Annotated in this window: 53 protein-coding genes; 27 read left to right on the top strand and 26 right to left on the bottom strand. The window is 73.2% G+C overall.

Going from position 1 to position 55850, the window contains the following annotated elements; genetic code table 11:
• Positions 1–87: 87 nt before the first annotated feature.
• From ABZV78_RS09700 to ABZV78_RS09690, 3 genes are all read left to right on the top strand, one after another.
• Positions 88–1083 carry a glycoside hydrolase family 11 protein gene (locus ABZV78_RS09700; RefSeq protein WP_355637037.1) on the top strand — a complete coding sequence of 332 codons (996 nt, stop codon included), beginning with the start codon at positions 88–90 and terminating at the stop codon, positions 1081–1083.
• Positions 1084–1306: 223 nt separating this feature from the next.
• Positions 1307–2068, top strand: coding sequence for a GNAT family N-acetyltransferase (locus tag ABZV78_RS09695; RefSeq protein WP_355637035.1), 762 nt, complete (start codon positions 1307–1309; stop codon positions 2066–2068).
• A 95-nt stretch (positions 2069–2163) separates the two neighbouring features.
• Entirely contained in the window at positions 2164–2778 is a 615-nt protein-coding gene (locus ABZV78_RS09690) for a dihydrofolate reductase family protein (RefSeq protein WP_355637033.1), read from the top strand.
• A 239-nt stretch (positions 2779–3017) separates the two neighbouring features.
• Here the strand turns inward: ABZV78_RS09690 and ABZV78_RS09685 are convergent, their stop codons facing one another.
• The 3 genes from ABZV78_RS09685 to ABZV78_RS09675 all read right to left on the bottom strand — a co-directional run bounded on the left by ABZV78_RS09685 (position 3018) and on the right by ABZV78_RS09675 (position 5705).
• Positions 3018–3461, bottom strand: a complete 444-nt coding sequence (locus tag ABZV78_RS09685) for an OsmC family protein (RefSeq protein WP_355637031.1) — start codon at positions 3459–3461, stop codon at positions 3018–3020.
• Complete coding sequence (locus ABZV78_RS09680; protein WP_355637029.1) at positions 3458–3907, bottom strand: hypothetical protein; 450 nt, start codon at positions 3905–3907, stop codon at positions 3458–3460. The genes ABZV78_RS09685 and ABZV78_RS09680 overlap by 4 nt, the downstream gene beginning before the upstream one ends.
• Before the next feature lie 196 nt (positions 3908–4103).
• Entirely contained in the window at positions 4104–5705 is a 1602-nt protein-coding gene (locus ABZV78_RS09675) for an FAD-binding oxidoreductase (protein ID WP_355637027.1), read from the bottom strand.
• Between the two features lie 65 nt (positions 5706–5770).
• On the opposite strand from ABZV78_RS09675, the gene ABZV78_RS09670 reads away from it, so the two are divergent.
• A complete protein-coding gene (locus ABZV78_RS09670) occupies positions 5771–6409 on the top strand; it encodes a TetR/AcrR family transcriptional regulator (protein WP_355637025.1) in 639 nt (212 codons plus the stop codon).
• 71 nt (positions 6410–6480) lie between these two features.
• The gene (locus ABZV78_RS09665; protein ID WP_355637023.1) at positions 6481–7152 is read left to right on the top strand and encodes a TMEM175 family protein; all 672 of its coding nucleotides are present in this window, start codon (positions 6481–6483) and stop codon (positions 7150–7152) included.
• 27 nt (positions 7153–7179) lie between these two features.
• Here the strand turns inward: ABZV78_RS09665 and ABZV78_RS09660 are convergent, their stop codons facing one another.
• A complete protein-coding gene (locus tag ABZV78_RS09660) occupies positions 7180–8136 on the bottom strand; it encodes a helix-turn-helix domain-containing protein (RefSeq protein ID WP_355637021.1) in 957 nt (318 codons plus the stop codon).
• Between the two features lie 19 nt (positions 8137–8155).
• Between ABZV78_RS09660 and ABZV78_RS09655 the strand changes: the two genes are divergently transcribed.
• The 5 genes from ABZV78_RS09655 (at position 8156) to ABZV78_RS09635 (ending at position 14272) form a co-directional block, all read left to right on the top strand.
• Positions 8156–9301, top strand: coding sequence for a saccharopine dehydrogenase NADP-binding domain-containing protein (locus ABZV78_RS09655; protein ID WP_355637019.1), 1146 nt, complete (start codon positions 8156–8158; stop codon positions 9299–9301).
• Between the two features lie 159 nt (positions 9302–9460).
• Entirely contained in the window at positions 9461–9889 is a 429-nt protein-coding gene (locus ABZV78_RS09650; protein ID WP_355637017.1) for a Fur family transcriptional regulator, read from the top strand.
• Positions 9890–9912: 23 nt separating this feature from the next.
• Entirely contained in the window at positions 9913–12189 is a 2277-nt protein-coding gene (katG, locus tag ABZV78_RS09645) for a catalase/peroxidase HPI (protein ID WP_355637015.1), read from the top strand.
• Between the two features lie 222 nt (positions 12190–12411).
• Complete coding sequence (locus tag ABZV78_RS09640; RefSeq protein WP_355637013.1) at positions 12412–12864, top strand: hypothetical protein; 453 nt, start codon at positions 12412–12414, stop codon at positions 12862–12864.
• 49 nt (positions 12865–12913) lie between these two features.
• Positions 12914–14272 carry a pyridoxal-dependent decarboxylase gene (locus ABZV78_RS09635; RefSeq protein ID WP_355637081.1) on the top strand — a complete coding sequence of 453 codons (1359 nt, stop codon included), beginning with the start codon at positions 12914–12916 and terminating at the stop codon, positions 14270–14272.
• A 38-nt stretch (positions 14273–14310) separates the two neighbouring features.
• On the opposite strand, the gene helR is transcribed toward ABZV78_RS09635, so the two are convergent.
• From helR to ABZV78_RS09610, 5 genes are all read right to left on the bottom strand, one after another.
• Positions 14311–16473, bottom strand: coding sequence for an RNA polymerase recycling motor ATPase HelR (gene helR / locus ABZV78_RS09630; RefSeq protein WP_355637011.1), 2163 nt, complete (start codon positions 16471–16473; stop codon positions 14311–14313).
• Between the two features lie 158 nt (positions 16474–16631).
• Complete coding sequence (locus ABZV78_RS09625) at positions 16632–17354, bottom strand: VOC family protein (protein WP_355637009.1); 723 nt, start codon at positions 17352–17354, stop codon at positions 16632–16634.
• Positions 17355–17472: 118 nt separating this feature from the next.
• On the bottom strand, positions 17473–18243 hold the full coding sequence (ddaH, locus tag ABZV78_RS09620) for a dimethylargininase (protein ID WP_355637007.1): 771 nt from the start codon (positions 18241–18243) through the stop codon (positions 17473–17475).
• A gap of 58 nt (positions 18244–18301) precedes the next feature.
• Complete coding sequence (locus ABZV78_RS09615) at positions 18302–18958, bottom strand: TMEM175 family protein (protein WP_355637005.1); 657 nt, start codon at positions 18956–18958, stop codon at positions 18302–18304.
• 51 nt (positions 18959–19009) lie between these two features.
• Positions 19010–19531, bottom strand: coding sequence for an Rrf2 family transcriptional regulator (locus tag ABZV78_RS09610; RefSeq protein WP_355637003.1), 522 nt, complete (start codon positions 19529–19531; stop codon positions 19010–19012).
• 130 nt (positions 19532–19661) lie between these two features.
• On the opposite strand from ABZV78_RS09610, the gene ABZV78_RS09605 reads away from it, so the two are divergent.
• Positions 19662–20402 (top strand): NAD(P)H-binding protein, encoded by a 741-nt coding sequence (locus ABZV78_RS09605; protein ID WP_355637001.1) that lies wholly within the window; start codon positions 19662–19664, stop codon positions 20400–20402.
• A 31-nt stretch (positions 20403–20433) separates the two neighbouring features.
• On the opposite strand, the gene ABZV78_RS09600 is transcribed toward ABZV78_RS09605, so the two are convergent.
• Both ABZV78_RS09600 and ABZV78_RS09595 read right to left on the bottom strand, forming a co-directional pair.
• Complete coding sequence (locus ABZV78_RS09600; RefSeq protein ID WP_355636999.1) at positions 20434–22611, bottom strand: hypothetical protein; 2178 nt, start codon at positions 22609–22611, stop codon at positions 20434–20436.
• Positions 22612–22773: 162 nt separating this feature from the next.
• Positions 22774–23391: a DinB family protein gene (locus ABZV78_RS09595; RefSeq protein WP_355636997.1), complete on the bottom strand. Its 618-nt coding sequence runs from the start codon at positions 23389–23391 to the stop codon at positions 22774–22776.
• 62 nt (positions 23392–23453) lie between these two features.
• Here ABZV78_RS09595 and ABZV78_RS09590 point away from each other — a divergent pair, with 62 nt between their 5' ends.
• Complete coding sequence (locus ABZV78_RS09590) at positions 23454–24491, top strand: WYL domain-containing protein (RefSeq protein ID WP_355636995.1); 1038 nt, start codon at positions 23454–23456, stop codon at positions 24489–24491.
• On the opposite strand, the gene ABZV78_RS09585 is transcribed toward ABZV78_RS09590, so the two are convergent.
• Together ABZV78_RS09585 and ABZV78_RS09580 are read right to left on the bottom strand one after the other, a co-directional pair.
• Complete coding sequence (locus ABZV78_RS09585; RefSeq protein WP_355636993.1) at positions 24462–24632, bottom strand: hypothetical protein; 171 nt, start codon at positions 24630–24632, stop codon at positions 24462–24464. The genes ABZV78_RS09590 and ABZV78_RS09585 overlap by 30 nt on opposite strands.
• Positions 24633–24634: 2 nt before the next feature.
• Positions 24635–25921, bottom strand: a complete 1287-nt coding sequence (locus tag ABZV78_RS09580; RefSeq protein ID WP_355636991.1) for an MFS transporter — start codon at positions 25919–25921, stop codon at positions 24635–24637.
• A 132-nt stretch (positions 25922–26053) separates the two neighbouring features.
• Between ABZV78_RS09580 and ABZV78_RS09575 the strand changes: the two genes are divergently transcribed.
• The 6 genes from ABZV78_RS09575 to ABZV78_RS09550 all read left to right on the top strand — a co-directional run bounded on the left by ABZV78_RS09575 (position 26054) and on the right by ABZV78_RS09550 (position 31585).
• Complete coding sequence (locus tag ABZV78_RS09575; RefSeq protein WP_355636989.1) at positions 26054–28846, top strand: LuxR C-terminal-related transcriptional regulator; 2793 nt, start codon at positions 26054–26056, stop codon at positions 28844–28846.
• Positions 28847–28920: 74 nt separating this feature from the next.
• Positions 28921–29382, top strand: a complete 462-nt coding sequence (locus ABZV78_RS09570; protein WP_355636987.1) for an SRPBCC family protein — start codon at positions 28921–28923, stop codon at positions 29380–29382.
• Positions 29379–29729 (top strand): metalloregulator ArsR/SmtB family transcription factor, encoded by a 351-nt coding sequence (locus tag ABZV78_RS09565; RefSeq protein ID WP_355636985.1) that lies wholly within the window; start codon positions 29379–29381, stop codon positions 29727–29729. Before ABZV78_RS09570 ends, ABZV78_RS09565 begins: the two co-directional genes overlap by 4 nt.
• A 17-nt stretch (positions 29730–29746) precedes the next feature.
• Entirely contained in the window at positions 29747–30190 is a 444-nt protein-coding gene (locus ABZV78_RS09560; protein ID WP_355636983.1) for an SRPBCC domain-containing protein, read from the top strand.
• Between the two features lie 91 nt (positions 30191–30281).
• Positions 30282–30872 carry an NAD(P)H-dependent oxidoreductase gene (locus ABZV78_RS09555; RefSeq protein ID WP_355636982.1) on the top strand — a complete coding sequence of 197 codons (591 nt, stop codon included), beginning with the start codon at positions 30282–30284 and terminating at the stop codon, positions 30870–30872.
• 92 nt (positions 30873–30964) lie between these two features.
• Positions 30965–31585, top strand: coding sequence for a dihydrofolate reductase family protein (locus tag ABZV78_RS09550; protein ID WP_355636981.1), 621 nt, complete (start codon positions 30965–30967; stop codon positions 31583–31585).
• A gap of 6 nt (positions 31586–31591) precedes the next feature.
• On the opposite strand, the gene ABZV78_RS09545 is transcribed toward ABZV78_RS09550, so the two are convergent.
• Complete coding sequence (locus tag ABZV78_RS09545) at positions 31592–32053, bottom strand: VOC family protein (RefSeq protein WP_355636980.1); 462 nt, start codon at positions 32051–32053, stop codon at positions 31592–31594.
• Positions 32054–32151: 98 nt separating this feature from the next.
• On the opposite strand from ABZV78_RS09545, the gene ABZV78_RS09540 reads away from it, so the two are divergent.
• Positions 32152–33150 carry a YafY family protein gene (locus ABZV78_RS09540; RefSeq protein WP_355636978.1) on the top strand — a complete coding sequence of 333 codons (999 nt, stop codon included), beginning with the start codon at positions 32152–32154 and terminating at the stop codon, positions 33148–33150.
• A 36-nt stretch (positions 33151–33186) separates the two neighbouring features.
• Here ABZV78_RS09540 and ABZV78_RS09535 read toward each other — a convergent pair whose 3' ends face one another.
• The gene (locus ABZV78_RS09535; protein ID WP_355636976.1) at positions 33187–35280 is read right to left on the bottom strand and encodes a glycogen debranching N-terminal domain-containing protein; all 2094 of its coding nucleotides are present in this window, start codon (positions 35278–35280) and stop codon (positions 33187–33189) included.
• 123 nt (positions 35281–35403) lie between these two features.
• On the bottom strand, positions 35404–37665 hold the full coding sequence (locus ABZV78_RS09530; RefSeq protein WP_355636974.1) for a hypothetical protein: 2262 nt from the start codon (positions 37663–37665) through the stop codon (positions 35404–35406).
• A gap of 460 nt (positions 37666–38125) precedes the next feature.
• Here ABZV78_RS09530 and ABZV78_RS09525 point away from each other — a divergent pair, with 460 nt between their 5' ends.
• Positions 38126–38611 carry a winged helix-turn-helix domain-containing protein gene (locus ABZV78_RS09525; protein WP_355636972.1) on the top strand — a complete coding sequence of 162 codons (486 nt, stop codon included), beginning with the start codon at positions 38126–38128 and terminating at the stop codon, positions 38609–38611.
• Positions 38612–38733: 122 nt separating this feature from the next.
• Here the strand turns inward: ABZV78_RS09525 and ABZV78_RS09520 are convergent, their stop codons facing one another.
• The gene (locus tag ABZV78_RS09520) at positions 38734–43146 is read right to left on the bottom strand and encodes a S8 family serine peptidase (RefSeq protein WP_355636970.1); all 4413 of its coding nucleotides are present in this window, start codon (positions 43144–43146) and stop codon (positions 38734–38736) included.
• A gap of 227 nt (positions 43147–43373) precedes the next feature.
• Between ABZV78_RS09520 and ABZV78_RS09515 the strand changes: the two genes are divergently transcribed.
• Complete coding sequence (locus tag ABZV78_RS09515) at positions 43374–44030, top strand: winged helix-turn-helix domain-containing protein (protein WP_355636968.1); 657 nt, start codon at positions 43374–43376, stop codon at positions 44028–44030.
• A gap of 75 nt (positions 44031–44105) precedes the next feature.
• Positions 44106–44735 (top strand): VOC family protein, encoded by a 630-nt coding sequence (locus ABZV78_RS09510; RefSeq protein ID WP_355636966.1) that lies wholly within the window; start codon positions 44106–44108, stop codon positions 44733–44735.
• Positions 44736–44749: 14 nt separating this feature from the next.
• Here the strand turns inward: ABZV78_RS09510 and ABZV78_RS09505 are convergent, their stop codons facing one another.
• Positions 44750–46324, bottom strand: coding sequence for an FMN-binding glutamate synthase family protein (locus ABZV78_RS09505; RefSeq protein WP_355636964.1), 1575 nt, complete (start codon positions 46322–46324; stop codon positions 44750–44752).
• 183 nt (positions 46325–46507) lie between these two features.
• Between ABZV78_RS09505 and ABZV78_RS09500 the strand changes: the two genes are divergently transcribed.
• Both ABZV78_RS09500 and ABZV78_RS09495 read left to right on the top strand, forming a co-directional pair.
• The gene (locus tag ABZV78_RS09500; protein ID WP_355636962.1) at positions 46508–46660 is read left to right on the top strand and encodes a hypothetical protein; all 153 of its coding nucleotides are present in this window, start codon (positions 46508–46510) and stop codon (positions 46658–46660) included.
• Positions 46660–47622, top strand: coding sequence for an N-acetylmuramoyl-L-alanine amidase (locus ABZV78_RS09495; RefSeq protein ID WP_355636960.1), 963 nt, complete (start codon positions 46660–46662; stop codon positions 47620–47622). The genes ABZV78_RS09500 and ABZV78_RS09495 overlap by 1 nt, the downstream gene beginning before the upstream one ends.
• A gap of 45 nt (positions 47623–47667) precedes the next feature.
• Here ABZV78_RS09495 and ABZV78_RS09490 read toward each other — a convergent pair whose 3' ends face one another.
• Positions 47668–48117, bottom strand: coding sequence for a VOC family protein (locus ABZV78_RS09490; protein WP_091305409.1), 450 nt, complete (start codon positions 48115–48117; stop codon positions 47668–47670).
• Positions 48118–48250: 133 nt separating this feature from the next.
• Here ABZV78_RS09490 and ABZV78_RS09485 point away from each other — a divergent pair, with 133 nt between their 5' ends.
• Positions 48251–49144, top strand: coding sequence for a hypothetical protein (locus tag ABZV78_RS09485; RefSeq protein WP_355636958.1), 894 nt, complete (start codon positions 48251–48253; stop codon positions 49142–49144).
• On the opposite strand, the gene ABZV78_RS09480 is transcribed toward ABZV78_RS09485, so the two are convergent.
• From ABZV78_RS09480 to ABZV78_RS09455, 6 genes are all read right to left on the bottom strand, one after another.
• The gene (locus ABZV78_RS09480) at positions 49134–49823 is read right to left on the bottom strand and encodes a hypothetical protein (RefSeq protein WP_355636956.1); all 690 of its coding nucleotides are present in this window, start codon (positions 49821–49823) and stop codon (positions 49134–49136) included. The two genes, ABZV78_RS09485 and ABZV78_RS09480, sit on opposite strands and share 11 nt — an antisense overlap.
• Positions 49824–49856: 33 nt before the next feature.
• Positions 49857–50675, bottom strand: a complete 819-nt coding sequence (locus ABZV78_RS09475) for a hypothetical protein (RefSeq protein WP_355636954.1) — start codon at positions 50673–50675, stop codon at positions 49857–49859.
• A 12-nt stretch (positions 50676–50687) separates the two neighbouring features.
• The gene (locus tag ABZV78_RS09470) at positions 50688–51389 is read right to left on the bottom strand and encodes a hypothetical protein (RefSeq protein WP_355636952.1); all 702 of its coding nucleotides are present in this window, start codon (positions 51387–51389) and stop codon (positions 50688–50690) included.
• Positions 51386–51712 carry a type VII secretion target gene (locus ABZV78_RS09465; protein ID WP_355636950.1) on the bottom strand — a complete coding sequence of 109 codons (327 nt, stop codon included), beginning with the start codon at positions 51710–51712 and terminating at the stop codon, positions 51386–51388. Before ABZV78_RS09465 ends, ABZV78_RS09470 begins: the two co-directional genes overlap by 4 nt.
• Positions 51709–52155 carry a YbaB/EbfC family nucleoid-associated protein gene (locus tag ABZV78_RS09460; protein WP_355636948.1) on the bottom strand — a complete coding sequence of 149 codons (447 nt, stop codon included), beginning with the start codon at positions 52153–52155 and terminating at the stop codon, positions 51709–51711. Before ABZV78_RS09460 ends, ABZV78_RS09465 begins: the two co-directional genes overlap by 4 nt.
• Positions 52156–52284: 129 nt before the next feature.
• A complete protein-coding gene (locus ABZV78_RS09455; RefSeq protein WP_355636946.1) occupies positions 52285–53295 on the bottom strand; it encodes a LacI family DNA-binding transcriptional regulator in 1011 nt (336 codons plus the stop codon).
• Between the two features lie 154 nt (positions 53296–53449).
• Between ABZV78_RS09455 and ABZV78_RS09450 the strand changes: the two genes are divergently transcribed.
• Positions 53450–54034: an ABATE domain-containing protein gene (locus ABZV78_RS09450; protein WP_355636944.1), complete on the top strand. Its 585-nt coding sequence runs from the start codon at positions 53450–53452 to the stop codon at positions 54032–54034.
• An 89-nt stretch (positions 54035–54123) separates the two neighbouring features.
• Positions 54124–54675, top strand: coding sequence for a DUF5872 domain-containing protein (locus ABZV78_RS09445; RefSeq protein WP_355636943.1), 552 nt, complete (start codon positions 54124–54126; stop codon positions 54673–54675).
• A gap of 52 nt (positions 54676–54727) precedes the next feature.
• Here the strand turns inward: ABZV78_RS09445 and ABZV78_RS09440 are convergent, their stop codons facing one another.
• Entirely contained in the window at positions 54728–55633 is a 906-nt protein-coding gene (locus ABZV78_RS09440; protein WP_355636941.1) for an META domain-containing protein, read from the bottom strand.
• Positions 55634–55850: the final 217 nt, after the last annotated feature.

Raw genomic sequence — 55850 nt, 5'->3', positions numbered from 1 at the left:
GACTTGTCCATCTCCGTCGATGCGAACCACCCGCGACCTGTGCCGCGCTGCTGGCCTCCGCCAGCCGTCGAGAGAGGAAGCACGCACATGACCGACGCCCCCGTCCGCCCGAGGACCCGCAGCCGCGGACGCCTCCGGATGCTCATCGGCGGTGCCTGCGCCGTCGCCCTGGTCACCGGCGGCGCCACGGCCCTCCTGGCCAGCCCGGCACAGGCCCAGACCGTGACGTCGAACTCCACCGGAACGCACAACGGCTACTTCTATTCCTTCTGGAAGGACAGTGGCAACGTCTCCATGACCATGGGTAGCGGTGGCCAGTACAGCACCCAGTGGAGCAACGTCAACAACTTTGTCGCCGGCAAGGGCTGGAATCCCGGCGCACGCCGGACGGTGACCTACTCCGGCACCTTCAGCCCGTCCGGCAACGCCTATCTGACCCTCTACGGGTGGACGAGAAATCCGCTCGTCGAGTACTACATCGTCGACAGCTGGGGCACCTACCGGCCGCCGGGCGGCCAGGGGTTCATGGGCACGGTCACCAGCGACGGCGGCACCTACGACATCTACCGGACGCAGCGGGTCAACGCGCCCTCCATCGAGGGCACCAGGACCTTTTACCAGTACTGGAGCGTCCGGCAGTCGAAGCGGGTGGGTGGCACCATCACCGCCGGCAACCACTTCGACGCGTGGGCCCGGTACGGGATGAACCTGGGCACCCACGACTACCAGATCCTGGCCACGGAGGGCTACCAGAGCAGCGGCAGTTCCAACATCACGATTGGCGGCACCGCCCCCGGTCCCACGACACCGCCGCCCGGTGGCGGCTGCACGGTCAGCGTCAGCCGCGGCGACGAGTGGAGCGACCGGTTCAACGTGAACTTCTCGGTCAGCGGCAGCAGCAACTGGGTCGTCGCCATCCGCACGAACGGCGGTCAGACGCTGCAGAACAGCTGGAACGCCTCGATCAGCGGCACCAGCGGCACCCTCACGGCGCGGCCCAACGGCAACGGCAACAGCTTCGGCATCACGCTCTACAAGAACGGCAACAACACCACACCCACCGCGACCTGCGCGACGGGCTGACCGGTACGTGGGTGGGGTGCCGTCGCGCGGCGCGGGCGTACCTCCGGGCTCTTCCGCGCCGAGCCGGCCGCCGCCGCGCCGGCGGCCGGTGCACGGAGGCTGCCCGGACTACACTGGCCCTCCGGCAGCTCACCTCCGCCGAATCGGTGTGGCGAACCGCCGTTTCGGCAACTGACGCGGGTCCGGCTCCGCTTCGACGACGACGAGAAGGTTTGCCAGCACCTTGACGACCGCGACGAACACCGCCGGCCAGCCCACCGTCCTCGCCGAGGCGCCGCTGCGCCAGGCCCGCAACTCCGCCGCCTTCTGGGCCGCGACCGGCCGGGCCCGCGGCCACGAGGTGATCCGCCGGCCCGGCTTCCTCGCCGTCGCCGGTGACGAGCGCGCGGGCCTGCGCATCCTGATCCAGCAGCCCGGGCTCGCCGCCGACGAGCTGGCCGAGATCGCCGAACTGACGGGCCGTGCCGCAGGACCGGTGGACGCCGAGGACCCCTTCAGCTCGTCCGATCTGGGCCACCTGGGCATGCGCAGCTGGCAGATGCCGGTCATGCTGCGCCCGCCGGGCCCGGTCGGAGAGCGGGTGACGAACGCGACGCGGGTGCGGAACGAGGAGGAGCTGGGCGCGGCCGAGCGTGCCGTGATCGCCAGCTTCGAGCTGGTCAGGTTCGAGCCCTACCGCGCCGGCGAGCTGTTCCCCATGGCGCTGCTCGAGCAGCCCGGTGTGGACGTGTTCATCGCTCACCTTGACGGTGCGGTCGCCGGGGCGTGCGTGACCGTCGTCGAGGATGGCTTCGGCAGCCACTACTGGGTCGGGACCCAGCCGGCTTTCCGCTCGCGTGGCGTGGGGCGGACGCTCATGCTGGGGTCCCTCGCGCACCTGGCGGACCTGCCGGTCACGCTCACCTCCTCGCGGCTGGGCAGGCCGCTCTACGAGTCCCTCGGCTTCACCGCCACGACACCCGCGACCTGGTGGTCCTCGCGATGAGCCGCTCAGGCGGCGATAACCCTGAGGGCCACCGATGAGTTTGGGATGCTGCGACGGTCCACCCGTCGACACCACGCGACCTGAAGGGACCCCGAATGGCGAAGGTCATCTCCACCCTGTTCATCTCGGCGGACGGTGTGGCCGAGATCGACCCCGACTGGCACTTTCCGTACTTCGACGAGAACATGGGCCGCGCCGTCGGCGAGGACTACGACAGCGCCGACGTGCTGCTCATCGGCCGCGAGACCTATGACAGCTTCGCCGGGGCCTGGCCCGACCGCGAGGCCGCGGGTGGTGACGACGCCACGTTCGCCAAGCAACTCGGGGACACGCGCAAGGTGGTCGTCTCCCGCCAGCCGCTGGAGTTCTCCTGGCGCAACTCGGAGCTGATCCAGGGCGATCTCCTCGACGCCGTCACCGCGCTCCGGGCCGACGCCGGCAGCAGAGGTGTCCTCATCCCGGGGTCGATCTCCGTGGTGCAGCAGCTGCTCGCCGCGGGGCTGGTCGACGAGCTGCGCCTGCTGGTGCATCCGGTGGCGGCGCGCAAGGGCCGCAAGCTGTTCGACGACGGGGACACGCCGTACCACTTGCGGGTGACGGCGACGGAGGTGTTCCCGACGGGCGTGATCCGCGTGATCTACTCGCCGACCGCGGCGCCCGCGAAGGCCGGGTACGCCGACGTCAAGGACCAGGTGCCCGGAGCGAACTAGGAGCCTTCGCCCTCCTCGCCGGCGGGGATGAGGCGCTCCGGTGCCGGCGTCCGGACGCGCCGCCCGGCGTCCACGGAAGGGGCGTCGAACCGCGCGGGACACCACGAGTTCACCGACCCGGCGCGGTCCACCAGCACCGCGCTGCGACCGTCGGCCAGGAAGCCGTGGTCCGCGATCCGCCCGTACCCCATGGAGCGGACTACCCGAGCGGCAGGGAGTGACACCGCCCGGAGGCCGCCTCAGCCCGCGCCGGAACCGCCGGTCTCGACGATCTCGATGGGAGTGCCGGATTCGACGGTACGGGAGACGGTGCAGAGCCGGTCGTGCGACTGCCGCAGCGACCGGGGCAGCGCCTCGCGCGCGCTGTCACCGTCCGCGCCCGCCGGGAACGTCACGGCGAACTCGACCGTGAGGTTCCGCATCCGGTTCCCCCCGGTCTCGTCCCGGACCTTGTCGCCGGTGACCCTGACGGAGAACTGGGTCGGCTCGGCGCGGCGGCTGGTGATGTGGTCCACGTCCACGGCGGTGCAGCCGCCGATGGCCGCCAGCAGCAGCTCGACCGGCGTGAAGCTGCCGTCCTCGCCGGTGCCCATCGACATCGAGCCGCCGCGGGCGTTCCGCACGACGTAATTCCCCACGCTGGTGCGCTCGATCTCCACCGAGCGGAAGGTGTCCGCACTCATGAGCGGCACGCTACCTTCACCAGTTCGAGGACCTTCTTCTCCACCGCGGGGCTCCACTTCCGGAGCGCGTACGACACCGGCCACAGGTCGCCGTCGTCGAGGTTGGCCGCGTCCTGGAAGCCCAGGGTCGAGTACCGGTAGTTGAACTTGCCCGAGTCCTGGAAGAAGACGACGATCTTGCCGGCGGCGTTCTCGTAGGCGGGCATCCCGTACCAGGTCTTCGGCGACAGCTCGGGGGCGGCGGCGGTCACCGTCACGTGCACGCGCTCGGCGAGCGCGCGATCGTCCGGCGCCATCTGCGCGATCCGGTCGAGGACGGCCTGCAGACCGTCGGCCTTCTTGGCGCCCTTCTTGCCCTCGGCGCGCAGTTCGGCGGCGCGCTCCTTCATCGCGGCGCGCTCCTCAGCGCTGAAGCCGTCGGACGCGGTAGAGGTGTTGGCGGACATTCGCGGGCTCCCGTTCACGGTTCAAGGCTCGGCATGATGCCGGCTGGCTGGTGAAAGGCTAGGCGCGACGGCACCAGGGCGCTTCTCGATTCCTGATCAGGTCGCAGGTCCGGACGACGCGATCGTCCCGTACGCCGGCGCCCGGCACCGCGGTCCGGCCATCCTGTTTCGTGCTGTGGCCTGACCGGAGGGCGGCTCAGCCCACGAGCACCCCGGGGTTGAGGATCCCGTGGGGATCGAGCGCGGTCTTGGCGGCGCGCAGGGCCAGGGCGAACGGTTCGGGGCGCTGTCGGTCGTAGCCGGGGCGGTGGTCGCGGCCGACGGCGTGGTGGTGGGTGATGGTGGCGTGGTGGCGGTGGAGGACCTCGGTCGCGACGTCCTTGAGGTGGTCCCAGACGGCGACCTCGTCACCGGGCCGGCCTGCGGCCAGCACGGTGAAGTAGGGCGCCGCTCCGTCCGGATAGCTGTGCGTGAGGCGGCAGTTGATGAGGGCGGGATGGCCGGTGGCGTCGCGTGCGGCGGCGCCGACCTCGTCGCGGACCGCGTCGATCAGCGCGGGAAGTCGTGTCCACGTGGTAGCCGTCTCGAAGGTCTCGACGACGGCCCCCATCCGGGCGAGGCCGTCGCGCAGGTACGGCATCCGGAGGAACGCCGAGCGCCAGGCGCCGACGGCCCGGTCGCCCCGACCGCCCGAGCCGGAGGAGGGCGAGCCGCCGTGCGCGCGGGCCAGGTCCAGTGCCTGGGCGAGAGCGGTCTCCACGGGCACGGCGGCCGACTCGAAGCCGAGGACGAGTACGGACGAGCCGTCCCGGGCGGCGCCGGACAGGGCGGCCTCGCCGGGGTCGAGCAGGCGGCAGTTGGCGGGGGAGAGGCCGGACTGGGCGATCGCACGGACCGCGCGCAGCGCGGCGGAGAAGTCGGCGAAACCAACCGAGGCGGATGCCTTGTGGCGGGGGCGGTCCTGCAGACGCATCCACGCCTCGGTGATGACGCCCAGGGCGCCTTCGGAGCCGAGGAACAGCCGGTCGGGAGACGGCCCGGCGCCGGACGCGGGCAACTGCCACGACGTGCCGGCGCCGGCCGGGGTGACCACCCGCAGGGACTGGACGAAGTCGTCGATGTGCGTGTGGACCGTGGCGTAGTGACCGCCCGCGCGGGTGGCGAGCCAGCCGCCGAGGGTCGAGAACTCGAAACTCTGCGGGAAGTGCCGCAGCGTCAAGCCGTGCGGCCTGAGCTGGTTCTCCAGTGCCGGGCCAAGGGCGCCGGCCTGGATACGGGCCGCCCGGCTGTCGGTGTCGATCTCCAACACCCGGTCCATCGCGGTCAGGTCGAGGGACAGCACCGCCCGGTGCGCGTCGCCGCGGTACTCCACGCCCCCGGTCACCGACGAGCCGCCGCCGTAGGGGATCACGGCCACGCCGTGGTCGCCGGCCCACTCCAGGAGGTGGGCCACGTCCCGGTCGTCCGCCGGCCGGGCGACCAGGTCGGGTATCCGCCCGGGCCGGCCGCGCAGGGCGCGGATGACGTCCCGGTACGCCTTGCCCATGGCGTGCGCGGCGCGTGCTTCGGGGTCGGCGGTGACCTGATGCGCGAGGCTCCGCGGCGGCTCGACCGCGGGCCGGGCGATGCGCAGGTCGGCGACCTGCGGGATGGGCAGCGGGCGCGGGAGCGTGCCGGGGAGCAGTGCTCCCATCGCTGTGCACTCGGCGTCGTCCGGGTGTTCGTCCGCCCATCCCCAGCCCCACCAGGAGCGGGCACGGGCGGTGCGGGGAGCGGTCGCCGTGTCGGCTGTGGCCATGTCCGTGTCCCTCCGGCCCACCGAACTTACCCTACGGTAATTTACCGTAGGGTAATATCGTCGGCGTGGCAACGTCCTCCCGCTCCCGCGCCGGCACCAAGGGCGTCCCCCGTGCGGTCCGCGAGCAGCAGATCCTGGCCGCCGCCACCGAAGAGTTCGGCCGCCACGGCTACGAGGCCACCTCCCTGGCCGCCGTCGCCACCCGGGTCGGGGTCACCAAGGCGCTGCTGCATCAATACTTCGGCGCCAAGGAGAACCTCTATCTCGCCTGCCTGACCCCGGTCGGCGAGCAACTGCTGGACGCGATCCGCGCCGCGATGGGCCGAGGCGAGATCGCCGCCCCACGCACGCCCCTGCTGGTTCTCCATGCGCTGTTCACCGCGCTGGAGGGCCGGCGCGCGGCATGGTTCGTGCTCTACGACCCGTCCCTGCCCGCCGGCACGGAACCCGCCCGGCGGGCCGCCCACTACCGGACGGCAATCGACCGGCTCGCGGCCACCGGCAGCGCCGGCGTGCTCCGCGCCGCCGGCTCCGCCGATCCCCTGGACGCCGACGCCCTCAAGTACGCCTGGCGGGGCATGGTCACCGCACTGGTCCGGTGGTGGATCAACCACCCGGACGAGTCGCCGGACGCCATGGCCGAACGCTGCGCCCGACTCTTCGCCGCCACCCGAGCCGCCCTCGTCGCCGGCGGGGACAGCTGAGCGGGGCGCGGCGTCAGCGCTTTCCGCCTGATCGCACCCGCCCACCGGGCCGTCACTGTTAGCGTTCGGCAGTGCCCGACGAGGTCCAGCCGGGAGGCCCGGCCCCCCGGCTGGCCGACATCGGTCGGCTGGCGGCGTTCAGCGACGGCGTCTTCGCCATCGTTATCACCCTGCTGGTGCTGGACCTGCGGGTGCCGGAATACCACGAGGGCGAGCTGCTGTCGTCGCTCGGCAGGGAGGCACCGTCCTACCTGGCCTTCGTGGTGTCCTTCATCTACATCGGCGTCCTCTGGCTCAACCACCACGCACTGCTACGGCTGGTCCGGGGCACCACCCTCGCGCTCAGCTGGATCAACATCGCCATCCTCTTCGGCGTGGTGATCATCCCGTTCCCGACCGCGGTCCTGGCGTCGGCGCTCGTCGACGGCGACACCGACGACCTGCGGGTGGCCGTCGTCATGTACGCGCTCGCCGCGGCGCTGATGTCCGCCCCCTGGTTGGTGTTCTTCGGCTATCTGCACCGCCACCCGACGCTGCGCGCGGGCCACGTCGACCAGGACCACGTCCGCGCGCAGGAGATCCGCCCGGTCACCGGCCTCGTTCTCTACGGACTGACCGGGCTGCTCGCGCTGATCGTGAACCCGCTCCTGGGACTCCTCGGCATTATCGTGATGATCATCTATCACGGCGTCACCAGCGAGGGTCTTCCCCGGCGGCGAAGGCGGGCGCGGGCGAGGGACTGACCGGCCGCGGTCCGACGTGGCCGAGTCTCAGGGCGAGGCCGACGGCCCGGCGCTGCGGAAGGTGCGACGGTAGGCCTCCGGAGGCACGCCGACGGTGCGGTTGAAGTGCCGGCGCAGCGTCGTGGCGGTGCCCATGCCCGCCGCCTGCGCGACGGCGTCGATGCTCTTGTCGGTGTTCTCCAGCAACTCCTGGGCCCGGCGGATCCGCTGCGTCGACAGCCACTGGAGCGGGGTGGTGCCGGTCGCCGACACGAAGTGGCGGGCCAGGTTGCGCGAGCTCATGTTCGCCTGGCGAGCCAGATCCTCCACAGTCAGCGGACGGTTCAGCCGCTCCATCGCCCAGGGCAACAGGTTCGCGAGGGGATGGTCGTCGCGGGCGGGCACCGGGGTGGTGACGAACTGGGCCTGGCCGCCGGCGCGATGCGGCGGCACCACGAGGCGGCGGGCGACGGCGTTGGCGACCGTCGAACCGTGGTCGCGCCGGATCAGGTGCAGGCACAGGTCGATCGCGGCGGCTTTGCCGGCGGAGGCCAGGACGGTGCCGTTGTCGACGTAGAGCACGTCCGGGTCGACCTCCACCCGGGGATAGCGGGCGGCCAGCGCCTCGGTGTGGGCCCAGTGCGTGGTCGCGCGCAGCCCGTCCAGCACCCCGGCGGCGGCCAGCACGAACGCGCCCGTGCACAGCGAGACCAGCCGGGCGCCGGCGGCGTGGGCCGCGCGGACGGCGTCGAGCAGGTCGGCCGGCACGTCCTCGTCGATGTCCGCCACGGCCGGGATGATCACGGTGTCGGCGCGGGCGAGCCGGTCCAGTCCGTCGTCAGGTTCCATCCGGAATCTGCCGACCCCGACCGGGCCCGGGCCGCAGACCACGAGGTCGTACCACGGGTCGGCCAGGCCGGAGGGGTCGCGGACGAAGACCTCGCAGGCCATGGCGAGCTCGAAGTGCAGCATCCCGTCGGTGGCGGCGAGCGCGATGGTGGCCATGTCCGAAATTGTACGGGGCATGGCGTTCCAGACACTCGCCCGGGCCTGGCCGCTGCTGGAGGATCTTCTCAGTCGATCTTTCGGGCGGCATGAGGAGCAGCAGATGGGTTCGGGTCAGACCGTGGCGGTGTTCGGTGCGTACGGGCACACCGGGCGGTTCGTGGAGACGGAGTTGCGCCATCGCGGGTTCGTCCCGCTGCTCCTCGGCCGCGATGCGGGCAGGCTTGAGGCGCTGGCGGCCTCGCAACCGGGCCTCGAACACCGGGTGGCGTCGGCCGACGACCCGGCCTCGCTCGACCAGGCGTTGACGGGCGCGGCCGCGGTCGTCAACTGCGCCGGCCCGTTCGCCTCGACCGCGGGCCCCGTGATCGAGGCCGCCCTGCGGGCCGGGATCCCGTACGTCGACGTGGCCGCGGAGATCGAGGCCAACGTCGACACGTTCACGCACTTCGCCGACCGCGCTCGGGCCGCGGGCGTCGCGGTGGTCCCGGCGATGGCCTTCTTCGGCGGGCTCGGCGATCTGCTGGTCACGACGGCGATGGGCGACTGGACGGCGGCCGACGAGGCGCACGTCGCGTACGGGCTGAGCAGTTGGCACCCCACGGCCGGCACCCTCGCCTCCGGCACCGTCTCGCGGGACCGGCGCGACGGTCGACGGGTCCGCTACAGCGGTGGCCGCCTGGAGTACTACCTCGACGAGCGCGACCTGCCGACGCTGGAATGGGACTTTCCCCCTCCGCTGGGCCCCCGCACCGTCCTGGGCGGGTTCACCATGGCCGACGTGGTCACCGTCCCCAGTCACCTGTCCATCCCCGAGGTGCGCACGTACATGACCACCGGCGCGGCAAGGGACCTGGCCGCGCCGGACGCGCCCGCACCGACCGCGGTCGACGAACTCGGCCGGTCCGCGCAGACGTTCACCGTCGACGTCGTCGTGCGCTCCGGCGACACGCGACGGCGCGTCGTCGCCAGCGGCCGGGACATCTACGCCGTCAGCGCGCCGCTGGCGGTCGAGGCGGTCCATCGCATTCTCGGCGGCCGGACGAGGACGAGCGGCGTCGCCTCGGCCGGCGAGATCTTCGACGCGCCCGACTTCCTCCGCGCGCTGTCCGCGCACGTCTCGCTCGAACCGCGCCAGGAGTCGTGCGCGCCCGAGCTCGCCTGATCGCCCAGCAACACGACCGGATCCCCGCGGTGCGCGCCAAGATCGATGATGGCGCGCACCGCTCCTGTTTCCGACGACTGGACGACCGGGCCTCACTGGCGCGGGGGGAAATTCCGGCAAAACTTGATTCATTCCAGAAGAGTGAGCTAGGTTCGTCGCATGACGTCCGACTTCGAGACCCAGCTGCGGGCGGTCTCGTTGCGCGTGACGCGGCCCCGGTTGGCGGTGCTCGAAGCGCTGCGCGACCATCCGCACGTCGACACCGACACGGTGATCGCCCTGGTACGGGCGAATCATCCCACGGTTTCCCACCAGGCGGTGTACGACGTGCTGCGGGCGCTCACCGACGCCGGTCTGATCCGGCGCATCCAGCCCGCCCGGGCCACCGCCCGCTACGAGTCGAGGGTGGGGGACAACCACCACCACGTCGTCTGCCGCTCCTGCGGCGCGATCGCCGACGTCGAGTGCGCCGTCGGCCACGCTCCCTGTCTCACCGCCTCCGACGATCACGGGTTCGTGGTCGACGAGGCGGAGGTCGTCTACTGGGGCACCTGCCCCGACTGTGCGACCGACCGCATCTCCCAGTGAACCGCCAGTTCGGAAGGAAGCAGATGAGCGACACCCAGGACAACGCGCCCGTCAGCGCGCAGGGCGTGGACCAGAAGGCGGCGGCCGGCTGCCCGGTCGCGCACGACTCCGTGACCGCGCACGGCAGCGAGAGCGAGAACCCGGCTATCGACTCGCCGACTCCGAAGACCGGCGGTCGTCCGCGCACCAACCGCGACTGGTGGCCCAACCAGCTCGACCTGTCGGTGCTGCACGCCCAGTCGCCCAAGGGCAACCCGCTGGGAGAGAGCTTCAGCTACGCCGCGGAGTTCGCCAAGCTCGACGTCGAGGCGCTCAAGCAGGACATCATCCAGGTCCTCACGACCTCGCAGGACTGGTGGCCGGCCGACTTCGGCCACTACGGCGGCCTGATGATCCGGATGAGCTGGCACGCCGCGGGCACCTACCGCATCCAGGACGGTCGCGGCGGCGCCGGCGACGGTGGTCAGCGGTTCGCCCCGCTCAACAGCTGGCCGGACAACGCCAACCTCGACAAGGCCCGCCGCCTGCTGTGGCCGGTCAAGCAGAAGTACGGCCAGAAGATCTCGTGGGCGGACCTGCTCGTGCTGGCCGGCAACGTCGCCATGGAGTCGATGGGCTTCAAGACGTTCGGCTTCGGCTTCGGCCGTGAGGACGTCTGGGAGCCCGAGGAGATCTTCTGGGGTCCGGAGGACACCTGGCTCGGCGACGAGCGCTACGCCTCCGAGAAGGAGATGGTGGCCGGCGTCGGCGCGACCGAGATGGGCCTCATCTACGTCAACCCGGAGGGCCCCCGCGGCAACGCGGACCCGGCCGCGGCGGCGCACTTCATCCGCGAGACCTTCGCCCGGATGGCGATGAACGACGAGGAGACCGTCGCCCTCATCGCCGGTGGCCACACCTTCGGCAAGACCCACGGCGCCGCTGTCGCCGACGACCACGTGGGCCCGGAGCCCGAGGGCGCCCCGCTGGAGGCCCAGGGTCTGGGCTGGCTGAGCACCCATGGCAGCGGCAAGGGCGCGGACACGATCACCAGCGGTCTCGAGGTGACGTGGACCGACCGGCCGACGCAGTGGAGCAACCGCTTCTTCGAGATCCTCTTCGGCTACGAGTGGGAGCTCACCACGAGCCCGGGCGGCGCGAAGCAGTGGGTCGCCAAGGACGCCGAGGCGATCATCCCCGACGCCCACGACCCGTCGAAGAAGCACAAGCCGACGATGCTCACGACCGACCTGTCGCTGCGCGTCGACCCGGCGTACGAGAAGATCTCGCGCCGCTTCCTGGAGAACCCCGACGAGTTCGCGCTGGCGTTCGCCAAGGCCTGGTACAAGCTGCTGCACCGCGACATGGGTCCGGTCAGCCGCTTCCTCGGGCCGTGGGTCGCGGAGCCCCAGCTCTGGCAGGACCCGGTGCCGGCCGTCGACCACGAGCTCGTGGGCGACACCGAGGTCGCCGCCCTCAAGGCGAAGATCCTGGACTCCGGCCTCACGATCGCCCAGCTGGTCTCCACCGCCTGGGCCTCCGCCGCGAGCTTCCGGTCCACGGACAAGCGCGGCGGCGCCAACGGCGCGCGGATCCGCCTCGAGCCGCAGCGCAGCTGGGAGGTCAACCAGCCCGAGCAGCTCGCGACGGTCCTGGCGACCCTCGAGGGCATCCAGCGGGAGTTCAACTCCGGCGGCGGCGCGAAGATCTCGCTCGCGGACCTCATCGTGCTGGCCGGCTCGGCCGCCGTCGAGAAGGCGGCGCGCGACGCCGGCGTCGAGGTGACCGTGCCGTTCCGCCCGGGCCGCACCGACGCCAGCCAGGAGCAGACCGACGTCGAGTCCTTCCGGGTCATGGAGCCGCGCGCCGACGGGTTCCGCAACTACCTGCGTCCCGGCGAGAAGACCCAGCCGGAGATCCTGCTCGTCGACCGTGCCTACATGCTCAACCTGACCGCGCCGGAGATGACCGTCCTCATCGGCGGCCTGCGCTCCCTCGGGGCCAACGTCGGCGGCACCCGGCACGGCGTCCTCACCGACCGGCCCGGCGTGCTCACGAACGACTTCTTCGCCAACCTGCTCTCCCCGGGCACCCGGTGGAAGGCGTCGGAGTCCGACGAGCACGTCTACGAGATCCGCGACCTGGCCACCGACGAGGTGAAGTGGACCGCCACCGCGGTCGACCTCATCCTCGGCTCCAACTCCCAGCTGCGGGCCCTCGCGGAGGTCTACGCCAGCCAGGACGCCCGCGACAAGTTCGTGACGGACTTCGTGGCGGCCTGGACCAAGGTCATGGAGCTCGACCGGTTCGACCTCTCCTGACCCGGCGCCAACCCGCGAGCCCCGGTCGATCCGCAGGGATCGACCGGGGCTCGTCCGCCATCTGAGCCTGCCGACCCCAGCGGCGGCACCGACGCGGTATCCGTGGTGGTTTCCGTGGTCGGCACGGAGGCGACCCGCGCCCCGGCCGGGAGAGGCTGTGACCACAGTGATCGGCGCGCGAAGACACGCGGTCGATCGTGACCCACGACCACGGGGGGACCCATGGCCAGCACGAAGACCAGCGGCTACGAGGGATTCACGGCCGAGGAGCGCGCCGCGATGAAGGACCACGCCCAGGAGCTGCGGACGGCGGCGCGCCGCGGCTCGCGCGCGGACAAGGAGGCGGCGGCGGAGCGGGACGTGCTCGCGAAGATCGCCGAGATGCGGGACTCGGACCGGGTCATGGCCGAGCGGGTCCACGCCGTCGTCACGGCCAGCGCCCCCGTCCTCGCGCCGAAGCTCTGGTACGGGATGCCCGCCTACGCGCTGGACGGCAAGATCGTCTGCTTCTTCCAGAGCGCGGAGAAGTTCAAGGCGCGCTACGCGACGCTGGGGTTCAGCGACCAGGCGAAGCTGGACGAGGGCACGATGTGGGCGGCCGGGTTCGCCCTGACCGAGGTGACGGCCGAGGTGGAGGCGCGGATCGGAGCGCTCGTGAAGCAGGCGGTGAGCTGAGGCGCGTATCCGGATCCGGGGGGGGGGTTAGGGTGCGCCGGTGGAGGACATGAGTCACCTGTTCCGGCTGGCCGCGGAACGCGCGGCGGAATACCGGCGGTCGTTGGCGGAGCGGCCGGTCGGTGTGCCGGTCGACCGGGCCGCGGTGGCCGACGCGTTCGCGGGCCCGTTGCCCGCCGGCCCCTGCCCACCCGAGCGGGTGCTGGCCGACCTGCTCGCCGCGGCCGAGCCCGGTCTGGTCGCCAGCGCCGGCCCGCGGTACTTCGGCTTCGTGGTCGGCGGCGCGCTGCCGGCGGCGACCGCGGCCGACATCCTCGCCGCCGGTTGGGACCAGCTCGCGTTCAACGCCGTCACCTCGCCGGCCGCCATCGCCGCCGAGGCCGCCGCCGGCGGCTGGCTGAAGGAGCTGCTGGGGGTTCCGGCGTCGGCGTCGGTGGGCTTCGTCACCGGCGCCCAGGCGGCGAACACCGTCGGGCTCGCCGCCGCCCGGCACCAGGTGCTGGCCGACGCCGGTTGGGACGTGGAACGGCGGGGGCTGCTCGGGGCGCCGCCGATTCGGGTGATCGCCGGGGACGAGCGGCACGGCACCATCGACCGGTCGCTGCGCCTGCTCGGCCTCGGAGCGGACGTGGTGGAGGCCGTGCCGGCCGGGCCGAACGGCGCCGTGGACCTCGCGGCGCTGCGGGACGTGCTGCGAGCCGGCTCCCCTGGCCCGACCATCGTGTGCCTCCAGGCGGGCAACGTGAACACCGGCGCCTGCGACGAGTTGCGCGAGGCGTGCGAGTTGGTCCACCGGCACGGTGGATGGGTGCACGTGGACGGGGCGTTCGGGCTGTGGGCCGCGGCGAGTCCGGCCCGGCGGCACCTGGTGGACGGGCTGGAACTGGCGGACTCGTTGGCCTGCGACGGCCACAAGTGGCTCAATCTCCCGTACGACTCGGCCTTCGCGTTCTGCGCCCGGCCCGAGGTCCACGCGGCGGCGATGTCGTACGCCGCGGCGTACCTGGTCGGTTCCGGCGGCGCGCCGGTGGGCGCGGATCTCACCGCCGAGTCCTCGCGCCGGGCGCGGGGGTTCGCCGTCTGGGCCGGGCTGCGGGAGCTGGGCCGCGACGGTGTCGCGGCGGTGGTGGACCGGTGCTGCGCGCTGGCCCGCCGGTTCGCCGAGGGCCTGACCGCGGCCGGGTTCGAGGTGGCGAACGAGGTGGTCCTCAACCAGGTGCTGGTCGGCTTCGGCGACGACGCGCGCACCGACCGGGTGGTGGCGGCGGTGCAGGCGGACGGCACCTGCTGGGCGGGCGGTACGACGTGGCGGGGGCGGCGCCTGATGCGGCTCTCGGTGTCGAACGCCACCACGACCGAGGCGGACGTGGACCGGTCGGTCGCCGCTATCACCCGCCTCGCCGCCTGACGACGACTCCTCATGGTCGCCAGGCGGCGAGCACCCGGTCAGGGTGTCGTGAGGATGACGAGTTGCTGGGTCGCCCGGGTCATGGCGACGTAGCGGTCGACGGCTCCTTCGATGCCGTCGCCGAACGCCTCCGGGTCGACGAGGACGACCAGGTCGAACTCGAGGCCCTTCGACAGCTCCGGGGTCAGCGACCGGACGCGGGGCGTCGCCCGGAAGGTGGGATAGCCGATGACGCAGGCGATCCCCTCGGCATGCGCGGCGAGCCAGGTGTCGATGATCGAACCCAGATCAGCAACCGATCCGTATCCGACCGGGACGCCGCCGCTGCGGATGGAGGTCGGCACGTTGGCGTCGGGGAGCGCGACCCGGATGACCGGCTCGGCCTCCGCCATGACCTCCTTCGGGGTCCGGTAGTTGATGCCCAGGGTGGCCAGGTCGATCCGGTCGAGCCCGATCCGCTCGAGCCGTTCCTGCCACGACTCCGTGAACCCGTGCCGGGCCTGGGCGCGGTCCCCGACGATCGTGAAGCTCCGGGACGGGCAACGGAGCAACAGCATCTGCCACTCCGCGTCGGTCAGCTCCTGGGCCTCGTCCACGACGACGTGCGCGAACGGGCCGGCGAGCGGGTCCGGATCGGCGCCGGGCAGCGCGGTCTCGTCGACCAGGGCGTCCCGCAGGTCCTGATGGCGCAGCATCGTCAGCAGGCCTTCACCGTCGTCATAGGCATCAGCCTCGATGAGGTCGTCGGCGACCGTGGCCACGCGCGCGCGTTCGGCGGCGACGGTGGCGTCGTGCCGGCGCCGGCGCCCGGACGCCTCCGCGTCGCCGAGTCGCTGCCGTGCCGCGTCCAGGAACGGCAGGTCGGACACCGTCCAGGCGCGGGAGTCGGCACGCTGCAACGTCCGAACGTCGTCGGGGCTGAGCCAGGGGGCGCATTTCCGCAGGTAGGCGGGGACCGACCACAGGTCTCCGACGAGGTCGGTCGCGTCCAGCAGCGGCCAGGCGCGGTTGAAGGCCGTGCGCAGCTCCCGGTTCCGCAGCAGTGACCTGCGGATCAGGTCGTCCGGTTCGTCGCCGTCGTACTTGTCCGTGAGGATCGTGACCAGCTCTTCCCACACCTCGTCACGCGCCTCGTTGTGCGGGGTGCCGGGCCCAGGCGCCTCGAACGCCTCGGCCCAGTCGTCGGCGCTCAGCCAGATGTCGGACTCGTCGGTCGTGACCGTCATCCCCTTGGTCGGCGGCTCCTCGTAGAACCTGACGGCCGCCTCGATCGCCGTGACCAGGTCCGCGGACGACTTCAGGCGCGCCACGTCCGGGTCGGCCTCGACGGTCGCCGCGGCGCCCTCGGGGACGAGGTCCCGCAGGGTGCAGGTCTGCACGTCCTCCTCGCCGAGGCTGGGGAGGACGTCGCCGACGTAGGCGAGGTAGGGCTGGTGCGGACCGACGAACAGCACGCCGCCCCGGCCGTGACCGAGGCGAGGGTCGGCGTAGCGGAGGTAGGCGGTCCGGTGCAGGGCCACGACGGTCTTCCCCGTGCCCGGACCGCCGTCGACGACGAGCGCGCCGCTCGATCCCGCGCGGATGATGGCGTCCTGGTCGGCCTGGATGGTGCCGAGCACGTCCCGCATCCGGGCCGACCGGCTGCTGCCCAGGCTGGCGATGAAGGCGGACTGGTCGTCGAGCGCGGCGTGCCCCTCCAACCCTTCCGGGGTGAACACCTCGTCCCAGTAGTCGCTGACCCGGCCGCGGGTCCAGCGGTATCTGCGGCGGCTCGCCAGACCCATCGGGTTGGCGTGGGTCGCGCCGAAGAACGGCTCGGCCGCGGGGGAGCGCCAGTCCAGCAACAGTCGGCGACCCGCGCTGTCCGTGAGGCCGCGTCGTCCGATGTACACGGGTTCGGCCTGGTCCGCGCTGACCATGCGGCCGAGGCAGAGGTCAAGGCCGAAACGACGCAACGTGCGCAGCCGAGCGGCCAGCCGCCGGACCTCCATGTCCCGGTCCGACGCCTGCCGGCCCTTGCCGCCGGGTGCCTTGCGCGCGGCGTCGAGGCGCTCGGACAGGTCGACGAACAACCGGTCGAGGCTCTCCGCCATGGCCGCGAAGTGCTCCTCGTCGCGGGCGATCAGCGTCGGGTCGGCCTTGGCCGAGAGATGGTCGGGAAGATCGAACACACTGGCCGACCCATACGTTGGCAACACCATACGCACTTCGCGATTCCCCCAATACCGCAGGTTCCTGACCTAGGCCAGCGATTCTGCGGCACCACCCGGGTCTTGCCGCAAGCCCCCGGGTGCGCTATACCTTGGAGGTGGAGGGGAGTGGTTTTGTCCTTCCCTCGTCCCCTTCGTGATCTGCCGCGCTAGCGCGGCGTCAACACGCAGAACTCGTTGCCGTCGGGGTCGGCCAGCACCATCCAGTCGACATCGCCCTGGCCGATGTCGATGCGAGTCGCCCCGAGGGAGAGCAGACGGTCGACCTCTGCCTGCTGGTCACCGTGGGCAGGCGGCGCGAGGTCGAAGTGCAGTCGCTGCTTGCCCGTCCTCGGCATCAGCGGTGGGCCGCCCCACGTGATCTTCGATCCGCCGAGCGGCGACTGGATCGCGGTCTCCTGGTCCTGGTCCCAGACCAGCGGCCAGCCCAGTGCCTCGCTCCAGAAGTAGCCGACCTCCTGCGTGCCGTCGCAGGACAGCGCTCCGATGAAGCCGCAGCCGGCGAGGAAGTTGTTGCCCGCCTCGATGACGCAGAACTCGTTGCCCTCGGGGTCGGCCAGCACCACATGACCCTCCTCGGGGCGCTGGCCGACGTCGATGTGCCGTGCGCCGAGCTCCAGCGCCCTGGCCACCGTCCGCTGCTGGTCCTCCGGGAACGTGCTCGTCAGGTCGAAGTGGCTCCGGTTCTGGCCGACCTTCGGCCGCTCGGTCGGAAGGAAGCGCAACCGGAACCCGGTGTCATCGCTGGGCAGGAGCGTGATGCCGTCCTGGGGATCATCGGCCAGGTCCCGACCCAGGACCCCGGCCCAGAACCGTGCGAGACGCAGTGGATCGTTCGCGTCGAAGCTGAGCGCGAACAGTTGACAAGCCATCCCTTGTCATCTCCGATCCGTTGGCTGACCGCTGTCGACAGGACGCCCTACCGGCCGTCGAGCGGGAGCCTAGGGTGAGCCCGTGTCACCCGCAGCCGAGTTTTCGGCGGCCTGTGGGTCAGGCCCCGGGGATCAGCACGCTCAGGCAGGTGACGCAGCCCTCGAGCTTCTCGAACTCGTCGATGTCGACGACGACCGGCGTGAAGCCGAGGTCCGCCACGAGCGCCGCGGTGCGCGGCGCCGACGCGGCCAGGAGCACGAGGTTGTCCCCGAGGGGTACGACGTGGCAGCCGGCCTCCTCGTCGACCGCGCGCGTCGGGTGTCGGAGCGCGGTGCCGTCGAGCAGGTCCGGCAGCGCGAGGAGGGTGCCGTCGGGCAGCGCGGTCACGGCCGACTTGAGATGCAGCACCTCGCGCAGCGGGACCGGGATCACCGTGCGCCCGCGGGTCGCCAGGTGGTCGCGCAACTGGGCCACGCCCTCCGCGTCGGTGCGGCCGCCCCGGCCCACGTAGACCGTGGTGCCGACCTGGAGCACGTCGCCGCCGTCCAGCGTGCCGGGAGCCTCGATGCGCACGACCTCCAGCCCGGCCTCGCGGACCGCCTTCTCCGTGCCGGGGATCTCCGGACGGCGTTCCGGCGCGCCCGGCCGGGTGATCACCGCCAGGTCGGCGCAGACCACGACGGTGTCCTCGACGAACACCGAGTCCGGGCACTGCTCGGCGGCGTCGACCTCGCGTACCTGCCAGCCGGCCCCGGCGAGCGCGGCCACGTACGCCTCGTGCTGACGCCGGGCGCGCGCGACGTCCACGTCGGTGCGCTCGATGTGGGTGACCAGCCCCTCGGCCAGCCGGTCGCTGGGTCGCCGGACCAGGGCAGTGCCTCGCGCCATGCCCCCAGTCTGCCCGCGCCCGCCGGACGAGCTCAAGGGGGCCGAACAGGTCCTTCCCCTACCTGGGTCGGGCCCTGGTGATCTCGCCCCGGATGGGCAGCCAGTAGAAGGGGATGAACGCGGCGATCACGGCCACGCCGAGAGCGGGGAGCAGGGCGCCCAGGAGGGTTCCGACGGCGATCCAGGTGAGGGCGAGCCGGAAGCGCCGGCCGATGGCGCGCACGCCGGCGGAGTCGATCGTGGACACGAGCAGCCGGCGGTGGCGACGGACGTACGCCCAGATGGCGTTGAACAGGACAGCGGCCAGTTCGAACGCGATGCCGTGCAGGACGACGGCGGTGCGCTGCCCGTGCCCGTCGCGGAACGCCTCGGCCAGCACGGACGCGGCGAACGGCAGGAACGCGATGTCCATCAGCAGCACGGTGTTCAGGAACAGCACCATCCGGTCGGCGGTGCGGATCTGGTCGAACATGACGTGGTGGTTGGCCCACACCTGCCCGATCAGCATGAAGGTGACGGCGTAGGCCAGGTAGGACGGCCAGAGGGCGGCAAGGCCGTGGAGCAGGTGCCGGGTGTCCTGGGGCGGGCGGATCTCCAGGACCAGCAGGGTGACGGCGATCGCGATGACCGCGTCGCTGAACGCGACGACCCGCGACGGGTCGCGCTCCATGCCGAACGGGGTGGAGCATCCCGGCCCGCGAACAGATTCTGTCACCGTCCCAGCGTCGGGCACCGGACGCCGAGGCCCGCGAAGCCGGGCGGCGTGTCACCGACCGTTGAGCTGCTGGCCGCCGCTCGCGGTGTCGCCCTCGGCCGGCCCACCGAGCCAGGCGCGGATGCCGGCGAGCGCGGTGGGGCCGTAGTCGTCGTCCACGCCGCGGGCGAGGTCCGCGATCGAGATCGCCTCCAGGGCGGCGCGCCAGGCGGCGTCGGCGCCGGCCATCGCCCGGGCCACGGGGCACGGCCGGGTGCAGGCCTCCTGCGGTGTCGCCAGGGGCCCGCGCTGGCGGATCTCGGTGCACACGAACGCGGGCTGCGCGCCGTCGACGGCGGTGACGACGTCGAGCATGGTGATCAGTTCGGGCGCCCTGGTCAGGACATAGCCGCCGGCCTTGCCCTGGACTGAGGTCACGAGGCCGGCCCGGGAGAGCGCCTGCAGCTGTTTGGCCAGGTAGCTGCCGGAGACGTCATGCAGCTCCGCGAGCCGGGCGGCCGGCACGGGCTCCGTCGCCGTGGTCAGCACCACGCAGCAGTGCAGCGCCCACTCGACCCCGCCTGACAGCTTCACCCGACCACCCCCCGCTTGACTCGGACAAAGTCTATCCGACTATTGTCTCGGACAGAAATTATCCGAGTTCGAGGCCGCGTCCTCGGCGAAGCCGGCGTGCGCTGAGGCACGCCGTGGAAGGGTGAGAGCCATGAAGCTCACCGTCATCGGTGGCACCGGACTGATCGGCTCGCAGGTGGTCCAGAAGCTGACCGCGGCCGGACACCAGGCCGTCCCCGCAGCGCCCTCGACCGGCGTCGACCTGCTCACCGGGGACGGCCTCGACCGGGCGCTGGAGGGTGCCGACGTCGTCGTCAACGTCGCCAACTCGCCGACCTTCGACGAGGCCTCGCTCGACTTCTTCCGTACCACCATGAACAACCTGCTGGCCGCCGGGGAGCGGGCCGGCGTCGGGCACCAGGTGGTCCTCTCGATCGTCGGCGTGGACCAGGTCCCCCAGCTCGACTACTACCGCGCCAAGACCCTGCAGGAGGACCTGCTCCGGCAGGGGCCCACGCCGTACTCCATCGTGCGGGCCACGCAGTTCTTCGAGTTCGTGAACGCGATCCTGTCCTGGACCTCGAACGACAGCACGGTCCGCCTGCCCGCCACCCGCCTCCAGCCGATGGCCGCCGCGGACGTCGTCGACGCGGTCGTCGACGTGGCCACCGGGACGCCGCTGAACGGCATCCGCAACGTCGCCGGCCCGGACGTCTTCGCCCTGGACGACCTCGGGCGGGTCACCCTGGCCGCACTGCAGGACAATCGGAACGTCGTCACCGACGACGAGGCCGGCATGTTCGCGGTGGCGGGGCGCGACGTGCTGATCCCGGGCCCGGACGCACGCCTGGCGCCCACGCACTACCAGGACTGGATGCGGTCCACCCGCTGACCGGGCGCGCGGCGTGCGGTGACGACCAGGATCAACGCCGTCCTGGGCCCGGCGGTTCGCGGAGGCGCTCGACCAGTTCGCGCGCCGCCTCGGTGAACGGCTGGTCGGACTCGCACGGCCGGTGTCCCTGGATCGGCGGTGGAACGCTGTCGCCGGGCGGCGCCACCACGCCGACGGGATCCCGCAGCCGGCGGTCCACCGTTGCCGCCGCGCCGCCGGCCGGCGGATGGCCCGAGAAGATCCTGCCGCCGACGGGGTCGGTGTCGCGCCACAGGTTCAGCCACCGCCAGCCGACCCGGGCGCCGATCTCGTGCAGCACCTCGTCGTCGAGGTAGGCGGGGAACAGCCGGGCGTAGAGCCGGCGCAGCGGTGACCCGTAGGTGAGCAGGGCGACCCGGCCGCTGACCCGCGGCGGCAACTGGAGCACCGTGGCGGCGGCCAGTACCGAACCGTGGCTGTGCCCGGTGAGCAGCACCCCGTTGCCGCGTTCGACCAGGTAGGTGATCCGTCGGGCCAGCTCCGGCACGGCGCGTTCGGCGTAGCAGGGCGGCGCGAACGGGTGGGCGGCCCGGGGCCAGAAGGTGCCCAGGTCCCACAGGACGCCGACGTGGCGCCGGAACTCGATCGTCCGGTAGGCGAAGATCGCGCCGACCACCAGGCCGAGGATGATCGCGGCGGTCACCCAGCTGGCGAACGCGATGGCGAAGGTGACCAGGTCGGCCGGCACCCCCGCGTTCCGTTCGACGACGTCGCCCGGAAGCAGCTTGAGCAGGCCGATGGTGGTGGTGGCCGTGGCGAGCCCGGCGAGGCAGGCGTAGACCACGGCCAGCGGTATCAGGGTCTCGGTGAACCGGGCCTGCGCCACCGCCTTCCGCACCTGCCGCAGCCGGGGCCCGGCTCCCGGCGGCGGGTCCGGGTGGTCGCGCGCCACGATCGCCGCCGCGGCGCGGAACCGGCCGGGTCGCGAGATCAGGGTCATCAGGCCCGCGACGACCAGGGTGATCAGCACCGCCCGGAGGAAGCCGAAGATCGCCCAGGTGTACGCCCCGGGCGGTCCGGCGGCCACACCCGCAGCCGTCCGCGTGTCCCGGTCCAGGAAGTCGGCCACCCGGTAGACCAGTTCGGCGGAGTACGCCACGGCCAGGCTGATCGCCGCGGCCGTCATTGCCAACGCTCCGAGCCCGAGCAGCGGCGTGGCGTCCGGCCGCCGGTCCCGGCGCCAGAGCAGCACCGCCCCCAGCGCGATCAGCAGGGCCGTCTGGGTGACGAACAGCCCGGTCAGGATCGAGTCGTAGCCGGGCAGGCCGCCCCCCGCACGCCACGGCGCCGGGCTGGCCAGGACGTGGGCCGTGACCACGGCGGTGAGCGCCACGGCGATCGTCCGCAGCGTGCCGGTGATCCGGTCGAGCCGCCGGTCCGTGGCCCGCCGGTCGATCAGCGGGGGCGTGCAGAGCAGCACCACGCAGGTGGCCAGCACGGCCCCGGTGACGACCGCCAGCGCGACGGTGCCGGCCGAGGCGCCGGGCGCGGCCCGGGCGGCGAGCAGCGTGACGTCCAGTGTCGCGAACGCCGCCGCGACGTGGATCGAGCGCAGCCGACCCACCAGCGGTTCGGCATCCCACCGGCCAACGGCGCCGAGCCGGTGCCCGGAGGCCGCCGCCTCGGGGGCGCGGAACGCCTCGAACACCCGCCCCGGGCGCGCACCGGCCCGCCAGAGCAGGCCGACGGCCGCAACCGGCACCAGCGCCAGCACCGCCAGCCGCAACCCGGCCGGTCGCCCGCCCAGCCAGGACAACCATCCGCGCCCGGCCAGGCAGCGCGGCGAGGCCATGCACTTCCACGCGATCAGGTCCAGGGCGACGCCGGCGGCGGCGAGCACGTACAGGGCGGTGAGCGTGAGCGCCAGCAGTCGGCACAGGGATCTGACGGCCGCGTCGGAGCCACGGTTCGCCGGGCGCATCCAGATCGCCACGTTGACCAGCATGAACGGCAGCAGGAACACCAGCGACAGGGTCCGGGCCATGGTTCCGGAGGGCAGGTCACCCCAGCGGTACGCCTCTCGCGTCACCCGCGCGCTGCCGTCCGACGCCCGGTGGCGAGGCCGGTAGAAGCCCCCGCTGCGGTCGCCGGCGACCTGCTCGGTCTGCAGCATGTCCAGCACCTGGCCGGCGCTCGCGCCGGAGGCCCCGTGCACCCGCAGCTCCACCACGTCATGGGGCCTGCCCGGCCCGGTCCACCGCGCTGCGTCCGACATCGGCCCCCCGAGCCGTCCTGGGGGTCCGAACCGGGTGGGCCCGGCCGAGGTGGGCCCCGCCGCTCGTGGCGGTCTACCCCGCCCGGCCGGGTCCAACCTCGGGCACCGGGTCACCGCTCAGGTCGACGGCTGGCTGTCGAGGGTCTCACGCAGGATGTCGGCGTGCCCGGCGTGCTGGGCCGTCTCGGCGATGACGTGCAGCAACACCCGGCGTACGCTGCGCACCGCGCCGGGCTCCTGCCAGGGGGCGTCCGGCACGGGGTGCGTCGCGGACAGGTCGGGGACGGCGGCGACGATCTCCTCGGTGCGGGCGGCGACCTGCTCGTAGCGGGCGAGGATCCCGTCCCGCGTCTCGCCGGGCAGCACCCGGAAGCCGTTCTCATGGTCGATCAGCCACTGCGGGACCTCCCGCGCGGTACCCGCCATGAGGTCGGCCCAGGTGACCCCGTCGGGCAGGTCGAAGCGCATCGCCGACGGGCCCTCGACCACGAAGCGGAGCCACGCTTCCTCCATGGCCGTGACGTGCTTGATGAGCCCGCCCAGGCACAGCGCGCTGACCGTCGGCCGCTCGCCGAGCTGCGCGTCGGTCAGTCCGCGGACGGTGGTGGTGAGGGCCGCTCGCGCGGTCGCGAGGTCGGCGAGCAGGTCGGCGCGCTCGGCGTCGAGGGTTGCGGGAGGCGTGCTGGTGGCGCTCATGGTGTTCGGGCCCTTCCGGTCGGTGTCGATGACTGGCACGCGACCACCGTCGCAGGAGAAGAGGTCAGGAAGTGGCCTCTTCTCCGGGCATCATGGAAAACATGCCGAAGACCTCCGCGCGACTGCTGGCCCTGCTCTCGCTGCTCCAGGCCCGGCGCGACTGGCCGGGGGCGCTCCTGGCCGAGCGCCTGCAGGTCAGCCCGCGCACCGTGCGCCGCGACGTCGACCGCCTGCGCGAGCTCGGCTATCCCGTCGCGGCCCTCAAGGGGCCCGACGGCGGCTACCGGCTGGACGCCGGTGCGGAACTGCCGCCGTTGCGGTTCGACGACGAACAGGCCGTCGCGCTGGCCATCGCCCTCCAGATCGCCACCACGACCGGCGCCGGCATCGAGGAGGCCGCCGTGCGCGCGCTGCACACCGTCCGGCAGGTGATGCCCGCACGGTTGCGCCGCCGGATCGACATGCTCCAGGTCACCGCCGTCGCGCGGCCCGCGACCCGCCCGATCCCCACCGTCGACAGCGGCGTGCTCATGGCACTCAGCGCCGCCGTCCACGCCCGCGAGGTGCTGCGCTTCGACTACATCCGCGCGACCGCGGCGCGGGGCGCCGGCGAATCGGAGCCGGCGCCGCCGCGCCGGGTGCAGCCACACCACCTCGTCGTCTGGGGCGGGCGGTGGTATCTCGTCGCCTGGGACCTCGACCGCGAGGACTGGCGCACCTTCCGGGTCGACGGGATCACCCCGCGCATCCCCACCGGCCCCCGGTTCACCCCGCGCGAGCTGCCCGGAGGCGATGTGGCCACCTTCGTGGCCCGCAAGTTCCGGGGCTCCGGCGGCCCCGGAGACTGGCCCTGCCGAGGGGAGGTGGTCCTCGACCTGCCGGCCGCCGTCGTGTCCCGCTACACCCGCGACGGGCTGGTCGAGGAACTCGGCCCGGACCGCTGCCGGCTCGTCCTGGGCTCCTGGTCCTGGCCCGGCCTGGCCGCCGCCCTCGGCGCGTTCGACGCCGACCTCGAGGTCGTCGGCCCGGCCGAGCTCAGGGACGCCTTCGCGCGCCTGGCCCGCCGCTACGCCGACGCGGCAACCGGGGACCCCGGTCGCCCGAGCCGGTCAGGCCGTCCGCCGACCGTGCCCCAATGACAGCAGCAGGCCGGCGGCGGCCAGGGCGGCTCCGGCGACGGGGGCGTACCCCGGGAGGCCGGTGGGAATGCCCAGGTAGACGGTGATGCCGAGGATGCGGGACAGGCCCCAGGGCAGCAGCGCCAAATGGTCGTTCCACACGGTCAGCGCGCTCGCATGGTAGAGGCGCTGCCGCGGCTTGCCGTCCGAGCCGGCGCGCCGCGCCCGGCGAGCCGCAGGGCGGCCGCGACGGAGGCGCCCAGCGCGATCGTGAGCAGCGCGGAGATCAGCAGGGTGTGCCGACCACCGACGGCGGCGACGACCGGGCCGCCGAGCAGCGTGCCCAGCGCGGTGGCGGGAGTGGTCAGCGCGGTGCGGGCGGCGAGCACGCGACTCAGCGCCTGCGGTGGGGCGCCGCGCTGGAACAGCGCCGTGGAGATGGCCGTGAACGGCCCGTAGATCAGGCCACCGAGGCCGAGCCCGACCAACCCGGGCGCGACGGCATCGGTGAGCCCGAGGGGAAGCAGGGCGACGCCCCAACCGACGATGATGCCCACCACCACGGGCCAGGGCGGGCGGTTCCGCAGCAGCGCCGCCCCGAGTGCGCCGATCGTCGCCCCGACGCCGAACACCGTCCAGTACAGGCCCAGCAGGCCCGGTGAGCCGTGCAGCCCGTGGGCGACGTGGACCGGTAGGGCCACCTCGACCGGGCCGTAGAGGAAGAAGAACGCGCAGGTGACCACGAGCAGCCCGAGCAGGCGTGGCCGGTCGAGGATGGTGCGCCAGCCCCCGTGCTCCGGCGCGGCCGGCGCCGCCGCGACGGCGGCGACCGGTCGGGCGGAGACCGTCCAGCCGGCCACCGCCAGGACCGCGAAGCTCGCCGCGTCCACCCCGATCACCCAGCCCGGACCGACCAGGGCGGTCAGGCCGCCGGCCAGGGCGGGACCGACCACGAAGGACGCCTGGGCGAACGTGGAGAGCAGCGCGTTGCCGGTCAGCCGGTCCTCCTCCGGCAGCACCTCCGCGACGAGCGTGTAGGCCCCGGCGCTGCCCCAGGCGTGCAACAGCGAGGAGACCGCCAGCAACGCCACGTAGACCACGGGGTCCAGCGCGTCCGCCACCGCCAGGATCGCGACCGCGCCCAGCGCCACGGCTCGCAGCGAGGCGTCCGCCGCCACCAGTCGCGACGCGCGCAGCCCGCGCACCAGCCGGGCGAGCACGGCCGCGCCGATCGGGGCCGGCAGCGCGTACGCCGCCACCGCCAGCCCGGTCCAGACCCCGGCCTGACCCGACGGGGCGATCTGGACCGCGAGCCACGCCACCGCGACCATGCTCATGCCGTCGCCGAGGGCGGAGACCAGCATGCCGGGCAGGATCCGGCGAAGGATCGGCTGTCTCAACAGCCGGCCGACCGAGCCGACCCATGACCGCGCACCAGACCCGAGGTTCATCTCTCCCGCTCCGTTTCCTGTGACCGATCCGCCGCTGTCGAGCGTCGCCCGGCAGGGCCGTGGCCGGCATCGGTGCCGACCACGGAACGCACCGCTGATTCCGGGTACGGAGGGGTACGGGAGGATGGGCGCATGGCGGCGACGGTGGAGATCTCGGCTCGCGAGGCCGAGGTGCTGGCGCTGGTGGGGGAGCACCTCAGCAACGCCGAGATCGGGGCCCGGCTGTTCATCTCGGTGCGCACCGTGGAGAGCCACGTCTCCTCGCTGCTGCGCAAGCTGGAGGTGCCGGATCGGCGGGCGCTCGCCCAGCGCGCGCCGGAGCCGGGTCGCGCCGACCGGTCCCACCCGGCGCCCGTCCTGCCCACGCCGCTGACCTCGTTCGTCGGCCGGGCGCGGGAGCGGGCCGAGCTGACCGAGCTGATCAAGACGCACCGGCAGGTGACCGCGGTCGGCCCCGGCGGCGTGGGCAAGACCCGCCTCGCGTTGACGCTGGCCGCGGAGACCGCCGGCGAGTACGCCGACGGGGTCTGGTTCGTCGACCTGGTCCCGGTCAGCGACCCGGGCGCCTCGGTGGTCGCGGCCGCCGTCGCCGGCGCGCTCGGCCTCGGCGAGCAGCCGGGCGCCGGCCTGGACGAGTCGGTGCTCGCCGCGCTGGCCGACCGGCACGCCCTGCTGGTGCTCGACAACTGCGAGCAGGTACGGGACGGGGTGGCGCCGTTCGTCGAGCGGCTGCTCGCGACGTGCCCCCGGGTGACGGTGCTGGCGACCAGCCGGGCCCGGCTCATGGTGCCGTTCGAGCGGGTGTATCCGGTCCCGCCGCTCTCGTTGGCCGGCGACGGCGAGTCGGACGCGGTCGAACTGTTCATGGAGCGGGCGGCGGCGGTGGGCCGGCCGCCGGATCCCGCCCTGCGCGAGCACATCGCCGTGGTCTGCGCGCGGCTGGACGGCGTGGCGCTGGCGATCGAGCTGGCCGCCGCCCGGTGGTCCACGCTCGGGCTGGACGGCCTCACCGCCGGCCTGTCCGACCAGCTCCGGATGCTCGCCGGCGGCTCCCGCGCCGATGACCGGCACCGCTCGGTGCGGGCGGCGCTGGACTGGAGCCACGCCCTGCTGGAGCCGGCCGATCGCGAGCTGCTGCGCCGGGTGTCGGTGTTCGTGGCGCCGTTCACCGTCGCGGCGGCGGCGGAGGTGGCCGGGGCCGAGGCAGCGGTGGTCGCGGACGGGTTGGCCCGGCTCGCCGAGCAGAGCCTGCTGGTGGTGACGGCGTCCCTCGGGGGGACCGGGTACCGGGCGCTGGAGACCATCCGCCAGTACGGCACGGAGCGGCTCACCGAGGCCGGCGAACTGGTCGACGCCCGGACCCGGCACCTTCGCTGGTGCCTGGCCGAGGCCGCCGGCCTGGCGGTGGTGCGGGCGGACTGGCGGGCCCGCTTCGACCCGGTGGCGGACGACCTCCGGGCCGCCCTGGCGTGGGCGGCCGACCGGCCGGAGCAGCGCGTCGACGCGTACCGCCTCGGCCGGCACCTCGCGGAGCTGACCTTCACCCGCACTCTGGTCGGCGAGTCCCAGCTGCGCTTCGAGCAGGCGGCCGCGCTCGCGGACGACCCGGCCGACAGCGCGTCGATGCTCCGGCAGGCCGGGGCCGTGGCCGGCTGCCGGATGCGGGGTGACGACATGTACCGCTTCCACCGCGCGGCCGCGGACGCCGCCCGCCGGTCGGGGGACACCGCCGGCGCTGCCGCGGACCTGGCGACCGCCGCCACCAACGCGTACCGGTTCTGGAGCAAGTTTGCCCGGCTCACGCCGGAGGAGGAGGCGGTCGGGCTCATCACCGAGGCGCGGGAGCTGGCCGGCGACGACCCGGCCGCCCGGGCCGCGCTGGCGCTGGCCGAGGCCGGGGTGCTCACCGACGCGTTCGGCGCCGCCCAGGGCCCGCCCGACAACGCCGTGCCGGAGACGATCGCGCGCGCCGAACGGGCGGTGGAACTCGCCCGCCGCACGGGCGACCCGCTCGCCGAGTCCGCCGCGCTCGACGCGCTCACCGGCGCAAGGAGCTGGGCCGGTGACGCGTTCGCCGCCGCGGCGACGGCGCGCCGCCGGATCACGCTGCTGTCGTCCACGCCGGACACCCCGGCCGGCACTCACGAGCTGCTGGACGCGCTCGGCATGGCCACCGAGGCCGGCCTCGGCGCGGGGGACCTGCCGGGCGCCCGTCGGTGGGCCCGGCAGCTCGCGGATCATCCGTTGCTGGCCGAGGTCGGCCATCGTGCCACGAGCTGGCTGCTGGTGGCCGACGCGCTGGCGGGCGACGTCGACGAGGTGCTCACCGGCAGCGTGCGGTTCCTCGAAGCGTGGCAGCGGGCGGGCAGCCCCGCCAGGTCGGTCCTCGGCCCGGCGGTGGCGGGTGTCGCGATGATCCACGGCCTGCGCGACGACCACGACGCCCGGCGCGAGTGGAGTGCCGTCCTGAACCGGCTCGGCACCCCGCCCGAGCACGTCTACGGCTACGGCGCGGTCTTCGACGCGATGCTCCTGCTCCACCACGGGCAGCCCGGGGAGGCGTGGGAACGGCTGGCGCCCGAGCCCGGCGAGGTGTGGAAGTGGGTCACCTGGATCTGGCTCCACTGGTATGTCGCGCTGCGTGCCGAGGCCACCGTGCTCGCCGGGCACCCGGAAGCCGGCGATCGCCTGGCCGAGACCCGGAGCGTCGTGGCCGGCAACCCGGTCGCCGCCGCCATCGTGGAGCGGGCCGGAGCGCTGCTCGACGACGACCGGGAGCGGCTGCTCGCCACGGCGGACGCGTTCGAGGCGAGCGGTTGCCGCTACCAGGCGGCGCGGACCCTGGTGCTCGCCGGCGGTGAGCACGCCACCCGCGGCGCGGCCGCGCTCGCCGGCCTCGGCCTCGCCCCGATGGCTCCTCGCTAAAGCGCAACTTTTGGTTGCGTGAGCCCGAGCCCCGGGGTAACGTCATGCGCAACCAAACGTTGCAGGAGGTTGCCATGGAGTTCGGGACCATCGAGCGCGAGATCTACGTCGAGGCGTCGCCCGAGATCGTCTTCGAGGTGGTGAGCAGCCCCGACCACCTCAAGCAGTGGTGGCCGGACGACGCCCGGTACGACCCGACGCCCGGGGCGACGGGGGAGATCGTCTTCGGCGACCGGGACGCCGGCGGGACCGTGGTGCCGTTCACCGTGGTCGACGCGCGACCGCCGCGGACGTTCTCGTTCCGGTGGACGCACCCGGCCGGCGAGGTCGCGGCGGAGGGCAACTCGCTGCTGGTCACCTTCGACCTGACCCCGTCCGGCGCCGGGACGCTGCTGAAGATGACCGAGACCGGCTTCCGCGAGATGGGCTGGGAGATCGCCGTCCTGGAGCAGCAGTACCGGGAGCACGGCACCGGCTGGGACTACTACCTGCCGCGGCTGGCGACGTATGCCGCGACGCGGGCGGTGCGGGCGTGAGCACCGGGGTGGCCGAGCAGGTCGACGACGACCTCTGGTCCGCGATCGGGGACCCGACCCGGCGCCGGATGCTCGACCTGCTGCTCATCGACGGCGACGGCACCGCCACCACGCTGAGCCAGCGGATGCCGGTGACCCGGCAGGCGGTGGCCAAGCACCTCGGCGTCCTCGACCGGGTCGGCCTGGTCCGGGCGACGCCGGCGGGCCGCGAGAAGCGCTACCGGGTGGACGACGTGCAGCTCGCCCGCGCGGTGGCCCAGTTGTCGTCGGTCGGGTCGGCGTGGGACGCCCGGCTGCGGCGGATCAAGCGGATCGCCGAGGCGATCCAGCGCAACCAACAGGACTGACCAGGAGGAGAGTCGAGATGGCGGACATTCTGCACCGGGTCGGGGTCAAGACCCCGACGCCGGAGAAGGTGTACGAGGCGCTGACGACCGTCGAGGGCCTCGCCGGCTGGTGGACCGACGACACGAAGGGGAGCGGCGAGATCGGCGGCGTCCTCGAGTTCCGGTTCCTGCCCGGCGGCTTCGACATGGAGGTCGTCGAGCTGCGGCCGTCCGAGCGGGTGGCGTGGCGGGTGGTGGACGGCCCCGAGGAGTGGCTCGGGACCACGATCGACTGGGACCTCCGCCAGGACGGCGACTACACGGTCGTGCTGTTCAAGCACCGGGGCTGGCGGGAGCCGGTGGAGTTCATGCACCACTGCAGCACCAAGTGGGGCTCGTACCTCATGAGCTTGAAATCGCTGGTGGAAACGGGCGAGGGCGCACCGTCGCCGCGGGACGTGCAGATCAGCGACTGGCACTGAGCCCGTCGACGGTGTCGTTCGAAACCATGCCGACCGGGTAGACGCCGGCCGCGCCCGCTGTCGTCGGGCCAACGGACGGAAAGGGACGGCAATGACCAGGATCGGCATCATCATCGGGAGCACGCGTCCCGGGCGTAACGGGGAGACCGTGGCCCGCTGGGTCCACGAGATCGCCGCCAAGCGCGACGACGCCCAGTACGAGCTCGTCGACATCAAGGACTTCGACCTCCCACACCTCGACGAGATGGCGCCCCCGTCGCTCGGGCAGTACGCCCAGCCGCACACCCTGCGGTGGGCCGAGAAGATCGCGTCCTTCGACGGCTACGTCTTCGTCACGCCGGAGTACAACCACTCCACCTCCGGAGCGTTGAAGAACGCGATCGACTTCCTCTACGCGGAGTGGAACAACAAGGCGGCCGGGTTCGTGAGCTACGGCAGCGTCGGCGGCACCCGGGCGGTGGAGCACCTCCGCCTGGTTGTCGCCGAGTTGCAGATGGCGGACGTCCGGGCCCAGGTCGCGCTCTCGCTCTTCACCGACTTCGAGAACTTCAGCGTCTTCAAGCCCGGCGATCATCAGGTCGGCGCGGTGAACACGATGCTCGACCAGTTGACCGCCTGGAGCGGCGCCATGGCCAGCCTGCGGGCCGGCACCACGATGGCCACTCCTCAGTCCGCCACGTAGCGGTCGGGCGGTGCCACGGGTCCGGCCGATGAGTTCCGGCCGGTGCCGCAGTCTGCCGAGGGACGGATCAGGAACTGAGGAGGAAGCGTCCCATGGGCAAGCTCGTCGTGACGGAGTTCGTGACGCTGGACGGGGTGGCACAGGCGCCGGGGCAGCCCGACGAGGACCGCGCCGGCGGCTTCACCCATGGCGGGTGGCAGGCGCCGTTGCTGGACCACGAATCCGGCGACGCCATGTTCGAGCAGGCCAGGGGCATGGACGCGTTGCTGCTGGGGCGCCGCACCTACGAGATCTTCGCCGGCTACTGGCCGACGGCGCCCGCGGAGATCCCCTTCACCGGACTGCTCAACCGGGTGCCCAGGTATGTGGCGAGCCGTACGCTGCACGAGCCGCTCGACTGGGCGGGTTCGACGCTCCTCGGCGGCGACCTCGAGGAGAGCGTCGCCGCGCTCAAGGACCGCCACGACACGATCCACGTGATCGGCAGCCTCGACCTGGTGCAGTCGCTGCTGCGCCTCGGCGTGGTGGACCGGCTGAACCTGTGGCTCTACCCGCTGACGCTCGGCAGCGGCAAGCGGCTGTTCGCGCAGGGCACCGTCCCCGCGGCCTTCCGGCTCGCGGGGGCGGTGACCCATGCCGGCGGCACGCTCCAGCTGACGTACGAGACGGCGGGCGTCCCGACCTACGGCAACCTCGCCGACCAGGGCAGCTGATCCTGCTCAGTCCAGGCAGAACTCGTTGCCCTCGGGGTCGGTCAGCACGATGTGGCCGGCGCCCATCGGCGGCTCGGGCTCGTGGCGGCGTACCCGCGTCGCGCCCAGGGCGACGAGCCGGTCGCACTCGGCCTCCAGCGCCGCCATCCGCTCCTCACCCTGGAGCCCGGGCGCCGCCCGGACGTCGAGGTGGACGCGGTTCTTGGCGACCTTGTCCTCCGGCACCTGCTGGAAGAACAGCCGTGGGCCGTGCCCGGCCGGGTCCTCGATGGCCGACCTCGTGTTGCGCTGCTCCGCCGGCACGCCGATGCGGGCCAGGAAGTCGTCCCACGCGGCCAGCGGGTCGGCGCCTTCGGGCAGGTCGACTCCGGGCGGGCCGGGGTGGACGTAGCCCAGCACGTCGCGCCAGAAGGACGACAGCGCCCGCGGGTCGTGGGCGTCGAAGGTGACCTGGAAGTGGCGGCTCATCGGGTTGCTCCGTTCGTCAGGGCGTCCGTGTCCATGTCGCCCACTCTGACACCCCTGGCGGACAGGATCGGTCCGCTATCTCTGGCAGGCTGAGCGACATGGTCATGGCGGGCGGCGACGAGCGCGGTACGACGGAGCGGGTGCTGACCCTGCTCGGGCTGCTCCAGCAGCGCCCGGTCTGGACCGGCCCCGAGCTCGCCGACCGGCTCGGCGTCACGCCGCGCACGATCCGGCGGGACGTCGAGCGGCTGCGCACGCTCGGCTATCCGGTGCAGGCCAGCCAGGGGGTCGGCGGTGGCTACCAGCTCGGGCCGGGGCAGAAGCTGCCGCCCCTGCTCCTCGACGACGAGGAGGCGATCGCCACCGCGGTCTCGCTGCTCGCCGGCGCCGGTGGCGCGGTCGCCGGGGCCGGCGACGCGGCACTCCGGGCGCTGACCAAGCTCGACCGGGTGCTGCCCACCCGGCTGCGGCACGACGTGCGCGCGCTCTCCGGCGCGGTGGAGTCCTTCGGCGGAGGCCGTCCACCGGTCGACCCCGAGGCGCTCATGACGCTGGCCAGAGCCGCCCGCGACGAGGTCGAGGCCGGCTTCGACTACCCGTCCGGGAGCGAGGTGCGCCGGCGGCGGGTGGAGCCCTACCGCCTGGTCGCCTCCGACCGGCGCTGGTACCTCCTCGCCTACGACCTCGACCGCGACGACTGGCGCAGCTTCCGCGTCGACCGGATGACCGACGTGTCCGCACGCACCTGGCGCTTCCGCCCCCGCGCGGCGCCGGACGCGGCGACCTACGTGCAGGAGGCGGTGGCGAGCCGGGCCTACCCGCACCGGGCGCGCTTCCTCGTGCACGCGTCGGCCGACACGGTGCGCGCGCAGATTCCGGCGTCGGCGGCGGTGGTACGACGGCGGGACGGCGAGCGCTGCGAGGTGCTCAGCGGCGCCGGCAGCCTCGACTTCGTGCTCATGCACGTCCTCCTGCTGGGCCACGACTTCGAGGTGCTCGACCCGCCCGAGCTCGGCAGGCGCTGCCGCGCGCTGGCGGAGCGACTGCTGGCGGCCGGCGCGACGATCGCACCGGCGCCCGGCACGGCCGAGCCGTGAGCCGCGGAGCCGGCCCGGCGCCGGGCGGACCCGTGGTCAACCGGCCGGGGTGACGGTGGCGTGCGACCCGACGGCCTCGACGTCCCACCGTCGGCCACCGGCCAGGACGTGGCGCAGCCGGATCCGTCCGATCTCGTCGGGGAGGTGGGGCTCGGCGACCAGCCGATCGCCCTGCGGGTGCAGGCCCAGCATCGTGCGCAGGAGCAGTAGCGGCGCCCCACTGGCCCAGGCCTGCGGGTTGCAGGCGGTCGGGTAGGGGACCGGCCGCGGGCCGAAGGACCGGTCGTAGCCGGAGAACGCCTCGGGCAGGCGGTAGTCGGAGTGGGCCGCGGCCTCCATCATCGCCCTGGCGATCCGGTTCGCCTCCTTCCGATGGCCGTAGCGGGCCAGCCCGGCGGCGATGATCGAGTTGTCGTGCGGCCAGACCGTGCCGGTGTGGTAGCCGATGGGGTTGTAGCCGGTGTCGGCCGTGGAGAGCGTGCGTACGCCCCAGCCGGAGAACATCTCCTCGGACATGAGGTGGGCGGCGACGCGTCCGGCCCGGTCCTCCGGAACGATCCCGCTCCACAGCAGGTGGCCCATGTTCGAGGTCATCGAGTCGATCCGGCGCTTGTCGCCGTCGAGGCCCAGGGCGTAGTAGCCGCCCCGGTCGGGGATCCAGTAGTCCCGGTTGAACTGCTCGCGCAGCTGAGCGGCCTCGGCGCGCAGCCGTCGGGCCAGGTCCGGGTCCCGCCACGGGCCCTCGGCGAGTTCGGCCATCCGCAGCTTCGCGTCGTAGGTGTAGCCCTGCGTCTCGCAGGTGGCGATCGGCAGCACGGGCAGGGTGCCGTCGGCGTGTTGCACCCCGTCCGGGGAGTCCCGCCAGCACTGGTTGCCGAGTCCCTGCGCGGAGCGGGTGGCGTACTCGACGTAGCCGTCGCCGTCGAGGTCGCCGTGGCGGTCGATCCACCCCAGGGCGGCGTCGGCGTTGGGGCGCAGTCGGCACACCAACTCGTCGTCGCGGCTCCACCGCCAGTACTCCGACAGCAGGATCAGCCACAGCGCGGTGGTGTCGGCGCCGCCGTAGTAGGGCTGGTACGGCTTGAGCCCGAGCTGCGTGAGTTCCCCGGAGCGGTACTCGTGGAAGATCTTGCCCGGTTCCCGGTCGGTGAAGTCGTCGAAGGTCGTCGACTGGTGCGCGGCCAGCACGACGAGGGCGCCGCGCGCGACGTCGGGGCCGCAGATCATCGTCTGGTACGCCGTGATCAGGGTGTCGCGGCCGAAGACGGTGAGGAACCAGGGCAGACCCGCGGCGATCAACACCACCGACTCACCGCCGATGGTCTTCTCGATCCGCATCGAGACCAGGTCCAGCGCCGACTTGCGGTAGACGTTGCCGATCATCTCCACGTCGGCGCTCAGGTGCGGCTTGCCCGCCGCCCAGCGCGTCGACGGATCCTCCGGTCCGTGCTCGAAGGTCTCGCCGAACCCTCGCACGACCGGCCGGTAGTTCTCCTCACCGCACCGCAGGGGCACCTGCAGTTCGCACCGCCACCGCTGGCCGCGGCGCAGGCGCACCTCCCACACCAGGCTGTCGCCCTCGACCAGGTCGGCCGGCGGGTCCGCCTCGACCCGCACCGACGCCGCGTACCGGCCGTTGCGGTAGCTGAAGGCCAGGGCGGAGCCGTCCCGCGCGTGCGTCCGGACGATGTCCGGGCCCCGGTACCGGCCGGACTCCTTGATCTCGAAGAGGTCCGCGAAGTCGGTGCCGGCCGCCAGCCGCAGCCGCAGCGACACCGGCTCCACGCCGAAGTACCGCAGCTCGATCCGCTCGTACATGCCGTCGCCGACCACCCGCTGCCGCCGGACCCCGACCCGGTTGGCCGGCAGGTCGGGCAGGTTCGCGTTGGCGAGGAAAAACGCCGCCGAGTACGCGTCCACGGTTCCGGAGGACAGCACCAGCGGCGCGATCTCGTCGAGGGTCAACTCCCACTGGTCGAGAAAGCGCGTGTCGTCGTGCACCAGGCCGCCGATGGAGCCCTTCGGCACGTTGCCCGCCGGGTCGGAGAACATGAAGGTGCGGCCCTCGAGTACGCCGACCGCGTCGGGTCCCAGCTCGGGCGGAAGGTCACGGCACGCGCCGCTGGGCACGCGCGTGGACGGTTCCCGGCCCGGCAGCGGATCGGCCGGCGTCGCACGTCGTCGGATCGAGGTCACCTCCGCCCTCCTCCCGCACGGGCCGGACGGCGGACGTCCCGCGCCCTTCCTCCCAGGCTAGGAGGGTGGCCGGTCCGATGCGTCGGGTTTGCGCAGCCGCCGTTCTCCGCGCGCCCCGCCGACCGGCGGGGCGAGGGCTGCCCTCCGCAGCCGGTCGGCCAGTTCGCGGACGGCGTCGTCGTGCCGCGGATCCGACGCGCCTGGCAGGTGCCCGACGATCGGCGGCGGGACGGTGTCACTGGGCGGCGCAACCACGCCCCGGGGGTCCCGCAGCCGCCGGTCCACCGACCCCGCCGGCCCAGCGACCGCGGGCGGCTCTCCCGGCCGGTGTGGCGAGAAGATCCAGCCGCCGATGGAGTCGGTGTCCCGCCACAGGTTGATCCACCGCCAGCCGACCCGCCGGCCGATCTCGTGCAGCACGTCGGCGTGGACATAGGCGGGGAACCAGCGGGCGTACAGCCGGGACAGCGGCGACCCGGACGTCAGCAGCGCCACCCGCGCACAGACCTCCGGCGGCAGTTGCAGCACCGCCGCGGCGAGCAGGACCGAGCCGTGACTGTGCCCGGCGAGCAGCACCGCCTGCCCCTGTCCGGTCAGGTAGCTGATCCGGCGGCTGAGTTCGGGCACCGCCCGCTCCGCGTAACAGGGTGGCGCGAACGGGTGCGCCGCCCGGGGCCAGAAGGTGCCCAGGTCCCACAGCACGCCGACGTAACGGCGGAACTCGGCGGTCCGGTACGCGAACAGGCCACCCAGGACCAGCCCGAGGATCGCCGCCGCGATCACATAGCTGCCCAGGCCGAGCCCGAAGTTCACCAGGGCGGCCGGGATCGGCGTCCAGCGGTCGAGCACGTCCCCGGGATACCAGCGCAACAGCCCCAGGGTGCTGGTGGCCAGTCCGAGGCCGGCAAGCCCGGCGTAGGTGAGGATCAACGGGGTCAGCCGCTCGGTGAAGCGGGCCCGCGCGATCACCGTCCGGACCTCACGCAGCCGGTCGGCGGCCTCGGCGGGCGCGTCGGGGTGGTCGCGGGCCACGATGTCCGCCGCAGCGCGCCGTCGGCCGCGCCGGGACGCCAGCGCGACGACGGCGCCGGCCGCCGCGGCGACGGTCACCGCCAGGAAGAAGCCGAAGATCGCCCACTTGTACGCCAGCGGCGGGCTGCTGGCCAGCCGTGCCGCGGTGGGCGCGCTCCGGTCCAGCAGGTCGGCCACCCGGTAGACCAGTTCGGCCGAGAACGCCACCGCCACTCCGACGGCGACGGCGTCGAGCACCGGGGCACCGAGCGCGCGCAGGGGCGGCCCGCCCGGCAGCCTGGGACGCGCCCACAGCACCGCCGCCCCGAGGACGACCAGCAGGATGGTCTGCGTCGCGAAGAGGGAGGTGACGATCTCCTCGTACCCGGGCAGTCCCGTCCCGGCGACCCAGGGCCCGGGTTCGGCCGCCACGACGGCCACCACCGCGACGGTCAGCAGGCACGCCGTGGTCCGCAGGCGGCGAAGGTTCCGGTCGACGGCCGGGGCCGGCGCGGCGCGGTCCAGCAGCGGATGGGCGCAGACCAGCACCACGCAGGTGGTCAGCACCGCCGTGGTGAGCACGAGCAGCGCGGCCGTCACGGCGGACGCCGGGCCCCCGGTGGAGCGCGCGGCGAGCAGGACGGCGTCGAGCGTGGCGAAGGCCGCGGCGACGTGGATCGCCCGCAGCCGGGAGACCAGCGGGGTGGTGTCCCACTGGCCGACCGCCGTGAGTTGGTGCTCGCCGGACACCGTGGCCGGGCCGTGGGAGGAGGGGCGGGGCCAGCCCGGCCGGCTGCTCAGCCGCCAGACCAGCGCGACCGCCGCGACCGGGACCACGGCGAGCACCGCCAGCCGCAGTCCCGCCGGCCGCTCGCCGAGCCAGGACAGCCAGTTCCGGCCGGCCAGGCACCGCGGCGAGCCCATGCACTTCCAGGCGATCAGGTCCAGCATCACACCGGCCGCCGCGATCACGTACAGCGCGGTGAGGGTCAGCGCGAGCAGCCGGCAGAGCGCCTTGACGGTCGCGCCGGCCAGACCGTGCGCCGGCGGGTGCATCCAGATCGCCATGTTGCAGAGCATGAACGGCAGGAGGAACACCAGGGACAGCGTGCGGACCGCCGTGCCCGAGGGAAGATCCCGCCACCGGTACGCCTCCAGGAGCACCCCGCCCGCGCCGGTGGTGTCCGGATAGCCGGCCGGCGGCCGATAGAAGCCACCGCTCTGGTCACCGGCCACCTGGCGCACGTTCGGCCGGTCCAGCACCTGCTCGGCGTCGGCGCCGGAGACGCCGTGCACCCGCAACTCCACGACCTCACCCGGCCGTTCATCCGACCCCATCGGCGTGTCCGACATCGATCTCCCGCGGCAGTGACCGGCGTCGGGCGCCGGCGCGCCCGCACCCGGGCGTGCCGTCTACCCGTTCCGCGCCGGATCAAGGCATCCTTCCGGCCCGCGGTTCCGCGCCGATGCCGGAGAAATTGTTCCGAGTCGTGTTCTCGACGGCCGTTACATTGACGTTAACTGCTATACCAATCATCGGTGAGCGGCTATATGATCTCGGTCAGCAGATCAGCACGCCTCACAAAGAGCAGCTCCAGCGCCCCTCCTCGGCAAGCCGACCGGCAGGTGACCGCATCCACCCGTGCCTGGCGGACCGGACTCGACCCATGCCCGCCGTATCGGCGCGGGTGATTGCTGGATGCTGCGCGAACAGCCGCAGAAAAATGGGTGGGAAACGGAAGGGCGGACGATGACGGGGCTCCCGTCCTTGGTCATTGGCATCGCGTCCTCGGCGGCCGAGCGCCGGCAGCTCGCGCAACTGCTCGGCGGCACCGAGACGTTCCTCATCGTGTCGAGCGCCCATCAGGCGCGACGGTTCCTGGACATGGTCCGCAGGCCCGCCGGGGCCGAGCCTCCCGTCGCCGCCCAGCCGGCCGCCGACGCCCCCGCGCCGCCCCGCCCGCCGCTGGCGGATCTGGACGTCGACTCCGACCGGCGTGTCCTGCGCTGGCGGGAGCGGGAGGTCGGGCTGACCCCCCTGGAGCACGACCTGCTGGTCTGCCTCGCCGGCACGCCCGGGGAGGTGTGGACGTACGCGCGGCTGCACCGGGCGGTGTGGGGCAACGACCACCTGGGACGCGGCTCCGACATCCACTCGGTGGTGCGCCGGGTGCGGCGCAAGCTGGGCCGGCTGGGCGCCGCGGCGACGATCCACGCGGTGCGTGGGGTCGGCTTCCGCCTCGCGCCGTCCTGAGCACGCCCGGCCCGCCGCGCCGGCGGCGGGCCGCGGGACAGCCCCGACGAGGCCAGCACGCGGTCGGGCCCGCCCTGGTGTCGCCACCGGGCGGGCCCGACCCTCGGATCGGCGATCAGCGGTCAGCAGCGGATGGGGGACACGGTGAAGTCCTCCACGGTCGGCGTGCTGGTGTTGATCCTCGTCTGACGGGTCTGGGGCTTCCAGCCGTCCTTGGCGACGATGATGGTGAGCGGGTTGTTGCGCCGGTCCATCCAGTAGGCGTACCTGCCGTCGGGATCGGTGGCGAACGTCCAGGACATCGCCCACGAGTCGACCTGGACGACCGCGCCGGGGAGCGGCGCGGTGGCACCCTGGCAGCTCGTGCCGGAGACGGTGCCCATCAGCTTGCCCCAGGTGGTCGGCGGCTGCACGACCATGGTGACCGCCACCGGCGGCACGGTGTACGGCGTGTTCTCCTTGATCGTGACCGACGCCGAGTAGGTGCCGGGCTGGTCCACGCTGGCGGTCATGCCGACCGTGACGGTGACCTTCTCACCCGGCGCCAGGGTGACCTTCGACTTGTCGATGGTCAGCCAGCTGACATCCGCCGCTCCCTCGGCGCACTCCTCGAAGCCGGGCAGCACCTCGCTGTCCCTGGTGGCCGTGAAGCCGCCGGAGGAGCCGCCGATCTTGTAGAAGCCGCACGCCGCGCCACCGCGGTAGCGGGGGGCGTTGGCGTTCGGCAGGTTCGACCACGAGTCGGTCGCCGGGTCGTACGCGAAGCCGGCGTTGGTGATCGCCCCGCCCTGCGAACCACCGACGACCAGCAGCTTGCCGTTGGCGACGGCGAACGAGCTGGCCCAGTTGTCGGCCGGCGCGTCGGCGACGGCGGTCCAGGCGTTGGCGCCGGGGTCGAAGGCGTAGCTGGCCTTCTGCGAGACGGACCCGTCGTTGCCGCCGGTGCAGTAGACGGTGCCGCCGATCCCGCCGCAGGACAGGAACGCCACCGCCTTCGGATAGTTGGGCAGGGGCTCCCAGCTGTCGGCGCCCGGGTCGTACCGGACCACCGAGTTGGACATCGGCAGGCAGCTGGAGGTGGTGCAGCCGCCGACGGCGTAGAGCTTGCCGTCCGCGACGGCCTGGCCGGCGGCGGCCCGCGGCGCCGGGTTGTTCGCCTTCCTGGTCCAGGAGTTGGCCGCCGGGTCGTACGACCATGTGGTGCCGTCCGGACCGGATGCGCCCCAGCCGCCGGTGGCGATGATCCTGCCGTCGACGACCCCGACCGTCATGGCGTTACGCGTGCCGGGGAGGTCGGCGATCGCGGTCCAGGTCTGGGCGATCGGGTCGTACACGTAGTTCTTCGTGCTGGACGTGGTGCCGTCACCGCCGGCGATGGAGTAGACCTTGCCGTCGAGGTTCACCACCCGGTTGTCCATGACGTTGGCCGGGTAGTTGGCGATGCCCGTCCAGGGCGCCGCCTGGGGACCGGCCGGCGTGGCGGTGGCCGCGTCGGCCGACTTGCCGGACGGACGGGCGGCGAACGACGTCGGGGCGGTGAGCCGCTGCGCCGGCGCGCCGGTCGACCCGAGCAGCTCCTGCTCGGACAGCCGGGACCCGTCGGCCCGCTGCAGCACGAACCCGCCGTCGCGCTCGCCGAACTCGACGTTGACGGGCGCCCCGCCGTTGTTGGTCACCGTGAAGGTCCTGCTGACCTTGCCGGTCGGCATCCGGACCGTGCCGGTCACCGAAGTCGGCTGTACCGCCAGCCGGCCCGCGGCCAGCTGGAAGTTCGCCGCCGTCGCCCAGTCGACCTCGACGTCGACCTGCTTGGTCTGGCTGACGTAGTTGCCAGCCCTGGCGGTGAAGGGATGGGCGCCGGTCAGCGACGAGAACATCCAGTAGAAGCCGTCGGCCAGCTCGGTGTCGTCCGGCGTCGCGACCGTGGTGGCCTTCTCCGCCGGGCGGTCGTCACTGGTGACGGTGGCGCCGTTGACGTAGCCGTTGTCGTTCTTGTCCCGGACGTGCCCCAGCACCAGGCCGCCGTCGACCGGCTTGCAGATGATCCTGCTGCCGATCAGCACGTTGTCGACCTGCCACCACCACTCCCACGAGGCGTCGTAGTAGTGGAACCGGACCTGGACCTGCGCCTTGCCCGCCGCCTGCGGGATGGGCACCTCGGTCACCCTCGGCCCCCGGACGTCGGCCGCCTGCCGGAGGACGTTGCTCCAGGTGGCGCCGCCGTCCAGGCTGAGGTCGACGTCCGCGCGGTCGGAGCCCAGCCAGTTGTAGTCCTGGTTGAACCGGATCACCGGCGTGGCGATGTCGGTCAGGTCGACGACCGGGCTGACCAGCGAGGTGTCCTGCCGCCCGCCGCTGCCGTAGTCGTCGCTGTCGATGATGGCGAACCGGCCGGCGCCGCCGGTCAGGTTGCCCCGGTCACCGCTGTCGGTGAACTTCCAGACCTGGCCGGTGCCGGCGTTGTCCACCACCGACCAGCCCTCGGGCACGGTGTCCCCGTCGAACGTCTCGTACTCGCCGTCCGAGCTGTTGGTGTAGCCGGGCGCTGTGGTGCACGCGGCGGGGTCGGCCGGCACGGCGATGTTGCTGGTGGTGTTGCCCGAGCCGACCACGACCTCCTTGGTCACGGCCTGGTAGCCCGGGTACTGCGACTCGACCTTCAGCCGGTAGGTCGCTCCCGCCGGGAGCGTGAGGCTGTAGCGGCCGTTGGCGGGCGTGGTGTAGTCGGAGACCGGCAGGCCCTCGACGCTCACCTTCGCGTAGAGCGGCCAACCGTGTCCGGATCCGTCGGTGACCTGCCCGCCGACGGTGACGCTCGGCACCGCGGTCAGTGCGACGTCGAGGGTCGTGGTCGTGTTCTTGGTGACCGTCGCCGACGACGTCCTGCTCTGGTAGCCGAACGCCGACACGGCGACCTGGTAGTCGCCCGCGAGGAGCAGCGACGAGTACGTCCCGTCGGCGCCGGTGGTCAGCGAGCGGGTTGCGGCGCCGGTCAGGGCGACCGTGGCGCCGGCGATCGGGGCGCCGGTGGCCGCGTCGGTCACCTTGCCGGCCAGGGTGCCGTTGTCGCCGATCGGGGCGGCGTTGAGGAGCGCGAGCGCGTCCAGCCGGCCCTCGCCGTAGACGTTGTTGTCGTCCGTGCTGCCGCCGCACTGGGTGTCGGCCTTGTCGACCGCGGTGTCGTCCAGCAGGGTGCGGGTGGCCGCAACGTCACCGACGAGGGTGGGCGCCGCCGACCAGAGCAGCGCGATCGCGCCGGCGAGGTGCGGCGCGGCCATCGAGGTGCCGCTGAAGCTGGCGTAGGAGTTGCCCGGCACGCTGGAGCGGACGTTGACGCCGGGCGCCGACAGGTTCGGCTTGATCTGGCCGTTCTGCCCGGCGCCGCGGGAGGAGAAGCTGGCGATGTTGTCGTTGATGTCGTACGCGCCGGCGGAGTAGTTGCTGGCCAGGCTGCCCGGCGAGCCGCTGGTCTGGCACGCCGGCCCGTTGTTGCCGTTGGACCAGACACCGAAGATGCCCGCGGCGGTCCAGGCGTCGGTCACGTCCTCCATGAACGGCTGCGTGGAGGGCAGCGTGGTGCCCCACGAGTTGTTGATGATGTTGGGTCGCTTGCTGGCGTCCGGGTTCTGCCCGTTGAGGTCGGTGGGCTCCAGCATCCACTGGCCGGAGGAGATCAGCGCGGCGTCGGTCGGGCAGCACCCGTTCGCGGCGATCCACTTGACCCCGGGGGCGACGCCGATCTGGTTGGCGCCGTCCGAGCCGGCCATGGTGCCCATCGTGTGCGTGCCGTGGCCGTCGGAGTCGCAGGGCGCGGTGGCGCAGTCACCGGCGGCGTCGAACCAGTTGTAGTCGTGGTCGAAGGTGCCGTCACCGTTGTTGCCGCGGTACGAGTCGACCAGCGCCGGGTGGTCGAACTGGACACCGCTGTCGATGCTGGCGACCGTGATGCCGGCGCCCTTGACGCCGTACTGGGACCAGACGTCGTCGGCGTTGATGTTCGCGATGCCCCACTCCAGGGCGTTCACCGACTTCTCGTCGGTGCCCTCGGTGACCTCGGGGAGCTTGTACTCCGTCGGGGCGTACAGGCCGTCGACCTCGGCGTGGGCGGCGAAGTTCTCGGCCATCGCCAGGGAGCCGCCGCTGACCTTGATGGCGTTGGTCGCCCAGAAGGTCTGGTACTTCGTGCCCGAGCTGTCGAGCTCGGCGCGGATCTTGGCCTGGCTGTCGGCGGCGGCCTTCTTCAGCGCGCCCGCGACCGCGGTGCCCCGCTCGGCCCAGTCCCTGATCGCGCTGGCCTTGCTCAGGTCGGCCCGGTCCCGGAAGTGGATCCAGAAGTCGCCCTCGCTCTTGCCCTGGAGCTGCCGGGTGAGTTCGGGTCGGATCTTGTCGCCGGCCGACGCGCCGGTTCCCGTGCCGCTCGGCGCAGCCTGTGCGCCGGTGCCCGTGGCCGCCAGGGCGGTCGCGGCGAGGACCAGGGCGGCCCCCGCGCTCACCAGCCGGCCGGCCAGACCCTTCCTGTGTGGACGTCTCAGCATCGGTGCTGCCTCCTCCAGAACGACCCGCGGATGTACGAGTCATGGCGAAGGGCACGGAAGACTCCACTCCCGTTGGATCAGACCGGTTTGCACGTCCCCCCGAGCCCCCTGGGCGCCGTGCGGGTCTACGCCGGCTGCCTGAGTGGACACTATGATCGACAGGAAAGCGCGATCAAGAACCGTACGTGAGCAACTTGTCACCAACAGCTCTCCATCGGACGGTCTGGTTGACAATCACTGTCACGGCGATTCCCAAGGCGGGCGAGACGAGCGTGGCGGCCGGCGGCACCGATCCGGGGGAGAACCCCATCCCGCTGGTGATCGGAGTGACGGCGTCACCGGCCGAACGGATCCGGCTCACCGAACTCCTCGACGGCGTCGCGCCCCTGCTGCTGGTCGCCGACCTCGACGAGCTGCGCAGGCTGCTCGCGCCCTCGGAGCCGCCGGCGGAGACCGACCCTCCGCCGCCCGTCGCCGCCGCTCCGGCGCCGGACGACACGCTGGTGATCGACGCGGCCCGCTCCACCGCCCGGTGGGGGGCGCGGGAGGTCGTCCTCACCCGGTTGGAGCGCGACCTGTTGGCCTGCCTGACCAGCGAGCCGGTCCGGGTCTGGAGTTACGCCGATCTGCACCGCGCGGTGTGGCACGACGAGGGGTCACAACGCAAGGCGGACGTGCAGTCCCTCGTCAAGCGGCTGCGCCGCAAGCTCGACCAGTTGGGCACCGGGGTCACCGTCGTCGCGGTACGCGGGGTCGGGCTCCGGCTGACCGACCACCGGCGCCCCCGGGCGCAGGGCAGCGGCCACCCGTCGGGCGGCGAACCGCGCTCCCGCCCGTCGGCGGGGATGGGGAAACGAGGCAATCGGCGGGTGCGGGGGCAGTAACGTGGCGGGCGAGAGGCCACCGATCGGCGCCGACGCGGGGGCGCGTGGTGCCCGACCGAGTCCAGGGAGGCCGCGATGAGCGCGACGGACACCCGCCGCGGCGATGCGAGCGCACCGGCGAGCCGGAACGTCGACCAGAAGCTCGAGGTGGTCGTCATCCCGGTGGCGGATGTCGACCGCGCGAAGGAGTTCTACGGGCGCCTCGGGTGGCGGCTCGACCAGACACCGCCCGGCATCGTCCAGTTCACGCCGCCGGGCTCCGGGTGCTCCGTCCAGTTCGGTCCCACGCTGACCGCCGCCGCCCCCGGCGCGGCCAAGGCGTACCTGATCGTCGCCGACATCGAGGCGGCCCGGAACGCGCTGGTCGCCGCCGGTGTCGAGGTGAGTGAGATCTTCCACCCGGGCCCGGGCGGCCCGGTCAGCGGTATGGATCCGGAGCGCCGCAGCTACCTCTCGCGCGCCTCGTTCAGCGATCCCGACGGCAACACCTGGCTGCTCCAGGAGATCACCACCCGGCTGCCCGGGCGCATCGAGGCCGCTGCCACCTCGTTCGCCTCCGGCAACGATCTCTCCGCCGCGCTCCGCCGCGCCGCCGCCGCCCACGGTGAGCACGAGAAGCGCATCGGCGCGACGGACGAGAACTGGCCCGACTGGTACGCCGCGTACATGGTGAGCGAGCAGACCGGCGCGGAACCGCCCCGGTGAGCCACGGCCAGTGCTCAGCCCACGGCGGTCGGTGAGGGCGGCGCGCTGCCGCCCTGGGGCGCCTCGGCGGTCATCAGCCGGATGATCTCGGACCGGTCGGCGGCGGACGGCAACCCCCATCCGGGGCGGTACCCGTACACCTGGTCCAACGGGGTGGAGGCGGTACGGCCGTCGAGGACCTCGACCGCCCCGGTGTCGATCAGCCCCGGATGCTCGACGCCGCACGCCTCGGCGACCTTGAGCAGGTCGCGCCGCAGCGTCCGGATGTAGTGGGCGGCCCGTACCGACTTGCGGGCCGGGTCGAGGCCCCGGGCCAGCCACGGGTTCTGGGTCGCGACGCCGGTGGGGCAGGTGTCCGTGTGGCACTTCTGCGCCTGGATGCAACCGATCGCCAGCATCGCCTCCCGACCGACGTTCACCATGTCGGCGCCGAGCGCGAACGCGACCACGGCGTTGTCCGGCAGCCCGAGCTTGCCGGCGCCGACGAAGACCACCTGCTCGTGCAGGTTCCGTTCGGCGAAGATCCGGTAGACCCGGGAGAAGCCCTGCTGGAACGGCAGCGACACCGAGTCGGTGAAGATCAGCGGCGCGGCCCCCGTGCCGCCCTCGCCGCCGTCGACGGTCACGAAGTCCACGCCGCGGCCGGTGTCGCGCATGAGCGTGGTGAGGTCCTCCCAGAAGCCCAGGTCGCCGACGGCGGACTTGATGCCGACCGGCAGGCCGGTCTCGGCGGCGAGCAGTTCCACCCAGTCCAGCAGGCTGTCGCAGTCGGAGAACTCGGCGTGCCGCGACGGGCTGACGCAGTCCCGTCCCTGGGGGATGCCGCGGGTGGCGGCGATCTCGGCGGAGACCTTCGCGGCGGGCAGCAGGCCGCCGAGGCTCGGCTTCGCGCCCTGGCTGAGCTTGATCTCCAGCGCCCGGACCGGTGCTCCCGCCACCAGCTCCTTGAGCCGGTCGAGGCTGAACCGGCCGCGCTCGTCCCGGCAGCCGAAGTAGGCGGTGCCGATCTGGAAGACCAGGTCCCCGCCGGTGCGGTGGTACGGCGACAGCCCGCCCTCGCCGGTGTTCTGCAGGCAGCCGGCCAGGGCGGCGCCCCGGTTGAGCGCCTCGACGGCGTTGCCCGAGAGCGAGCCGAAGCTCATGCCGGAGATGTTCACCACCGACTCGGGGCGGAACGCGCGCGCCCGCCGCCGGGCGGCGCCCAGCACCTTCGCGCAGGGGAGCGTGACGTCGTGTGCGGCGCCAGGCGCGGACGGCGGCACCGCCCGCCCGAAGGTGCGGTGCTTGATGATCGGGTAGCCCGGGGTGTACTCGATGTCGTTGTCGGTGCCGAACCCGAAGTAGTTGTTCTCCTGCTTCGCCGACGCGTACACCCAGCGCCGCTGGTCGCGGGTGAACGGCCGCTCCTCGTTGTTGCCGGCCACGATGTACTGGCGCAGCTCGGGCCCGATGGATTCGAGCAGGTACCGGGCGCGGCCGAGGACGGGGAAGTTGCGCAGCAGCGCGTGGTCGCGCTGGAGCAGGTCGCGCGCGGCGAGGGCGGCGACGGCGGCGACGGCGGCGGGTACGGCTCTACGGGCCCAGCTCATGCCGCCACTCTTTCCGGGATCGCCGCCGGCCAAACGGCCCCGGCGCGCCGGAGCGCGGGTGCGCCGCCCGGAATTGCCAATTTTCTTCAGCCGAACGATTGCCAGTGAAGGGTATCGACATAGACGTTCGTGACGGTATAGCGTCCGCGCCAACGTTCCTCGACCGGTCGCTGAAGGAGTGCCATGCCCACGTCACGAACCGTCCGCCTGCGCCGCCGAGGGCTGCTCGGCATCCCCGCCCTGCTGGCCGCCGCGCTGACCGTCGCGGCGCGGCCCGCCGCGGCGGCCGCCGCGCCGAAGGCCGAGTGCCTGGCCGACCTGCTCCGGGAGTCCTGATGGCGACCATCCCCTGGCTGGTGGACGTGCTGCGGGCGGCCGGCGTGCAGGTCGTCGTCGAGGGTGACTGGCTCAACCGGATGCGCCCCGGCTCCTTCGACCCGATCGGGGTGCTGTGGCACCACACGGCATCCACCTCCAGCGCCACCAACCCCCACCCGGCGCTCAACATCTGCATCAACGGCCGCTCCGACCTGCCCGGCCCGCTCTGCCAGGCGCTCGTCGACTACCACGGCGTCTTCCACGTGATCTCGGCCGGGCGGTGCAACCACGCCGGCACCAGCGGTGGCAGCGGGCCGATCCCGGCCGGTGACGGCAACACCATGCTGATCGGCTGGGAGATCGACTACAACGGGGTCAGCCAGGAGATGACGGCGGCCCAGTACGACGCCTCCGTCGCCGCCACCGCGGCCGTCCTCACCCGGCTTGGGCGGGACGCCAGCTACGCCCGCGGACACCGGGAGACCAGCACCACCGGCAAGATCGACCCGTCCTTCATCGACCTGGACGTGATGCGGGCCGACGTCGCCGCGAAGGTGGCCGGTGGCACGGCCTGGTCCTCGATCGTGGACAACGCCACCGCCGGGCGCTTCACCGCCAGCGCCAGCTGGGGCGTCTCGTCCTACTCCGGCCAGCGCTACGGCGCGGACTACCGCTACGCCGATCCGGTCGCGGCCAGCGACCCGGCCTGGTACCGGTTCAACGTCCCCGCCTCCGCCAACTACCGGGTCGACGCCTGGTGGCCGGCCAACGCCGGCTACAACGGCGCGACGCCGTACGTCATCGCCACCACGACCGGCAACCGGACCGTCTACGTCGACCAGCGGGCGACCGGCGGCCAGTGGCGTACCCTCGGCACCTTCGCCCTGCCGGCGGGGGACGCCAACCGGGTGGCGGTGAGCCGGTGGAGTTCGGCCGGCGGCCTCGTGATTGCCGACGCCGTCCGCCTCACCCGGGTCTGACCGGTTCGCGGCGGAACCCCCGGCCGGGCACGCCCGGCCGGGGACTCAGCCCGGTACGGGCCGGCCCATCTCCGCCAGGATGCCGGTGCCCTGGCCCAGCTCGATCAGGTATCCGTCGGGGTCGCGCAGGTAACACCGGATCTCCATCCCGTGGTCCTTCGGCTCCGTCAGGAACTCGCCGCCCCGGGACCGCCACAGCTCGTAGACGGCCCGTACGTCGGTGACCCGGATGTTGAGGGCCCCGCTCAGCGTGTCCGGGTCGGCCGGCGCCCGCGCCGTCACGGTCGGTTTGTCGTCCGTCGGGCCGCCCTCGTCGTTGAGCACGAGGTAGCTGTTGTGCAGGCGGAGCACGGCCGGCCGCCGGTCCCGCACCACCGTGGCGCCGAGGACGTCGCGGTAGAACTCCCGCGAGCGGTCCACGTCCCGCACGATCAGCAGGTGGGTGACGACCAGGCCGTGTTCGGGCTGGAAGTAGTCCGGTGCCTCATCCGTCACGACGCCCCCTTCCTCGGCTCCGCCGGTTACCCGGGTGCATGCGGACCACACCCGCCGCCCGGGGGGCCCGGCCGCGGTCGGCTCCCACCGGCGGCGTTTAGGCGGGGTCGCGGGCCGATGGTATGAATGCTGGGTGCCGTCGTCGCAGAACGCAGACCTGATGGGCAACGTCCGCGCGCTCGTCGAGGACGTGCTCCCGGCTCGCCTGCCGGGAGCGCGCGTCGCGGCGGACAGCGACGAGATCATCGTCGCCGTGCCGGGCGGCCGCGCCCGGGTGTCTCTGGTGCCGTTGCTGCGCAGCTGCCAGGACCAGCCCCGGCAGGCGTGGCCCGAGCTGGTGGCCGACTGGGTCACGGCCGTCCGCCGGGAGCTTCCGGACACCGTCTCGGCCGACCTCGGGCCGGTCGACGTCGAGCAGCTCCGGCTCCGCCTCACCCCGGCGGCCGCGACCGCCGAGGCCGACAGCTACCTGGCCGTGCCGTTCGGTGCGCACTTCACCGCGGTGGTGGTGGTGAACCGGCCCGAGCGGCTGGACCTGCTGACCCTCGCCCAGGCCGCCCGGCTGGACCGCGAGCCCGCCGAGCTGGTGCGCACCGCGGTGCGGCAGACCGTGGAGCGCGAACTGACCACCCTCGACGTGCGGGACCATGAGCTGCCCACCGGCGGGTCGGTGCGTCTGCTCGCCGCCGACGGCAACCCGTTCGTGACGACCGCCCTCATGTCGGTCAAGCGGTTCCTGCCCGAGGGCGCCGAGAACGGCGCGCTGGTGGCGGCGCCGCAATACAGCGCGGTGTTGCTGCACCCGGTGGACAACCGGCTTCAGGACGCCGCCGTGGCACTGCACCGGCTGGCCGGGACCATGTTCGCGGCCGCCGTCGATCCCTGCACCGACCAGCTCTTCTGGTGGCACGGTGGCGAGTTCCACCCGGTCCGGGTCATGGCGGGGGAGCCCGGCGGGGCCGTGCAGGTGCGGCTGCCCGAGGCGCTGGCTCCGGTCGTGGAGCGGCTGCACCGCCCTACGGAGTGACCGCCCGGTCCAGCTTCCGGGCCGCCAGCGCCTGGTCCCGCCGCTCGGTCAGGAACCGGAGCGCGGCATCCCGCGCCCCGTCGTGCCAGGCCCGCACGAGCCCCTCGTAGAACTCGGCCTGCTCGGCGAGTTGCCGGGCGCCCGTGCCGGAGGTCTCGGCGGCCCGTTCGTGGCACAGCTCGGCGAGCTGGACCGCCGGCTCGACGGGGGACGCCGTGCCGGTGACCACCCGCCATCCGGGCAGCTGGTGCCAGTGCGTACGGCGCCGGCGCGGATCCTGGGCGAAGTCCCGCTCGGCCACGTCGGCCAGGCGCTCGGCCGGCCAGCCGTTGATCTTCTCCAGGCCGGCGTCCAGCACGAATCGCCGCGCCTGCTCCGCCGCCCCGTCGGACGACAGGTCCACGGTGGACGGCCCGGGCCGGACCTCGTCCATCCGGATGCCGTAGGTCATGACCCAGCTGGTGAAGGGCGTCACGAGCGGCTGCACCCCGGCGGCGACCCAGCCGACCGGCCGGGTGGGCGAACCGGACCACCCGACCCAGGCCAGCGCCCAGTCCAGCGGCTCGCGGGCCAGCACCGTGTCGAGGCCGGCGCCCCGGAGGGACCACTCGCCCGGCAGGTCGGGCCGCAGCTCGGAGAGGACCTGCCGCCACCGCCGCGCCATGTCAGCAGAGGACATACGCACCTTTCGCGGGTCGGTGGCCGGGCCCGGTCAGTCTACGCTCAGCGGTCGCTGCGTCGGCCGTAGCTCCTCCGGCGGCTCCGGCAGGTCCAGCACCCGCTTCACCTTGTTGGCCCAGCTCGGCTCGATGCCGGTCTTCAGGCCGGTCTTGAGGTCGTAGGCGTGCGCGACCTCCCAGTCCAGCTCGTCGGTCACCGAGTCCTTGTACTGCCGCTCGAGGATGACGTCCGGCCGGAAGTCCTGGTCCTTCACCTTCGGCGTCTCGACGCCCTGGGCGTCGTAGCCGACCTCGGCGCGCAGCCGGAAGCCCGTCTCCGGGTCCAGCATGGTGGTCGCCTCGCTGTCGATCGCGTCGGCCAGGTGACGGTGGGACTCGGTGCCCAGCGCCGTGCGCTCCACGATCAGGTCCGCCACGTCCTCGGGGTAGCCCTTCTCGATGAGCTTGTCCCGCTGCCGCTGGTAGCCCTCCTGCTGCAGGATCGAGTCCCGGTTCTGGTCGACGTGGTCCCACGCGTCGTCGGCCATCTCCTGGAGTTGGCCGGCGATCTGCTGGCGTGCCTTGGCAATCTCCTCCAGGGTCTTCTCGTCGTGCTTGCCCAGCTCCGGGTCGTTCTGGGGGCGCGACGAGTCGGCGTCGCCCTCGGCGCCGGCGGGCTTGCCGTCGGTCGACCTCGGCCCGCCGGGCCGGCCGCTCTCCGCCGCCTCGGCGATGGCCCGGTGGCTCTCGGCCACCGTGGTGGGTCTGCCGTGCGGCCCGCCGCCCCGTTGCCGCGGCACACCGCCGTCGCCGACCTCCCCGCCGTCGGCGCCGTCACCGCCGCTGCCGTGCGGTCCCTTGGGTTTCGCCACGATCCCCCCGGGTCAGCCGTTGACGAGCTTGGACAGGTTGGTGAGGCTGGTGACGAGCGCCGTGGTGTAGCTCAGGATCCGGCCCGCCCACTTGAGCACGGCGGCGGCGATCTGCGCGGCGATCACCGGGATGGTGACCACGAAGATCGCCTCGACCGCCCACACGATCACCCGCGCGACGAGGTCCGCGATGAGGTCACGGACGATGTCCCGGGTGAACGAGACCAGGTTCCCGGCGGCCTGGGTGGCGGCCGCCATCGCCGCGGACGCCCCGCCCAGACCGGCGATCGCGTCGACGTTGTTCTTCATCAGCGACTGGTAGGCCTCGGCGGCGTGCCCCCGCCAGTCCGGCAGGTCGCCGGCCAGGTGCGCCTGGAGGTCGGCCGCCATCCGCTGCAGGTGGCCGGCCATGTTGTCCCAGGTCGCCGCATGGGACGCGACCACGTCGGGCATGCCGGTGAGCCAGTCGAGCATCTCCCGCAGCGGCTCGAAGTATTCCATCGCCCAGCCGAGGCCGTTGGCCAGCAGAGCGCTGAACGGGTCCAGAACCGTGGCGGCGACGTCCAGCCCGAAGGCCGCACCGGCGAGCAGGTCGTCCACCCAGCCCTCGCTGCGGATCGCGTCCACCAGGCCCTCGACGCCGTCGGCCAGCGACGAGCCCGTCCACACCTCCCGGGTGGACCGGACGTCCGCGACCAGCGACTCGTCGGTCATGCCCGCAACCGCCGGCTGATCGCGTCCAGCGAACTCGCCGCGTCACCGTCCACACCGTCGTAGCTGTCGGCGGTGCGGCGCAGGCCGTCCGCGACCAGCTTGAGGTTCTCGTCGACGTACGCGACCAGCTCGTCCTGCCGGGTGTGCCGGTCCTCCAGGATCGCCGAGATCCACCCGCAGAGCAGCCCGTAGGCCCGGTCGTCGTGCGCGATGTGCCCGCTCGCGCCGCGGACCGCGTCGAACCGGGCGCGCAGCCCCTCGATGTACGCGGCGTGCGCGCGGATCTGCTCGGTGTCGGCCACCCAGCCGGACGGGCCGCTCATCGCCGCCAGCCGTGGCCGCCGTAGGGGCCGGGCTCGCCCGCGCCGGGCTCCGGATCGCGGCGCAGTTGCCGGTCCACCCGCTCGGCGATCGCCCGCGCGGCCGCCGAACCGGTGCCGACGGTCTCCGCGATGATCTCCTGCGACCGCTCGGCGAGCTGTCCCTTCGCCCGCCGGATCGCGTCCATGACCGCCTGCGCCACCACCTCGGGGGCGTACCGCTGGACCTGCCGGCCTAGGCGCAGGTCGAGCAGCGCGCCGGTGGAGTCGACCGTGACCTCGGCCAGTCCGTTGTCGTCGGAGACCGTGACCCGCAGCTCCTGCAGGCGGTCACTCATCGCCTTCGTGTCCGCGGCGAGCTTGTCGATGCGGCCCTTCCAGGCCCGCATCTGGTCCATGGCCCCGTCCGGGTCCAGGACACCGCCGCCGAGAGCCCCGCTCACCATGCGCCTCCCCCGAGTAGGCCCGGATCCCGTGAAGACTGCGACCCGCAGCACCTCGCAGGGCGGCGTCGATTGTAGAACACCGATTCACGTCCGGTGGGCGCGGCGACGGCGCCGCCGAGCGCCGGACCGTCACACGACCGGGCGGGTGCTCTCCCGGGGCAGCACCGCGTGCGGCGCCGTGATCCGGGCGGGCGCGGCGTCCGGGCGGTCCAGCCGGGCGGTGACCAGAGCGACCGCCTCCCGGGCGAGGAACGCGGGGTCGGCGGAGACCGAGGTCAGGGTCGGTCGGGAGTAGCGGCCCTCCTCGCTGTCACCGAGCCCGATCACCGCCACGTCCGCGGGCACCCGCAGCCCGGCGTCGGCGGCGGCCCGCAGGGCGCCGATGGCGAGCCGGTCGGCGTAGCAGAAGAGGGCGTCCGGGCGTTGCTCGTGCGCGAACAGCCACCGAGCGGCCCGGTAGCCGTCCTCGTGCCGCTGCTGGGCGGTGGTCCGCAGGTAGCCGGCGGGCAGATCGAGGCCGGCCCGGTGGACCGCATGCCGGTAGCCGAGGGTGCGGGGCTGCGCCGGTCCGGTGGCCTCACCCGGCCGGGCGCCGATGGCGGCGATCCGCCGCCGGCCCGTGTCGAGCAGGTGCTCGATGGCGTCGGCCGCGGCGCGGGCCCAGTCGAGGGCGACCTGGTCGCAGCGCGGGTCCGGGCTCTCGCCGAGCAGGACGACGGGCGTGCCGGCGGCGAGTTGGGCGTCGATCAGCCCCGGCGGCACCATGTCCGCGCCGAGCAGGACGGCGTCGACGCCCGGCGGGGCGCCGATTCGCGCCGGTGCTGCGGCTCGCTCGGTGTCGGAGCCGAGGTGGTCGACGACGACCCGGAAGCCCCGACTCGTCGCCGCGCGGACGACCTCGCGCGCCAGGCCGTGCAGGCCGGGCGCCTCGACGTCGGGAACGATCAGCGCGAGCAGGCCGGCGCGGCCGGTGCGCAGGGTGCGGGCCGCGAGGTTGGGCCGGTAGCCGAGCGCCCGGACGGCCTCCCGTACGCGGCGGCGCACGTCGTCGCTGACGTGCGGGTGGTCGTTGACGACGTTCGAAACGGTCTTCACCGACACGCGGGCGTGCCGCGCCACGTCCCTGAGCGTGGTGGCCACGATCCGTCCTCTCGCCTCGCCGGGAGCCGGCGACCGAACCGGAGGTTCCCTTCTACACCAGCGAACCGCTTTAGCTGGTGTACACACCGGACCATCCCAGAGACGGCTACACCGGTCAAGGCCTTACGCTGGTGTGGACCGGAGGAGGGCGACGGTGAGCGACGAGGCGCGGGTGCCCCCCGCCGTGCGACTGGTGCGCGACTTCGTCAACACCTTCGAGCCGCAGGTCGACGAGGAGTCGCTGACCACGCCGGACGCGCTGCGGGACTGGCTCACCGAGCGGGGGATGATCCCCGCCGGCACGCGGCTGGCCCCGGCGGACCTCGCCGCGGCCCGCACGGTCCGGGAGGGCCTGCGTGCGGTGCTGCTCGGCCACGCCGGCCATCCCGCCGACCCCGGCGCGCTGCGGCGCCTCGACGACGCCCTGGCCGCGGTGCCGGTGCGGATGACGCTCACCGACGGCGGCCCGCGTCTCGTTCCCACCGGCACCGGCCCTCTCGACACGGCGATGGCCGCCCTGGTCGAGGCGATCCGGCAGTGCGCGCAGGACCAGGTGTGGACCCGACTCAAGGTGTGCGACCGGGACACCTGCCGGTGGGCGTACTACGACGCCTCCCGCAACCAGGCGCGCCGGTGGTGCTCCATGGCCGGCTGCGGCAACTACGTCAAGATGCGTCGGGCCTACGCCGTCCGCCGCGGCCGCCGGTCCCCATCGCCGGAGGCCGACCGGAACCGCTGACCCGGCCGCCGGTCGCACGATACGGCAGGGGCGGGTCCGGCTCGACCGTCCGGAGGCATGCGGTTCATCGTGCCGGGTAACGGTCCGGCATGGCGAGGTACACGAAGCCCGAGCTCCGGGAGCAGCTCAAGGAGGAGATCACGGCGTCCGACAAGGGCGGCCGGCCGGGGCAGTGGTCGGCGCGCAAGTCGCAGTTGCTCACCAACGAGTACAAGAAGCGCGGCGGCGGCTTCGAGGGCCCCCGGGACCAGCGGCAGCGGTCGCTGCAGCGGTGGGGCACCGAGGAATGGCAGACCCGCTCCGGCTCCACCCGGGCGCGCCGCAACGGCGAGACCGCCCGCTACCTCCCGAAACGGGCGTGGCAGCAGCTGTCGGACGAGCAGCGCCGCGACACCGACACGAAGAAGCGGCAGGCCTCCCGGACCGGGCGGCAGTACGTGGCCAACACCGGACCGGCGAAGCAGGCCCGCCGGCAGGCCACCTCGGCCGGTCAGCTGTCGGACCTGCCGGTCGCGGAGGCGGTCCGGCTCGTCCGGGGCCTCGACACGCGCCAGCTCCGGGCGGCGCTGCGGCGGGAGCGTGACGGCAAGGGCCGCAAGACGCTCGTCCAGCGGCTGGAGTCGGAGCTGGCCCGGCGCTGACGGCGGTGGCGTGCCGGACGGGACGCCACCCGCCCGGGCGTCGACCGGTTCGTCAGCCGTCGCGCCGCAGCCGGCCCGTCTCCCGGCCCTGGGCGTCCACGAGCACCAGCACGTCGCCGTCCAGCCCCGCCCGGGACGCCCCGGAGAGCCAGGCCGCCACCAGGACGTTGGCGCAGCCGATCAGCGTGCTGGGCCCGGCGGTGGCGAGCAGGGCGCCCTCCGCCCCGGCGACCCACCGGCCGCCCTGGCCGTTGCAGCCGTCGGAGCCGCGCCATCCGCCGTCGTCGCGGAACTCCACGTACGCCGGCGTGGGGTTGGGCCGCGGCGCACCGGCGGGCACCCAGCGGCCGAGCAGGGCGGACCGGCCGGCGGGCGCCAGGCCCGCCGGCAGCGGGGCGGCCGCCGCGAGGGCGCGCCGGACCTCGGGGGTGACCACGGGCGGCTCGGCCAGCGACGGCAACAGGTGCGGCCCGGCCGTGGGCTTCGCGCCGGGCGCCAGCCGGGCGACCTGCCGGCCCTGGCCGTCAAGGAGGATCGGCGTGCCGCCGACCACGCGGAACGCGGTGGCCCGGGGCAGCCAGTCGGGCCCGCGCCACGGACCGGACGGGCAGCCCGGCACGCCGGACGGCGAGTGGCCGGAAAGCTCGGCCACGAACAGGCCGCCGGCGTCCGCCCGCCACGTCCCCAGCGACACCCCGCACCGGTCGAACCAGATCAGGTCGCCCTGGTCGGGGGGAGCGAGGCGCACAACTCCGCCGGCGCCTCCGTCGGCCGCCGTCACCGTCCAGGAGCCGATCAGCGCGACCGGATCCGCCGGGGACGGTCCGGCGCCGGTGGGAACCGTGCTGAAGGCCGGCGAACCGGCGGGCGCGGTGGCCACCGGGCTGACCGTATCGGCGCAGCCCGCCAGCAAGGCGCCCACCGCCACCGCCGCCACCAGGTGCCTGCTCCGCCGCATCGTCCCGCCCCTCCGCCGGCCCGATCGTTCCCCTGCTTGGACGAGGCGCCGGCGCGGGTGGTTCCGCCAGGCCCGTCCGAGAGCCGCGTCGGGAGATCCGCACACGACGGACCGCCGCCGGTCACCCCGGCGGTGACCAGCCGGAGCAGCTCGGGATAGGCGTGCGCGGCCATGCCGTGGCTGCCGCGCAGCTCCAGCTCGTACGCGATCACCAGCT

It is taken from the genome of Micromonospora sp. NPDC004540, from assembly GCF_040610095.1.
In the GTDB taxonomy this organism is placed as follows: domain Bacteria; phylum Actinomycetota; class Actinomycetes; order Mycobacteriales; family Micromonosporaceae; genus Micromonospora.
The sequence above is the reverse complement of the archived record's forward strand: the minus strand, read 5'-3'. Positions and strand labels throughout refer to the sequence as shown.

What these genes read in the sequence shown, in the direction of transcription:
- ABZV78_RS09700 (WP_355637037.1), top strand. Translation starts at nt 88, where the DNA reads ATGACCGACGCCCCCGTCCGCCCGAGGACCCGCAGCCGCGGACGCCTC.
- ABZV78_RS09690 (WP_355637033.1), top strand. Translation starts at nt 2,164, where the DNA reads ATGGCGAAGGTCATCTCCACCCTGTTCATCTCGGCGGACGGTGTGGCC.
- ABZV78_RS09685 (WP_355637031.1), bottom strand. Translation starts at nt 3,461, where the DNA reads ATGAGTGCGGACACCTTCCGCTCGGTGGAGATCGAGCGCACCAGCGTG.
- ABZV78_RS09680 (WP_355637029.1), bottom strand. Translation starts at nt 3,907, where the DNA reads ATGTCCGCCAACACCTCTACCGCGTCCGACGGCTTCAGCGCTGAGGAG.
- ABZV78_RS09675 (WP_355637027.1), bottom strand. Translation starts at nt 5,705, where the DNA reads ATGGCCACAGCCGACACGGCGACCGCTCCCCGCACCGCCCGTGCCCGC.
- ABZV78_RS09660 (WP_355637021.1), bottom strand. Translation starts at nt 8,136, where the DNA reads ATGGCCACCATCGCGCTCGCCGCCACCGACGGGATGCTGCACTTCGAG.
- ABZV78_RS09655 (WP_355637019.1), top strand. Translation starts at nt 8,156, where the DNA reads ATGGCGTTCCAGACACTCGCCCGGGCCTGGCCGCTGCTGGAGGATCTT.
- ABZV78_RS09650 (WP_355637017.1), top strand. Translation starts at nt 9,461, where the DNA reads ATGACGTCCGACTTCGAGACCCAGCTGCGGGCGGTCTCGTTGCGCGTG.
- katG (WP_355637015.1), top strand. Translation starts at nt 9,913, where the DNA reads ATGAGCGACACCCAGGACAACGCGCCCGTCAGCGCGCAGGGCGTGGAC.
- ABZV78_RS09640 (WP_355637013.1), top strand. Translation starts at nt 12,412, where the DNA reads ATGGCCAGCACGAAGACCAGCGGCTACGAGGGATTCACGGCCGAGGAG.
- ABZV78_RS09635 (WP_355637081.1), top strand. Translation starts at nt 12,914, where the DNA reads ATGAGTCACCTGTTCCGGCTGGCCGCGGAACGCGCGGCGGAATACCGG.
- helR (WP_355637011.1), bottom strand. Translation starts at nt 16,473, where the DNA reads ATGGTGTTGCCAACGTATGGGTCGGCCAGTGTGTTCGATCTTCCCGAC.
- ABZV78_RS09625 (WP_355637009.1), bottom strand. Translation starts at nt 17,354, where the DNA reads ATGGCTTGTCAACTGTTCGCGCTCAGCTTCGACGCGAACGATCCACTG.
- ddaH (WP_355637007.1), bottom strand. Translation starts at nt 18,243, where the DNA reads ATGGCGCGAGGCACTGCCCTGGTCCGGCGACCCAGCGACCGGCTGGCC.
- ABZV78_RS09605 (WP_355637001.1), top strand. Translation starts at nt 19,662, where the DNA reads ATGAAGCTCACCGTCATCGGTGGCACCGGACTGATCGGCTCGCAGGTG.
- ABZV78_RS09590 (WP_355636995.1), top strand. Translation starts at nt 23,454, where the DNA reads ATGCCGAAGACCTCCGCGCGACTGCTGGCCCTGCTCTCGCTGCTCCAG.
- ABZV78_RS09580 (WP_355636991.1), bottom strand. Translation starts at nt 25,921, where the DNA reads ATGAACCTCGGGTCTGGTGCGCGGTCATGGGTCGGCTCGGTCGGCCGG.
- ABZV78_RS09575 (WP_355636989.1), top strand. Translation starts at nt 26,054, where the DNA reads ATGGCGGCGACGGTGGAGATCTCGGCTCGCGAGGCCGAGGTGCTGGCG.
- ABZV78_RS09570 (WP_355636987.1), top strand. Translation starts at nt 28,921, where the DNA reads ATGGAGTTCGGGACCATCGAGCGCGAGATCTACGTCGAGGCGTCGCCC.
- ABZV78_RS09560 (WP_355636983.1), top strand. Translation starts at nt 29,747, where the DNA reads ATGGCGGACATTCTGCACCGGGTCGGGGTCAAGACCCCGACGCCGGAG.
- ABZV78_RS09555 (WP_355636982.1), top strand. Translation starts at nt 30,282, where the DNA reads ATGACCAGGATCGGCATCATCATCGGGAGCACGCGTCCCGGGCGTAAC.
- ABZV78_RS09550 (WP_355636981.1), top strand. Translation starts at nt 30,965, where the DNA reads ATGGGCAAGCTCGTCGTGACGGAGTTCGTGACGCTGGACGGGGTGGCA.
- ABZV78_RS09545 (WP_355636980.1), bottom strand. Translation starts at nt 32,053, where the DNA reads ATGAGCCGCCACTTCCAGGTCACCTTCGACGCCCACGACCCGCGGGCG.
- ABZV78_RS09540 (WP_355636978.1), top strand. Translation starts at nt 32,152, where the DNA reads ATGGTCATGGCGGGCGGCGACGAGCGCGGTACGACGGAGCGGGTGCTG.
- ABZV78_RS09520 (WP_355636970.1), bottom strand. Translation starts at nt 43,146, where the DNA reads ATGCTGAGACGTCCACACAGGAAGGGTCTGGCCGGCCGGCTGGTGAGC.
- ABZV78_RS09510 (WP_355636966.1), top strand. Translation starts at nt 44,106, where the DNA reads ATGAGCGCGACGGACACCCGCCGCGGCGATGCGAGCGCACCGGCGAGC.
- ABZV78_RS09505 (WP_355636964.1), bottom strand. Translation starts at nt 46,324, where the DNA reads ATGAGCTGGGCCCGTAGAGCCGTACCCGCCGCCGTCGCCGCCGTCGCC.
- ABZV78_RS09500 (WP_355636962.1), top strand. Translation starts at nt 46,508, where the DNA reads ATGCCCACGTCACGAACCGTCCGCCTGCGCCGCCGAGGGCTGCTCGGC.
- ABZV78_RS09495 (WP_355636960.1), top strand. Translation starts at nt 46,660, where the DNA reads ATGGCGACCATCCCCTGGCTGGTGGACGTGCTGCGGGCGGCCGGCGTG.
- ABZV78_RS09480 (WP_355636956.1), bottom strand. Translation starts at nt 49,823, where the DNA reads ATGTCCTCTGCTGACATGGCGCGGCGGTGGCGGCAGGTCCTCTCCGAG.
- ABZV78_RS09470 (WP_355636952.1), bottom strand. Translation starts at nt 51,389, where the DNA reads ATGACCGACGAGTCGCTGGTCGCGGACGTCCGGTCCACCCGGGAGGTG.
- ABZV78_RS09465 (WP_355636950.1), bottom strand. Translation starts at nt 51,712, where the DNA reads ATGAGCGGCCCGTCCGGCTGGGTGGCCGACACCGAGCAGATCCGCGCG.
- ABZV78_RS09460 (WP_355636948.1), bottom strand. Translation starts at nt 52,155, where the DNA reads ATGGTGAGCGGGGCTCTCGGCGGCGGTGTCCTGGACCCGGACGGGGCC.
- ABZV78_RS09445 (WP_355636943.1), top strand. Translation starts at nt 54,124, where the DNA reads ATGGCGAGGTACACGAAGCCCGAGCTCCGGGAGCAGCTCAAGGAGGAG.
- ABZV78_RS09440 (WP_355636941.1), bottom strand. Translation starts at nt 55,633, where the DNA reads ATGCGGCGGAGCAGGCACCTGGTGGCGGCGGTGGCGGTGGGCGCCTTG.